The sequence below is a fragment of the Streptomyces aureus genome, from assembly GCF_000725495.1.
In the GTDB taxonomy this organism is placed as follows: Bacteria; Actinomycetota; Actinomycetes; order Streptomycetales; family Streptomycetaceae; genus Streptomyces; species Streptomyces aureus_B.
Map to the genome: position 1 here is coordinate 57,672 of NZ_JNZD01000027.1, position 57,671 is coordinate 115,342.

The 57,671-nt window shown below is 71.4% G+C and carries 41 protein-coding genes (1 of these 41 only partly in view); 20 read left to right on the forward strand and 21 right to left on the reverse strand.

Annotation, left to right across the window (positions count from 1 at the left end; all coding sequences use genetic code 11):
- Positions 1-218: 218 nt before the first annotated feature.
- The gene (locus IO36_RS28375) at positions 219-821 is read right to left on the reverse strand and encodes a hypothetical protein (RefSeq protein WP_037623900.1); all 603 of its coding nucleotides are present in this window, start codon (positions 819-821) and stop codon (positions 219-221) included.
- Between the two features lie 116 nt (positions 822-937).
- Here IO36_RS28375 and IO36_RS28380 point away from each other — a divergent pair, with 116 nt between their 5' ends.
- From IO36_RS28380 to IO36_RS47485, 3 genes are all read left to right on the forward strand, one after another.
- Entirely contained in the window at positions 938-2,101 is a 1,164-nt protein-coding gene (locus IO36_RS28380) for a sialidase family protein (protein WP_078943489.1), read from the forward strand.
- A 68-nt stretch (positions 2,102-2,169) separates the two neighbouring features.
- Positions 2,170-2,874, forward strand: coding sequence for an NADPH-dependent F420 reductase (gene npdG, locus IO36_RS28385; RefSeq protein ID WP_037623901.1), 705 nt, complete (start codon positions 2,170-2,172; stop codon positions 2,872-2,874).
- Between the two features lie 253 nt (positions 2,875-3,127).
- Positions 3,128-3,289 carry a hypothetical protein gene (locus IO36_RS47485; protein ID WP_167347425.1) on the forward strand — a complete coding sequence of 54 codons (162 nt, stop codon included), beginning with the start codon at positions 3,128-3,130 and terminating at the stop codon, positions 3,287-3,289.
- 28 nt (positions 3,290-3,317) lie between these two features.
- On the opposite strand, the gene IO36_RS28390 is transcribed toward IO36_RS47485, so the two are convergent.
- Positions 3,318-4,115 carry a site-2 protease family protein gene (locus IO36_RS28390; RefSeq protein ID WP_037623902.1) on the reverse strand — a complete coding sequence of 266 codons (798 nt, stop codon included), beginning with the start codon at positions 4,113-4,115 and terminating at the stop codon, positions 3,318-3,320.
- Between the two features lie 823 nt (positions 4,116-4,938).
- Here IO36_RS28390 and IO36_RS28395 point away from each other — a divergent pair.
- A complete protein-coding gene (locus IO36_RS28395) occupies positions 4,939-8,424 on the forward strand; it encodes an AfsR/SARP family transcriptional regulator (protein ID WP_037623903.1) in 3,486 nt (1,161 codons plus the stop codon).
- A 63-nt stretch (positions 8,425-8,487) separates the two neighbouring features.
- Here the strand turns inward: IO36_RS28395 and IO36_RS28400 are convergent, their stop codons facing one another.
- From IO36_RS28400 to panB, 3 genes are all read right to left on the reverse strand, one after another.
- Positions 8,488-9,312 carry an ABC transporter permease gene (locus IO36_RS28400; protein ID WP_037623904.1) on the reverse strand — a complete coding sequence of 275 codons (825 nt, stop codon included), beginning with the start codon at positions 9,310-9,312 and terminating at the stop codon, positions 8,488-8,490.
- Positions 9,309-10,343, reverse strand: coding sequence for an ATP-binding cassette domain-containing protein (locus tag IO36_RS28405; protein ID WP_037623905.1), 1,035 nt, complete (start codon positions 10,341-10,343; stop codon positions 9,309-9,311). The genes IO36_RS28400 and IO36_RS28405 overlap by 4 nt, the downstream gene beginning before the upstream one ends.
- 306 nt (positions 10,344-10,649) lie before the next feature.
- Positions 10,650-11,537, reverse strand: coding sequence for a 3-methyl-2-oxobutanoate hydroxymethyltransferase (panB, locus tag IO36_RS28410; RefSeq protein WP_037623906.1), 888 nt, complete (start codon positions 11,535-11,537; stop codon positions 10,650-10,652).
- Between the two features lie 302 nt (positions 11,538-11,839).
- Here panB and IO36_RS28415 point away from each other — a divergent pair, with 302 nt between their 5' ends.
- From IO36_RS28415 to IO36_RS28430, 4 genes are all read left to right on the forward strand, one after another.
- Positions 11,840-13,441: an MFS transporter gene (locus tag IO36_RS28415; RefSeq protein WP_051901018.1), complete on the forward strand. Its 1,602-nt coding sequence runs from the start codon at positions 11,840-11,842 to the stop codon at positions 13,439-13,441.
- A 134-nt stretch (positions 13,442-13,575) separates the two neighbouring features.
- The gene (locus IO36_RS28420) at positions 13,576-14,196 is read left to right on the forward strand and encodes a TetR/AcrR family transcriptional regulator (protein WP_037624033.1); all 621 of its coding nucleotides are present in this window, start codon (positions 13,576-13,578) and stop codon (positions 14,194-14,196) included.
- 200 nt (positions 14,197-14,396) lie between these two features.
- Entirely contained in the window at positions 14,397-15,434 is a 1,038-nt protein-coding gene (locus tag IO36_RS28425) for an endonuclease/exonuclease/phosphatase family protein (protein WP_037623909.1), read from the forward strand.
- A 188-nt stretch (positions 15,435-15,622) separates the two neighbouring features.
- Positions 15,623-16,843, forward strand: coding sequence for an MFS transporter (locus IO36_RS28430; RefSeq protein WP_037623910.1), 1,221 nt, complete (start codon positions 15,623-15,625; stop codon positions 16,841-16,843).
- A 4-nt stretch (positions 16,844-16,847) separates the two neighbouring features.
- Here the strand turns inward: IO36_RS28430 and IO36_RS28435 are convergent, their stop codons facing one another.
- The 4 genes from IO36_RS28435 to IO36_RS28450 form a co-directional block, all read right to left on the reverse strand.
- Complete coding sequence (locus IO36_RS28435; RefSeq protein ID WP_037623911.1) at positions 16,848-18,914, reverse strand: NAD(+) synthase; 2,067 nt, start codon at positions 18,912-18,914, stop codon at positions 16,848-16,850.
- Positions 18,915-19,121: 207 nt separating this feature from the next.
- Positions 19,122-21,065, reverse strand: a complete 1,944-nt coding sequence (locus tag IO36_RS28440; RefSeq protein ID WP_037623912.1) for a S53 family peptidase — start codon at positions 21,063-21,065, stop codon at positions 19,122-19,124.
- A 427-nt stretch (positions 21,066-21,492) separates the two neighbouring features.
- Complete coding sequence (locus IO36_RS28445; protein WP_037623913.1) at positions 21,493-22,128, reverse strand: DUF305 domain-containing protein; 636 nt, start codon at positions 22,126-22,128, stop codon at positions 21,493-21,495.
- Positions 22,125-22,796: a DUF3105 domain-containing protein gene (locus IO36_RS28450; RefSeq protein WP_037623915.1), complete on the reverse strand. Its 672-nt coding sequence runs from the start codon at positions 22,794-22,796 to the stop codon at positions 22,125-22,127. The genes IO36_RS28445 and IO36_RS28450 overlap by 4 nt, the downstream gene beginning before the upstream one ends.
- 200 nt (positions 22,797-22,996) lie before the next feature.
- On the opposite strand from IO36_RS28450, the gene IO36_RS28455 reads away from it, so the two are divergent.
- Positions 22,997-23,431: an RrF2 family transcriptional regulator gene (locus IO36_RS28455; RefSeq protein ID WP_037623916.1), complete on the forward strand. Its 435-nt coding sequence runs from the start codon at positions 22,997-22,999 to the stop codon at positions 23,429-23,431.
- Between the two features lie 22 nt (positions 23,432-23,453).
- Here the strand turns inward: IO36_RS28455 and IO36_RS28460 are convergent, their stop codons facing one another.
- Together IO36_RS28460 and IO36_RS28465 are read right to left on the reverse strand one after the other, a co-directional pair.
- On the reverse strand, positions 23,454-24,233 hold the full coding sequence (locus IO36_RS28460) for a DUF4232 domain-containing protein (protein WP_037623917.1): 780 nt from the start codon (positions 24,231-24,233) through the stop codon (positions 23,454-23,456).
- Between the two features lie 182 nt (positions 24,234-24,415).
- Positions 24,416-25,621 carry a globin domain-containing protein gene (locus tag IO36_RS28465; protein WP_037623918.1) on the reverse strand — a complete coding sequence of 402 codons (1,206 nt, stop codon included), beginning with the start codon at positions 25,619-25,621 and terminating at the stop codon, positions 24,416-24,418.
- 325 nt (positions 25,622-25,946) lie between these two features.
- Between IO36_RS28465 and glnA the strand changes: the two genes are divergently transcribed.
- The 3 genes from glnA to IO36_RS28480 all read left to right on the forward strand — a co-directional run bounded on the left by glnA (position 25,947) and on the right by IO36_RS28480 (position 29,326).
- A complete protein-coding gene (gene glnA, locus IO36_RS28470; RefSeq protein WP_037623919.1) occupies positions 25,947-27,308 on the forward strand; it encodes a type I glutamate--ammonia ligase in 1,362 nt (453 codons plus the stop codon).
- A gap of 198 nt (positions 27,309-27,506) precedes the next feature.
- Positions 27,507-27,893, forward strand: coding sequence for a hypothetical protein (locus IO36_RS28475; protein ID WP_051901020.1), 387 nt, complete (start codon positions 27,507-27,509; stop codon positions 27,891-27,893).
- 200 nt (positions 27,894-28,093) lie between these two features.
- Complete coding sequence (locus IO36_RS28480) at positions 28,094-29,326, forward strand: LPXTG cell wall anchor domain-containing protein (protein WP_037623920.1); 1,233 nt, start codon at positions 28,094-28,096, stop codon at positions 29,324-29,326.
- 25 nt (positions 29,327-29,351) lie between these two features.
- On the opposite strand, the gene IO36_RS28485 is transcribed toward IO36_RS28480, so the two are convergent.
- From IO36_RS28485 to IO36_RS28495, 3 genes are all read right to left on the reverse strand, one after another.
- Positions 29,352-30,371 (reverse strand): TolB family protein, encoded by a 1,020-nt coding sequence (locus tag IO36_RS28485; protein ID WP_037623921.1) that lies wholly within the window; start codon positions 30,369-30,371, stop codon positions 29,352-29,354.
- Positions 30,372-30,539: 168 nt separating this feature from the next.
- Positions 30,540-31,892 (reverse strand): MFS transporter, encoded by a 1,353-nt coding sequence (locus IO36_RS28490; RefSeq protein ID WP_037623922.1) that lies wholly within the window; start codon positions 31,890-31,892, stop codon positions 30,540-30,542.
- 1 nt (position 31,893) lies between these two features.
- Positions 31,894-32,784, reverse strand: a complete 891-nt coding sequence (locus tag IO36_RS28495; protein ID WP_037623923.1) for an alkaline phosphatase family protein — start codon at positions 32,782-32,784, stop codon at positions 31,894-31,896.
- Between the two features lie 281 nt (positions 32,785-33,065).
- On the opposite strand from IO36_RS28495, the gene IO36_RS28500 reads away from it, so the two are divergent.
- On the forward strand, positions 33,066-36,062 hold the full coding sequence (locus IO36_RS28500) for a bifunctional [glutamine synthetase] adenylyltransferase/[glutamine synthetase]-adenylyl-L-tyrosine phosphorylase (RefSeq protein WP_037623924.1): 2,997 nt from the start codon (positions 33,066-33,068) through the stop codon (positions 36,060-36,062).
- Positions 36,063-36,262: 200 nt separating this feature from the next.
- On the opposite strand, the gene IO36_RS28505 is transcribed toward IO36_RS28500, so the two are convergent.
- Both IO36_RS28505 and IO36_RS28510 read right to left on the reverse strand, forming a co-directional pair.
- A complete protein-coding gene (locus IO36_RS28505; protein ID WP_037623925.1) occupies positions 36,263-37,120 on the reverse strand; it encodes a phosphatase PAP2 family protein in 858 nt (285 codons plus the stop codon).
- 108 nt (positions 37,121-37,228) lie between these two features.
- Positions 37,229-38,263, reverse strand: a complete 1,035-nt coding sequence (locus IO36_RS28510) for a LacI family DNA-binding transcriptional regulator (RefSeq protein ID WP_037623926.1) — start codon at positions 38,261-38,263, stop codon at positions 37,229-37,231.
- Positions 38,264-38,733: 470 nt separating this feature from the next.
- On the opposite strand from IO36_RS28510, the gene IO36_RS28515 reads away from it, so the two are divergent.
- The 4 genes from IO36_RS28515 to IO36_RS28530 all read left to right on the forward strand — a co-directional run bounded on the left by IO36_RS28515 (position 38,734) and on the right by IO36_RS28530 (position 43,985).
- Complete coding sequence (locus IO36_RS28515) at positions 38,734-40,011, forward strand: extracellular solute-binding protein (protein ID WP_037623927.1); 1,278 nt, start codon at positions 38,734-38,736, stop codon at positions 40,009-40,011.
- A 132-nt stretch (positions 40,012-40,143) separates the two neighbouring features.
- Positions 40,144-41,148: a carbohydrate ABC transporter permease gene (locus IO36_RS28520; RefSeq protein ID WP_037623928.1), complete on the forward strand. Its 1,005-nt coding sequence runs from the start codon at positions 40,144-40,146 to the stop codon at positions 41,146-41,148.
- Positions 41,149-41,161: 13 nt separating this feature from the next.
- Complete coding sequence (locus IO36_RS28525) at positions 41,162-42,070, forward strand: sugar ABC transporter permease (RefSeq protein WP_037623929.1); 909 nt, start codon at positions 41,162-41,164, stop codon at positions 42,068-42,070.
- Between the two features lie 235 nt (positions 42,071-42,305).
- Positions 42,306-43,985, forward strand: a complete 1,680-nt coding sequence (locus IO36_RS28530; protein ID WP_037623931.1) for a glycoside hydrolase family 13 protein — start codon at positions 42,306-42,308, stop codon at positions 43,983-43,985.
- 113 nt (positions 43,986-44,098) lie between these two features.
- Here IO36_RS28530 and IO36_RS28535 read toward each other — a convergent pair whose 3' ends face one another.
- A complete protein-coding gene (locus tag IO36_RS28535) occupies positions 44,099-46,150 on the reverse strand; it encodes a carbohydrate-binding module family 20 domain-containing protein (RefSeq protein WP_037623933.1) in 2,052 nt (683 codons plus the stop codon).
- 197 nt (positions 46,151-46,347) lie between these two features.
- Between IO36_RS28535 and IO36_RS28540 the strand changes: the two genes are divergently transcribed.
- From IO36_RS28540 to IO36_RS28550, 3 genes are all read left to right on the forward strand, one after another.
- Positions 46,348-47,730 (forward strand): alpha-amylase, encoded by a 1,383-nt coding sequence (locus tag IO36_RS28540; RefSeq protein WP_037623934.1) that lies wholly within the window; start codon positions 46,348-46,350, stop codon positions 47,728-47,730.
- Positions 47,731-47,874: 144 nt separating this feature from the next.
- Positions 47,875-53,274: a pullulanase-type alpha-1,6-glucosidase gene (pulA, locus tag IO36_RS28545; RefSeq protein WP_037624036.1), complete on the forward strand. Its 5,400-nt coding sequence runs from the start codon at positions 47,875-47,877 to the stop codon at positions 53,272-53,274.
- 185 nt (positions 53,275-53,459) lie between these two features.
- Positions 53,460-53,822, forward strand: coding sequence for a 5-carboxymethyl-2-hydroxymuconate Delta-isomerase (locus IO36_RS28550; RefSeq protein ID WP_037623935.1), 363 nt, complete (start codon positions 53,460-53,462; stop codon positions 53,820-53,822).
- Positions 53,823-53,880: 58 nt separating this feature from the next.
- Here the strand turns inward: IO36_RS28550 and IO36_RS28555 are convergent, their stop codons facing one another.
- The 4 genes from IO36_RS28555 to IO36_RS28570 form a co-directional block, all read right to left on the reverse strand.
- Entirely contained in the window at positions 53,881-54,582 is a 702-nt protein-coding gene (locus tag IO36_RS28555) for a TetR/AcrR family transcriptional regulator (protein WP_107065831.1), read from the reverse strand.
- Positions 54,583-54,639: 57 nt separating this feature from the next.
- Entirely contained in the window at positions 54,640-55,692 is a 1,053-nt protein-coding gene (locus IO36_RS28560; RefSeq protein WP_037623937.1) for a PDR/VanB family oxidoreductase, read from the reverse strand.
- Positions 55,689-56,609: a metal-dependent hydrolase gene (locus IO36_RS28565; RefSeq protein WP_037623939.1), complete on the reverse strand. Its 921-nt coding sequence runs from the start codon at positions 56,607-56,609 to the stop codon at positions 55,689-55,691. Before IO36_RS28565 ends, IO36_RS28560 begins: the two co-directional genes overlap by 4 nt.
- A 103-nt stretch (positions 56,610-56,712) precedes the next feature.
- Positions 56,713-57,671, reverse strand: the 3' portion of a protein-coding gene (locus IO36_RS28570; RefSeq protein WP_037623940.1) for a hypothetical protein. 970 nt of this gene lie beyond the right edge of the window; the window shows 959 of its 1,929 coding nt (coding positions 971-1,929); its start codon lies off the right edge, out of view; the stop codon is at positions 56,713-56,715.

The following is a 57,671-nucleotide window of genomic DNA, read 5'->3' on the forward strand; positions in this document are numbered from 1 at the left end:
GCCGCCGACGTGTCCACCGGCCCGCGCGTCCCAACCACCGGTGCGTGCACCGGCCGCGTGTCCTGCCGCCGACGTGTCCACCGGCCGCGCGTCACGCCGCCGGTGCGTTCAGCCCGCCGCAGGTCCCGGGCGTCGGCGCGTCCACCCGCCGCGTGCCGTACCCCCGGGTGCCTTCGCCGCCGCGTGCCGTACCCCCGGTGCCTTCGCCGCCGCGCGACCTACCACCGGTGCGACGGTGGCGCCGTCAGCTGGTCGGCCAGGCGGGAGAGCCGGTCGCGGAAGCGGTGGCGGCCCCGCGGCGAGGGCAGCAGGTTCTCCCCGGCCGCCGCGCCGACCAGATGCTGCACGGTGTCGAGGTCGAGCTCGGGGTCCGGGGGCACCGCCAGCGACTCGTGCGCCAGCGCCGACAGCTCGCCCTCCCCTTCGGACAGGGCCAGCACCGTCGCGCCGGCCCGCCGGGCGTCGTGCACCCGCTCCAGCAGTGCGGCCCCGGGCTCGTCCGGCGCCACCACGAGCAGGGTCTCCCCGCGCCGGGCCGCCTCGATCCGTCCCAGCCCCACCGCCAGATGAGCCGGATCCGACTCCCGCGCCCCGTGCCGCACCAGCGTCGGCGACAGCTCCGGCGTCCCCGACCACGCGGCCTCGTCCACCAGATGCGCCGCGAGGTGCCAGGGTTCGTACGACTCCGATCCCACCAGCAGCAACCCGCCGCCGTGCGACACCACGGACGCCCGCAGGGTCCCCCCGAACCGCCGTGTCGCACCCAGCCATTCGGTCCCGGCAAGCACCTCGCGCAGCAACGCGACCCGTACGGCATCCATGGCCGCATCCTGCCGCAACGGTCCACTCGTGACCCGGAGTTCACCGCGAATTCGCCCGAGCCGGGCACAAGTCCGCACCACCGACCCCACCAGCGAGCGCGGCAGGGAGCCCGGCCATGACACAGTCGAGCGCGGAACCCGGCACCGGCACCGACGGGACGACGGGCACCGGGACGAGTACGGGAACGGACACCCCCGCGGGCGCCGACACCGCGGTGAGCGTCCCGTTCCGGGCCGGACGCGAGGGCTACGCCAGCTTCCGGATCCCGGCGGTCGTCGCCACCCGCACCGGCACCCTGCTGGCCTTCTGCGAGGGCCGGGTCGGCTCCGCGCAGGACCACGGGCACATCGACATCGTGCTCAAGCGCTCCCTCGACGGCGGCCGGACCTGGGGCCCGCTCCAGATCGCCGCGAACAACGGGACCAACCTCGCCGGCAACCCCGCGCCCGTCGCCCTCGACACCGGCCGCGTCCTGCTCGTCCACGTCCGCAGCGCCGCGAGCGCCTCCGAGGACGCGCTGCTGCGGGGCCGGGTGAAGGCGGCCGACGGGCGGCGCGTCTGGGTGCAGCACAGCGACGACGACGGGCTCACCTGGTCGTCCCCCAGGGAGATCACCGCGCAGGTGAAGAAGGCGGGCTGGCGCTGGTACGCCACCACGCCCGGGCACGCCCTCCAGCTCGGCACCGGCCGGGTCGTGGTCCCCGGCAACCACACGCTGCCGCCCGCCGGCTCCGACAACGGCACCGAGGCGAAGTACAACAGCGGCCACTGCCTGCTCAGCGACGACCGGGGCGCGAACTGGTACCTCGGCTACATCGACGAGAACACCAACGGCTACGTCAACGTCAACGAGACCACCGCCGCCGAACTCCCCGACGGCCGCGTCTACTTCAACACCCGCAACGACTCGCCCTCACCCGGTAACCGCGCCGACGCCCACTCCCGCGACGGCGGCCGGACCCTGGTCAGGCCGTTCCGTCCACAGGCCGGCCTGGTCACCCCGGTCGTCCAGGGCAGCCTGCTCCAGCTCCGCGACCCCGACCTGCTGCTGTTCTCCGGGCCCGCCGACCCGGAGTTCCGCGCGCTGATGACGGTCCGCGCCTCGGCCGACGGCGGCACCACCTGGCGGTCCGCGCACACCGTGGACGGCCTGCCCGCCGCGTACTCCGACCTCGTCCGCGTCGACACCACGACCCTCGGACTCCTCTACGAGACGGGCGACTTCGGCGCGTACGAGACGATCACCTTCCGGCGCATCCCGGTGGCCGCGCTCGGGTGACCGTCCTCACCCCGGGCGCCCGGCCGCCCCGGGCGCCCCGGCCCGGTCCGCGCACGTACAGTCGGCCCATGACCTCTACTGACAGTGCACAGAAGGCCCCCGCCAAGGACCCCTGGGACCTGCCCGACGTGTCCGGACTCGTCGTCGGCGTGCTCGGCGGCACCGGCCCGCAGGGCAAGGGCCTCGCCTACCGCCTGGCCAGGGCGGGACAGAAGGTGATCATCGGCTCGCGCGCCGCCGACCGCGCGCACGCCGCCGCCGAGGAACTCGGCAACGGCGTCGAGGGCGCCGACAACGCCGAGACCGCGCGGCGCAGCGACATCGTGATCGTCGCCGTGCCCTGGGAGGGCCACGGCAAGACCCTGGAATCGCTGCGCGGGGAACTGGCCGGGAAGCTGGTCGTCGACTGCGTCAACCCGCTCGGCTTCGACAAGCAGGGCGCCTACGCGCTGAAGCCGGAGGAGGGCAGCGCCGCGCAGCAGGCCGCCGCCCTGCTGCCGGACTCCCGGGTCACCGCCGCCTTCCACCACCTCTCCGCCGTGCTGCTCGCCGACCCGGAGATCGAGGAGATCGACACCGATGTGATGGTCCTGGGCGAGGAGCGGGCCGACGTCGAGATCGTCCAGGCCCTCGCGGGCCGCATCCCCGGCATGCGGGGCGTCTTCTCCGGCCGGCTGCGCAACGCCCACCAGGTCGAGGCGCTGGTCGCCAACCTGATCTCGGTGAACCGCCGCTACAAGGCCCACGCGGGCCTGCGGGTGACCGACGTCTAGAGCGGTCCGTTCGGATCGACGAGCGGTCCGCCCGGATCGATGAGCGCGGACGCCCGGATCGATGGGCGGGGCCCGTCCGGATCGATGGGAGCGGCCCGTCCGGGTCGGCGAGCGGCCGGGCGGTTCGGGGAGCGGCCGTCCCGTTCCACGAGCGGCCCCCGGGTCGGCGACAGGTCCCGGGGGGTGCGCGGGCCTCCCGCTCCGGTGGGGGACACTGGTGCCAAGCAGTGTCCCCCCGACAGGAGCCGACCCCATGCCCCGCCTCGCCCTCTACGCCCTCGCCGTCTGTGTCCTGTCCGTGGCCGCGGCCGTCGTCTCGTTCGTCCAGGGCAGCTGGCTGGGTGTCGTGTGGGTGCTGCTGGCGGGCCTGTCGTCCAACATGACCTGGTACTACGCGCGCCGCGGCAGGGCGTAGCGCCGGGCCGGGAGCCCGCCGGCGCGGGTCAGGACCGGACGCAGATGTCGCTGTTCGGCTCCCAGAAGCGGTACAGCCACTGTCCGCAGTCGGAGTCGCGGACGTCGATGCCCAGGCCGCCCAGGATCGTGTCGATCAGGTGGAAGAACTCGCGGTTCACCGACGGGATCCACAGCAGGCCGAACACCGCGAGCAGCCCGAACGGCGCGAAGGGCTCGACCTGGCGCCGGACGCCGTACGACAGCCAGGGCTCGATCACGCCGTAGCCGTCCAGGCCCGGGACCGGCAGGAAGTTCAGGATCGCGGCCGTGACCTGGAGCAGCGCGAGGAACGCCAGCGCGTAGCGGAAGGCGGCCGGGACACCGTCCAGGGCGTGCAGCCAGAACGGCGCCGTGCACACGACGGCGAACAGCACGTTCGTCAGCGGACCCGCCGCAGAGATCAGACTGTGCTTCCAGCGCCCCTTGATGCGGCTGCGCTCGATGAACACCGCACCGCCGGGCAGTCCGATCCCACCCATGATCACGAAGAGCACCGGCAGGACGATGCTCAGCAGGGCGTGCGTATATTTCAGAGGATTCAGCGTCAGGTAACCCTTGGCGCCGATCGAGATGTCGCCGCTGTGCAGGGCGGTCCGGGCGTGCGCGTACTCGTGCAGGCACAGGGAGACGACCCAGGCGGCCGTGACGAAGAGGAACACGGCCACGCCGGGCTGCTCGGCGAAGCCGGTCCAGGTGGCCCAGCCGGCCACCCCCATGACGGCGGCGATGCCGAGGAAGACGGGACTGATCCTCCGGTCGCTGCGGCGGGTCGCTGCGGTGGTCATGACGCTCCCTGGACTGGCTGGGCCGACGGCGGTGTGCTCGAGGCCTGCCCGACCGTACCGGGCTCATGCCGACAACGTCTCGCGATCCCGCGCGGGTTCCGGGCAGGCCGGGGGCAACGGGAACGCGGCGGATGTCCCACCGGGGACCGCCGGGCGTGCCTGGGGGACCGGCGGGCGTTCTCCGCAGGGGCCGGTGGGTGTTCTCAGCGGAGGCTGGTGGGTGTTCTCGGTGGTCCGGAGGTGTCCTGTCCCGTCGGGACGGGGTGGCCGTACGTCCTGGGGTCAGGCATCCTGCCCCGCGGACCGGCGGCCGTTCTCCGTGGTCCGGAGGTGTCCCATCCCGCGGGGACGAGCTGGCCGAACTTCTCGGGGCAGGTGTCCTGACCTCCCGGGTCTGGTGTCCTGCCCCGCGGACCGGCGGGCGTTCTCCGCGGCTCGGCGCGTGTCCTGGCCCGCGGGTGCGGGTGGCCGTACTCCCCGGGCCACGTGTCCTGCCCCCGCGGGCCGGCGCGTGTCCCGCGCGGACCAGCGGGCCTTCCCGTGAAGCGGTGGGCGTGGATCGGTGGACGGGGTCGCCGCCCGGAACATCGACGGCCCCCGGCCGGGGGCGGTCGCCCGGGACGGGCGGCTCGGTCCGTACGATCCACCTGGTGCACCGGGACTCCGCGCGGACGGCGCCCGGCGCGCGCACCCGGGAACCGGTGCCCGGGCCGGGCTCGTCGCAGCCCGTGGACCGCATCCCCGGACGGTCCGGGGAGGGCGGGGCCGCGGTCCCCGCCGAACTCCCCGTACCCGGCCCCCGCACCTGACCTCAGCGGAGACAATGGACCCCGTGCGCTATCGCATCCTCGGCACCACGCAGGCACTCCGCCCCGACGGCACGCCCGTCCCGGTCGGCGGGGCGCGTCTGCGTGCCCTGCTGACCGTCCTCGCGCTGCGGCCCGGCCGGACCGTTCCCGCGAGCGTCCTGGTCGACGAGGTCTGGGGCGGCGACCTGCCCGCGGACGCGCCCGGCGCGCTGCAGGCGCTGGTCGGGCGGCTGCGCCGGGCGCTCGGCGCGGACGCGGTCGAGTCCGTCGAGGGCGGCTACCGGCTGGCGGCGGCGGCCGACGACATCGACCTGCACCGTTTCGCACGGCTCGCGGGCGAGGGCACCCGGGCCCTCGCCGACGGCGACCCCGCCAAGGCCGCCGCCGCCCTGGACGACGCCCTCGCCCTGTGGCACGGCCCGGCGCTCGCCGACCTCCCGGACCGCGCCGCCGAGGCGGCACGCTGGGAGACCCGCCGGCTCGACGTCCGGCGCGCCCGGCTCGCGGCGGCCCTCGCCCTCGGCCGTGCCGAGGAGGCCCTGCCCGAGCTCACCGCCCTGTGCGACCTGCACCCGCTGGACGAGCCGCTGCACGTCCTGCGGCTGCGGGCGCTGCGCGACGCGGGCCGGCCGGCCGAGGCGCTCGCCGCCTACGAGTCCGTCCGCGCGCTCCTCGCCGACCGCCTGGGCTCGGACCCGGGCCCGGAACTGCGCGCCCTGCACACGGAACTGCTCACCGGCCCCGTCGGCGGAGCCGGTTCCGGGGTCTCCGCGCACGCCTCCGCCGGGGGCGCCCCCGCCCCGGGTGCCGGTCCCTCGGTCGCCTCCGCGGACAGGACCGGAGTCCCGGGCCCGGGTGCCGGCCGTTTCGTCCAGGGCGCCGGGCACCCGCCGCCGTACGGGGTCACCCGCGACGACCCGGCGGCCCGCACCGCCGGCCGGGCCGCCCGAGTCCCTGCGGAGCCGTCACCCTTCCGTACCCGCCCCGCCGCACCGCCGCCCGGCAACCTCCGGGCCCGGCTCACCTCCTTCGTGGGGCGCGAGAAAGACATCGATGCCATTCGGGGCGACCTCGGTTCGGCCCGGCTCGTGACCCTGCTCGGGCCCGGTGGCGCGGGCAAGACCCGGCTGTCGCAGGAGGCGGCCGAGGCCCTGGCCCCGACCCTGCGCGACGGAGTGTGGCTGGCCGAGCTGGCCCCGGTCGACGACCCGAAGGCCGTGCCCGAGGCCGTGCTGACCGCCGTCGGCGCCCGCGAGACCGTGCTGCGCGGAGCCGGTGCCGAGGAGATGCGCGCGGTGTCCGACCGGCACGACGACCCGCTCACCCGGCTCGCCGAACACTGCGCCAAACGCCGGATGCTGATCGTCCTCGACAACTGCGAGCACGTCGTCGACGCTGCCGCGCATCTCGCCGAGGCGCTGCTGGAGCGCTGTCCCGGTGTGACCGTGCTCGCCACCAGCCGTGAACCCCTCGGCGTGCCGGGGGAGTTGCTGCGGCCGGTGGACCCGCTGCCGGAACCCTCCGCGCTGCGGCTGCTCGCCGACCGGGGAGCCGCCGCCCGGCCCGGCTTCCGTGTCGAGGACGACCCCGGGGCGGCGGCCGAGATCTGCCGGCGTCTCGACGGTCTTCCGCTCGCCATCGAACTCGCCGCCGCCCGGCTGCGGATGCTCACCCCGCGCCAGATCGCCGACCGGCTCGACGACCGGTTCCGGCTGCTGACCTCGGGCAGCCGTACGGTGCTGCCCCGCCAGCAGACGTTGCGCGCCGTCGTCGACTGGTCCTGGGACCTGCTCGACGAGGCCGAACGGGACACCCTGGGACGGCTTTCCGTGTTCGCGGGCGGCTGTGATCTCGCCGCCGCCGAGGCGGTGTGCGGCCCGGCGGCGCTGGACGTCCTCGGCTCGCTCGTCGACAAGTCCCTGGTCGTGGCGGCCCCTTCGGGCGAGGGGGACACCGAGATGCGCTACCGGCTGCTGGAGACCGTCGCCGAGTACGCGCGCGAACGCCTCGACGAGTCCGGCGCCCGCGCGGCCACCGAGCGCGCCCACCTCACGTACTACCGCGAACTCGCCCGCACCACGGACCCGTTGCTGCGCGGGCCCGGACAGCGTTCCGCGATCGACCGCATCGAGCGCGAGTACGAGAACCTGCGCAGCGCCCTGCGGCACGCCGTCGCCGAACGCGACGAGCAGGAGGCGCTGTGCATGGCCCACTCGCTGGCCTGGTACTGGCAGATCCGTGACCAGCGCATCGACGCCCGTGCCTGGTCCCTGGAGGTGATGGGCCTCGGCCCGGACCCCTTCGCCCCGCCCGTGCGTCCGGCCGTCCCCCTGTACGAGCGCTGCACGGACTTCCCGCCGCCGATGCGTGAGGAGGTCCTCGAAGAGGCCCGGCGCGGCGTGCACCTCGTCCATCTCGCCTACATGGACATGGACATGGGTGCCTGGCAGACCCCGGAGGCCCAGGAGAAGCTCCGTACCATCAGCGCGACCTACGAGCCCGGCATGCCGCAGACCTGCCGCACCCCCGGCTACCTCTGGTTCTACGCCGTGCTGCTCACCGGCACGATGGAGCGGCTCACCGAGGTGATCAACAAGACGGTCGGCACCTGCCGGGAACTCGGCTACGACTGGGAGTTGGCCAGCGCCCTGCAGATGCGCGCCAACATCCTCGCCAACCGCACGGACATGGCGGGCGACGCCACCGTGGACGCCGACGAGGCACTGGAGCTCTTCGGACGCATCGGGGACGCCTGGGGTGCCGCCGAATCACTCTCCGCGCGCGGGGAGGCCCATGAGCGCAAGGGCGACTTCCGGGCCGCCGCCGCGGACTACGCGAAAGCGGCCAAGTACGCCGAGCGCTTGGGAGCGCGCGCCCAAGCGGCGGTGCTCGACGTCCGGCTCGGCAGCATGTACATGGAGCTGGGGGAGACCGAGCGGGGCGAGCGGATGATCCGCGACGTCCTGGCGAACGGGCACGGCGCCCACAACGAGGCCCTGCCGGCGGCTCACCTCTTCCTCGCGACCTGGCTCGGCCGCACCGGCCGGACGGACGAGGCGCGCGAGCAGATACGGCTGCTCCGTCAGGACTTCGGAGCTGGTTCCTTCGTCCTGTTCGACGGATTCATGCTGGGTGTCGAGGCCTGGCTGGACGCGATCGACGGGCAGTGCGAGAGCGCTCTGGAGAAGGTGCGCCGGGCGCTGGGGTCGGCCGACCGGCTGTCGCGGATGATCGCGCCGCACATGCCCTCCGCCCATCTGATGACTGCGGCCATCGCCCTGAACGGTCTGGACGGCGGCGGTCGCGCGACGGACGCGGCCCGGGTGCTGGGCGCCGCGGACGCGCTGCTGCCGCCGGGCCATTTCGCCGCTCCCATGGAGGTCGAGGTCCGCGACCGGGCCGAGAAGGGCGCGCGGGCTCGGCTGGGTGACGCGGCGTACGAGACGGCATACGCGGAGGGCGGCGGCCTCTCCCTGGAGGAGGCCACCGCCCTCATCTGAGGCGCGGACGCGAACCGGCCCGTCCCGGCCCCGCCGACGGGGGCCGGGTCCGTGCGCCGGACGTCAGCTCTTGGTGCGGAACTTGTGGATGGCGATGGGCGCCATCACCACGGTCAGACCCAGCGACCAGGCGAGCGTCACCCACAGGCCGTGCTCGACCGGGCCGCCCACCATCAGCCCGCGGGCCGCGTCGGCGAGGGAGGACAGCGGGTTGTACTCGGTGAAGTTCTGCAGCCAGCCCGGCATCGACCTGGTCGGCGCGAAGATCGACGAGCCGAACTGGAGCGGCATCAGCACCAGGAAGCCCATCGCCTGCACGGACTGCGCGCTCTTCATGATCACGCCGAGAGTGAGGAACACCCACATCAGGGCCGAGCCGAAGACCGCGGACAGTCCCACGGAGGCGAACAGACCGGGCCAGTTGGTGATGTGGAAGCCGACCAGGACACCGACGACCATGAGGACCGCGGTCGCGATCAGCATGCGCATCAGCTCGACCGCGATCTTGGCGAACAGCACCGAGCCGCGCCCGATCGGCAGGGACCGGAACCGGTCCATGACACCGGAGTTGAAGTCGGTGTTGAAGCCGGTGCCCACTCCCTGGGCCATGTTCATGCCCATCATGGCCATCAGGCCGGGCACGACGTACTGCACGTACCGCTCCTGGCCGCCGCCGAGCGACTGCCCGATGGAGCCGCCGAAGACGTAGACGAACAGCAGCGTGAAGATGACCGGGAACAGGATCGCGTCGAACATCGACTCGGGGTCCTGGCGGATCCACAGCAGATTGCGGCGGATCAGCGCGCCGGTGTGCCGCAGGTGAGCGCGCGGCGAGATGCGGGGGTCGCCCTTGACGGCGAGGGGGGCTTCGACGGTGGTGGCGCTCATGCGGAGACCTCCTCGTAGGCGCGGGCGGGGTTCTCGTCCTGCGGGGTACTGGCCTTGTGGCCGGTCAGGGAGAGGAACACCTCGTCCAGACTGGGCAGTTCGGTGGAGATGGAGGCGATCGTGATGCCGCGTGCGGTGACCGCGCCGACGACGGCGGTCAGCTGCTCGTCGCTGAGGACCGGGACCAGCACGCTGTCGGTCTCGGCGTCCACGATCGTGGTGGCGAGGCCGGTGAGCCCCAGCTCGTCGAACATGGCGGCCAGCGGGCGCAGTTGCAGCGGGTCCGCCGGGCGGATCCGCAGCGTCCGGCCGCCGACCCGCGCCTTCAGCTCGTCGATCCGGCCGCCGGCGATGACCTTGCCGCGGTCGATGACGGTCAGCTCGGAGGCCAGTTGCTCGGCCTCCTCCATGTACTGGGTGGTGAGCAGCACGGTGACGCCGTCGGCGACCATGCGCTTGACCTCCTGCCACACCTCGTTGCGGGTGCGCGGGTCGAGGCCGGTCGTCGGCTCGTCCAGGTACAGCACGGCCGGGCTGCCGATCATCGAGGCGGCGAGGTCGAGCCGGCGGCGCATACCGCCGGAGTACGTGGACGCCGGGCGCTTGGCCGCCTCGGTGAGGGAGAAGCGCTCCAGGAGCTCGTCGGCGCGCCGGCGGGCCTCCTTGCGGGGCAGGTCGAGCAGCCGTCCGATCAGATAGAGGTTCTCCCAGCCGGGGAGCTTCTCGTCGACCGAGGCGTACTGGCCGGTGAGGCCTATCACCCGGCGCAGCTGCCGGGGCTGGCGCAGCACGTCGAAGCCGGCGACCGTGGCCGTTCCGGCGTCGGGGGTGATCAGGGTGGACAGGCAGCGCACGAGGGTGGTCTTGCCGGCGCCGTTGGGACCCAGTACGCCGAGAACGGTGCCCTCGCGTACGTCCAGGTCGACCCCGTCCAGGGCCTTGGTCTCGCCGTAGTGCTTGACCAGCCCCCGTACGGTGACGGCGCTGCGGCCGGTCGCAGCTTGCCGGGGCGTGTTGTCGATTCGCGTCATGTCCGTCAAGGTGCCAGCCGCCACCGACAAACGACCGACAGGCCGCCTACAGGCTCCGACTGTCACCGATAGGTCGCCGACAGTCGACCGATGGGGTGCCCGGAAGGCGCCGGAAACGGCGACAACCCGCCGACGGGGGAAGATCGGCGGGTTGTCCCTGGTGCCGCGATGGCTCTGATGCCTCGGGAGTCCCGAGTGCCTCGGTGGTGCCGCGGTGGATCAGGTACCTCGGGTGATCCGAGTGCCTCGGTGCCTCGGGTGTCCCGAGTGCCTCGGTGCCTCAGCGCCTCGGGCGTCCCGAGTGCCTCAGTGGACGGAGTGCTCCTCCAGCGGGAACGTCCCGCCCACCACGTCCTCGGCGAACGCCTTGGCCGCGTCGCCCATCACCCGGCGCAGGTCGGCGTACTGCTTGACGAACTTCGGCACCCGGCCGCCGGTCAGTCCGAGCATGTCGGTCCACACCAGGACCTGGGCGTCCGTCCCGGCGCCCGCGCCGATGCCCACGGTCGGGATGTGCAGGGTGCGCGTGACCTCGGCCGCGAGCTCCGCCGGGACCAGTTCGAGGACGACGGCGAAGGCGCCCGCGTCCTGGACCGCCTTGGCGTCCCGCAGCAGCTGGTGCGCGGCCTCCTCGCCGCGGCCCTGGACGCGGTAGCCCATGGCGTTCACGGACTGCGGGGTCAGGCCGATGTGCGCCATCACCGGGATGCCGGACTCCACCAGCAGCTCGATCTGGCGGTGCGAGCGCTCGCCGCCCTCCAGCTTCACCGCGCCGACCCCGGCCTCCTTGACCAGCCGGGTCGCCGAGCGCAGCGCCTGCACCGGGCCCTCCTGGTAGGAGCCGAAGGGCAGGTCGCCGACGATCAGGGCCCGGCTGGTGCCGCGCACGACCGCGGCGGACAGCATGGTCATCTCGTCCATGGTCACCGGGACGGTCGTCTCGTAGCCCAGGTGGCAGTTGCCCGCCGAGTCGCCGACGAGCATGACCGGGATGCCGGCCTCGTCGAACACGGACGCGGTCATCGCGTCGTAGGCGGTCAGCATGGGCCACTTCTCGCCGCGCTCCTTGGCGGCGGTGATGTCGCGCACCGTGATACGGCGGGTGCTCTTGCCCCCGTACAGCGCCTTGTCGGCGGTGGCCTTGAGGGCACCCTCCGCAGGCTGCTGCTTCCGGGCAGCCGAAAGCTGCGTCATCGCAACGGCTCCTTATGTCATCTCGAGGCACCCTGACGGCGTCCCCGGATCCCCTCCATGGTGGCACCTCGGCACACGCGCGGCTAGACCGGCCCCGCCGGTCCCGGTGTCGTTCCCGCCACGTTCCCGCCAGGTTTCCGGCCGACCTGTGCCCACCCCTCACGGCGGCCGACCTGTGCCCACCCCTCACGGGCCTGGACCGTGCCCGTTCCGTACCGGGGCCCCGGCTTCTTCGTAAGTTCTCCGTAAAGGCTTTCCGATACGAGACGGTTCCGTTTCGAATTGACCTTAGGCTGGTCGTCATGACAACTTCCGCTCCCTCGCTCGACCGACGGGTGCCCGAGGCGGTGCACCGGCGCCGCTGGGCGATCCTCGGAGCGCTCATGCTCAGCCTGCTGATCGTGGTGCTCGACAACTCCATCCTGAACGTCGCGATCAAGACGATCTCGACCCCCGCCCCCACCGGGCTCGGGGCCACCCAGGGTGAGCTGGAGTGGGCGATCAACGCCTACACCCTCGTCTTCGCCGGTCTCCTGTTCACGGCGGGCCTCCTCGGCGACCGGCTCGGCCGCAAGAAGGTGCTGCTCGGCGGTCTCGCCGTCTTCGGCATCGGTTCCGCGCTGGCCGCCGAGTCCGGCTCCCCGACCCAGCTGATCGTGTTCCGCGCCGTGATGGGCCTCGGCGCCGCGTTCGTGATGCCCGCCACCCTCGCCGTCCTGATGAACGTCTTCGAACGCGACGAGCAGCCCAAGGCCATCGGCATCTGGGCCGGCGGCGTCGGCCTCGCCATCGCGATCGGCCCCATCACCGGCGGTGTGCTCCTCGACCACTTCTGGTGGGGTTCGGTCTTCCTGATCAACGTGCCGATCGTGGTCCTCGCGATCGGTCTGATGATCTGGCTGGTCCCCGACTCCCGTGACCCGAACCCGGGCCGGCTGGACCCGGTCGGCGTGGTCCTGTCGATCATCGGCCTCGTCCTGCTGGTCTACGGCATCATCAAGGGCGGCCAGCTCGCCGACTTCACGGACCCGCAGGTCCTCGCGACGATCGGCGCCGGAGTCGCGGTCCTCGTCGGCTTCGTGCTGTTCGAGAAGCGCAGCGACCACCCGTCGATCGACGTCACGTACTTCAACAACAAGGTCTTCTCGGCGGCCATCTCGGCCATCGCGCTCGTGTTCTTCGCGCTCATGGGCGTGACCTTCTTCTCCGTCTTCTACACCCAGAGCGTGCGGGGCTACTCGCCGCTGCAGACCGGTCTGCTGATGCTCCCGCTGGCCGTGGCCCAGCTGATCTTCGCGCCGCGCGCCCGGCTGGTCGTCGACCGCTTCGGCAACCGCGCCACCTGCACGGCCGGCCTGATCATCATCGCCGCGATGCTGGCCGCGTTCGCCACCCTGGAGGCGGACACCCCGATCTGGATCCTCGAGGTCGTCTTCTTCCTGATGGGCACCGGCATGGCGCACATCATGACCCCGACCAGCGTCGTCATCATGCAGGCGCTGCCGCGCGAGAAGGCCGGCTCCGCGTCCGCGCTGAGCAACACCTTCCGCCAGGTCGGCGGCGCCCTCGGCATCGCGGTCCTCGGCTCCGTGCTGTCCACCGCCTACCGCAACGGCATCGACGACAAGCTCGCGCTCGTCCCGGCCCCGCTGCGCCACACCGCGGGCGAGTCCATCGAGGCCACCCTCGGCGTCGCCGCCAAGCTCGGCCCGCAGGGCAAGGCCCTGATCACCCCGGCCAACGACGCGTTCCTGCACGCGATGCACGTCACCGCCCTGTGCGGCGCCGGTGTCGCGGTCGTCGGCGCGGTGATCGTCGCCCTGTTCCTGCCCGGCCGTCCCGCGGCCCGGCCGGAGGGCAAGGACGAGGCCGAGCTGGTCACGGCCGACCTCGGACAGGACTGACGTACCTGGCCCGCGCGGCCGTGGGCGCTCCCGGGGACCGGGGGTGCCCACGCCGGGCGGGCCGCGCCGCGTGCCCGCGGCCGCCGTGAACGGGGGAGAATGACACCTGGTCGACGATGGGAACGGAGTTCGACGTGAGCCTCGCGGACAGCCGAGACAGGCAGGTGTGCCCCGGCCGGGGACGGCCCCGCAGCGAGGCGGTGGAACGCGCCATCATCGAGGGCGTGATGAAGCTCCTGGAGGACGGCGTCCCGCTCGCGGACATCTCCATCGAGCGGCTGGCGCGCACCGCCGGAGTGGGCAAGGCGACGATCTACCGCCGCTGGAGCGGCAAGGAGGAACTCTTCGTCGACGTCCTGCGCGGCGCCGAACCCGCCGACCCCGAACTCCCCGGCGTCTCCATGCGCGACGACCTCGTCGTCCTGCTGGAGTCGCTGCGCCGCCGCGGTCTGGTCAGCCGCTCGTCGGCGATCCTGCACAACGTCTACGCGCAGATGAAGTCCAGCCCCAAGCTGTGGGCCGCGTACGACGCCACGGTCATAGCGCCCCGGCGCCAGCTCGGCTACGAGGTGCTCCGCCGCGGCCAGCGGAACGGCGAACTCCGTGACGACGTCGACATCGAACTCCTCAACGACATCTTCGTCGGCCCCATGCTCGTCCGCTCCGTCATGCGCCCCGACACCGACCTGCCCGAGGGCCTCGCCGAGCGGATCGTGGATACCCTCCTGGAGGGCCTGCGTCCCGTCCGTCCGTGACACGAACCGTTTTTGACGGCATGAATGTGCGCGTTTCGTCACAGAGGCCGCACCTCGTGCCAGGATGCGGAACTCCCGGCGTCACGTTCTACGTCCCCTTGCCTGTACGGCCGTCCCGGACGGCGAGAACGACACCGGACATCCCCTAGGGTCGTAGCCGAGGGACAGACGGTGCGCACGGCATTTTGTGAGGCGACGGTATGGCGCAGGCGTATATGACGGAGACGGGCAGCGACGGCCGGGGGCCGGAGCGCAGAGAGTCCCGGCTCCGGCGCCTGTTCGACGGCTGGCGCGGGGACCGCGGCATCTGGCGGCGCGGGCTGGTCCTCGCCGCGCTCGCGCTGCTGCTCGCCCTGGTGATGCTCACCCATGCCCGGATCCCGAACCGGATCGGCAACCTCGGCTCGCTCACCGAGACGTTCCTGCCGTGGCTCGGGGTGTTCATCCCGGTCCTGCTGGTCCTGGCGTTCGTGCGCAGGTCCGCCACCGCGCTGATCGCCGTGGTGCTGACCGGCGCGGTCTGGCTGAACCTCTTCGGCGGACTGCTCACCGACAAGGCCGGTACGGGCGGCGATCTGACCGTAGCGACCCACAACGTCAACGCCGACAACCCGGACCCGTCCGGCACCGCCCGCGACGTCGCGGCCTCCGGCGCCGACGTGCTCGCCCTGGAGGAGCTGACGGCCTCGGCGGTGCCGGTGTACGAGAAGGCGCTCGCGTCGACGTACAAGTACCACTCGGTCCAGGGCACGGTCGGGCTGTGGAGCAAGTACCCGATCGGCGACGTCCGGCCGGTGGACATCAAGCTGGGCTGGACGCGGGCCATGCGGGCGACCGTGACGGCTCCGGCGGGCCCGGTCGCGGTGTACGTGGCCCATCTGCCCTCGGTGCGGGTGAAGATGAAGGCCGGCTTCACCGCCCGGCAGCGCGACAAGAGTGCGAACGCGCTGGGCGAGGCGATCGCCGACGAGCCGCTGAAGCGGGTCGTCCTGCTGGGCGACCTCAACGGCACGATGAACGACCGGGCGCTCAACGCGGTCACCGCGCAGATGCGTTCCACGCAGGGCGCGGCGGGCGACGGCTTCGGGTTCAGCTGGCCGGCCTCGTTCCCGATGGCCCGCATCGACCAGATCATGGTCAAGGGCGTCGAGCCGGTCACCTCCTGGACCCTGCCGGCGACCGGCAGCGACCACCTTCCGATCGCGGCCCGCGTCACGATGGACGCCACCGCCTCGTAATCCGCCCGGAACCGCCTTTCAACCTCCAGGAATACTGGATCGAGCAGACTTTGTTCACCGGCTAAACTTAATAGGTCGGTGTCCGACCGACCGCGTCCCGCGCACCCCTCGCGCGCGGGCGCGCCGGTACCCGGACGGCCGCACCGGTACGCCGCCCCGCTCGCCCCAGCTCCTTCGAAAGGCCTCTCATGCCTCTGGCCCTGCTCGCCCTTGCCGTCGGCGCTTTCGGCATCGGAACCACCGAGTTCGCCATGATGGGCCTGCTGCCCGACGTCGCCGGCGACCTCGGCGTGTCGATACCGTCCGCCGGACACCTGGTCTCCGCCTACGCGCTCGGTGTCGTCATCGGCGCCCCGCTGCTCGCCGCGGCCACCGCCCGGATGCCCCGGCGCACGGTCCTCATCGCCCTGATGGGCCTGTTCGTCGCGGGCAACGCGCTCTCCGCGCTCGCCCCCGACGAGAACTGGCTGCTCGCCGCCCGCTTCCTGAGCGGACTTCCGCACGGAGCGTTCTTCGGCGTCGGCGCCGTCGTGGCCACCGGCCTCGTCGCCCCCGAACGCAAGGCCCGCTCCGTGTCGCTGATGTTCCTCGGCCTGACCGTCGCGAACATCGCCGGAGTCCCCGCCGCCACCCTCGTGGGACAACACCTCGGCTGGCGGGCCACCTTCCTCGGGGTCTCCGCGATCGGTGTCGCCGCCGTCGTCGCGCTGTTCCTGCTGATCCCGGCGGTCCCCGGACCCGTCTCCGGCGGCGGTCTGCGCGGCGAACTCGCCGCCCTGCGCCCGCTGCCCGTGTGGCTCGCCCTCGGCACGACCGTCGCCGGCTTCGCGGCCCTCTTCTCCGCCTACAGCTACATCGCGCCGATGCTGACCGAGGCCGCCGGCTACACCGAGGGCAGCGTCACGCCGCTGCTCGCGCTGTTCGGTGTCGGGGCCACGGCGGGCAACCTGCTCGGCGGCCGGCTCGCGGACCAGGCGATGCGCGCCACCCTGTTCGGCGGCCTGGCCTCGCTGGTGGTCGTGCTCGCCGCCTTCCCCCTGCTGATGCGCACGCAGTGGAGCGCGGCGGCCGCGGTGCTGCTGCTCGGCACGGCCGCCTTCGTCACCGGCTCGCCGCTCCAGCTCATGGTCATGGAGAAGGCCGCCGCCGCGCCCTCCCTCGCCTCCTCCGCCAACCAGGCCGCGTTCAACCTGGCCAACGCGGGCGGCGCCTGGGTCGGCGGTCTGACCCTGGCGGCCGGCCTCGGGGCGAGCGCCCCGGCGCTCGCCGGTGCCGCACTCGCGGTCCTCGGGACCGCGGTGGCGGGCACGGCGTACGCGGTGGACCTGCGCCGCGCCAAGCGGCCGGCCGAGCGTGCACGGGTCGTCGCCACGCACGTGCCCGGCCGGCCGGAGGCGCTGCGCCGCTGAACCGTCAGTCCGCGGACGCGGCCTCGTCCTCCGGGGCGTCGAAGCGGGCCAGGTCGCGCAGCCAGGCGCGGGCCGAACCGTCGGACGGGGCGCGCCAGTCGCCGCGCGGCGAGAGCGAACCGCCGGCCGAGACCTTCGGCCCGTTGGGCATGGCCGAACGCTTGAACTGCGCGAACCCGAAGAAGCGGCGGCAGAACACCTCGAGCCAGCGCCGGATCTCCGGCAGGTCGTACGCGACCCGCTCGGCCTCGGGGAAGCCGGGCGGCCAGGCACCCGCGTCCGGGTCCTGCCAGGCGTGCCAGGCCAGGAAGGCGATCTTCGAGGGCCGGAAGCCGAAGCGGAGCACGTGGAAGAGCGTGAAGTCGTGCAGCGCGTACGGGCCGATCTTCGACTCGGTGGACTGCATCTCCTCACCCGGGACGAGCTCCGGGCTGATCTCCGTGTCGAGGATCGCCGCGAGGGTGCGGTCGGTGTCCTCGTCGAACTGGTGGCTGCCGATGACCCAGCGGATCAGATGCTGGATCAGCGTCTTCGGCACACCCGAGTTGACGTTGTAGTGGCTCATCTGGTCGCCCACGCCGTACGTGGACCAGCCGAGCGCCAGCTCCGAGAGGTCACCGGTGCCGAGCACGATGCCGCCGCGCTGGTTGGCGAGCCGGAACAGGTAGTCGGTGCGCAGCCCGGCCTGGACGTTCTCGAAGGTGACGTCGTAGACCGGCTCGCCGGAGGCGAACGGGTGGCCCATCTCCTCCAGCATCAGCCGGGCGGTGGGCGTGATGTCGAGCTCGGCCGCGGTGACGCCGAGGGAGCGCATCAGCTCGTGCGCGTTGCCCTTGGTGTGGTCGCTGGTGGCGAAGCCGGGCAGGGTCCAGGCCAGGATGTCGCTGCGCGGCCGGCCCGCCCGGTCCATCGCGCGGGCGGCGACGATCAGCGCGTGCGTGGAGTCGAGACCGCCGGACACCCCGATGACCACCTTCGGGCCACCGATCGCCTGGAGCCGCTGCTGGAGTCCGGCGACCTGGATGTTGTAGGCCTCGTAGCAGTCCTGGGCCAGCCGGTCGGGGTCCGCGGGCACGAACGGGAAGCGCTCGATGCGGCGCCGCAGACCCAGGTCGCCGCTCGGCGGGTCGAGCCGGAAGGGCAGGGTCCGGAAGTCGGCGGTGCGGGTGGTGTGGGTGCGCCGGTTGTCGTCGAAGCTGCCGGTGCGCAGCCGCTCCTGGCGCAGCAGGTCGAGGTCGACGTCCGCCACGGAGTACCGGTCGTCGAGCGGGAAGCGGTCGGACTCCGCCAGCAGCGTCCCGTTCTCGTAGATCATGGTCTGGCCGTCCCAGGACAGGTCCGTGGTCGACTCGCCCAGTCCGGCGGCCGCGTAGACGTACGCGGCGATGCAGCGCGAGGACGCCGAGCGGCACATCAGCTTGCGGTCCTCGGCCCGGCCGACGGTGATCGGGCTGCCGGAGAGGTTGGCGAGGACGGTGGCGCCCGCGAGGGCCGCCTCGGCGCTCGGCGGCACCGGCACCCACATGTCCTCGCAGATCTCCGCGTGCAGCACCAGCCCCGGTACGTCCTCGGCGGCGAACAGCAGGTCCACCCCGAACGGCACGGACGCGCCGCCGACCCGGATCGTGCCGCCGCGCTCGTCGTCGCCCGCGGCGATCTGCCGGCGTTCGTAGAACTCCCGGTAGTTCGGCGGGTACGACTTGGGCACGACACCGAGGACCCGGCCGCGGTGCACGACCACCGCGCAGTTGTAGACCCGGTTGCGGTGGCGCAGCGGGGCGCCCACCACCAGGACCGGCAGGAGGTCGGCCGACCCCGCGACCACCCTCGCGAGCGCCTCCTCGACCTGGTCGAGCAGCACGTCCTGGAGCAGCAGGTCCTCGATGGAGTAGCCGCACAGGCCCATCTCGGGGAACACGGCGACGGCGACGCCCTCCCCGGCGCAGCTGCGCGCCTGGCGCAGGACGGCCTCGGCGTTGGCGAGCGGTTCCGCGATGACGGTGTGGCCCGTGCAGGCGGCTACGCGTGCGAAGCCGTGCTGGTAGAGCGACCGGAAGTTCGAAGGAGGCACCCGGCCAGTGTAATCGTCAGAGCGACGCGATGGGGTGGCCGGGGGTATGGCGGGCCGCTTTTCGCGGGGCGGCGGAGGCTGTGCGCGCGGCCCTCGGGACAGCCGGTTCCGCGTGCGGTCCCCAGGACGCACGACGCGCCCGTCTCCACGGGGGAGACGGGCGCGCCGTTCATGACGTGCCGTTCAGCGACGGCTCATGAGTGCCGGTCAGCGACGGCTGAACGAGTCGACGTAGCCCGGGGCGGGCGAGCCCACACCGGTGACGTCGTCGTAGCCCTTCACGGCCTTCAGCGAGCTGTCCTGGCCGAGGCTGCGGACGGAGACGACCTGGCCGTCGGCCGCGTCGAAACCGTTCGCGAAGTCGACACGCGCCACGGCGAGTCCGGAGGCGCCCGTGGGCTTGTCCGTCACGTCGTGGTACGCCTTCGACCCGGCCTTGGCGTAGATCGACGGGTTGGCGAAACCGATCGCCTTGCCGCCGCGCGCCTCCTGGGCGAGGGCCTGGACGGCCGCGATCACCGGAGCGGCGAGCGAGGTGCCGCCGATGCGGTACTCGCTGTACTGCTCGGTCCCGTCCGGGAAGGTCTGCGTCTGGCCGACGCGGAATCCGGTGTTGGGGTCGGCGATCGCCGCGATGTCCGGGACGACCCGGTTGCCCGCCGCGTTGTTGGCCTTGGCCAGCGCGTTCGGGACGATGCCCTTCTGGTAGTACGGCTGCGCCACGGTCTTGCTCGTGCCGCCGCCCGCACCCGAGGTGAACGCGCCCGGGAACCCGGTCCAGCTCTTGCCGTCCGTGGACAGCGTGGCCTTCTCGGTGCCCCAGCCGGTCTCCCACAGGTACTTGTCGCCCTTGCCGACCGCCAGCGAGGTACCGCCGACCGCCGTCACCCACGCCGAGTTGGCCGGGGTGTCGACCTGCTTCGTGCCGGTGTTGGCGACCTCGTCGCCGTTGTCACCGGAGGAGAAGTAGAAGCCGATGCCCTCGACCGCTCCGAACTGGAACGTCTGGTCGTAGGCCGCGGCCAGGTCCGGGGTCTGGTTGGCCTCGATGTCGCCCCAGGAGTTGGAGACGATGTCGGCCAGGTGCCCGTCGACGATCTTGTTGAGCGAGGCGAGCAGATCGTCGTCGTAGCAGGAGGCGGCACCCACGTACGTGATGTCCGCGCCCGGCGCGACGGCGTGCACGGCCTCGACGTCGAGGGTCTCCTCGCCGTACCAGCCGGCCGCTCCGCACTCCTCGGTCTTCGTGTACTTCTTCGGCAGCACCTGACGGAGCTGACCGCTGGAGTACGCCGCGTCACCGTGCTTGGAGGCGTAGGTGGCCGCGTCGAAGGCGATGGTCGGCGAGGCGTACGCGTCCGTGATGGCGACGCGCACGTGCTTGCCGGTGCGCTTGCCCGCTCCGTAGGCCGCGCGCAGCTGCTTGCCCGTGTAGCCCTGGACCGCGTACGGGATCTTCGTCCCGTAGGCGTCCGGCAGGGTGCTCGCGATGTTCGAGCCGTAGTACGAGGAGAACGGCCCGGAGTTCTTGAACACCGCGTCCGGAGGAGGCAGTTGGTCGGCGTGCCGCGCCTTGTGCGGGGCGTTGTCCAGGCCGGTGACGGTCAGGACGGCGCCGTTCAGGGCGGCGGGCGCGGAAGCCGTCTTCGACGGCGCCCGGTAGACCTTGCCACCCTTGGTGTAGTTGTGCAGCTGGGTGCCGAACGCCTTCTCGGCGGCGGCCACGTCACCGGTGACGGAGACGTAGTGCTGCGTCGTTCCGGTGACCTTCAGGCCCGCCGACTTCAGCCAGGTGGTCACCGCGGTGACCTGGGCCTTGGTGGCACCGTAACGCGACTGCGCCTTCTTGGCGCTGAGGTACTTGCCGTACGAAGCCGAGTGCGGGTCGGACACCGACCTGGCGTACGCCGCCAGGCCCTTGGCGTCCCGCCCGGCGAGGTACACCCGGGCGGCGACCTGGGAGCTGTCGGACGCCGCTCCCTTGTCCGCGTGAGCGGTCGCCCACGCGGGCTTGGTGCCCGCGAGGCTTACCCGGCCCGGGCCGTCCGCGGCGTGGGCCGCGGGTATGCCGAGCGCCAGCGCGCCGGCGAGCAGGGGCAGGGTCGCCGCCATGCTCACTCCGGCACGCGCGGTGGCGCGCTTGGATCTCATAGAACCCCCTGCGATGCGATTCGTCGCATGTAGTGGTTGCGGTGATCCACGCGAAACCCCCACCTCCTTCCGGAGTGTGAGGAATGGATCACAGATGGGGCCACTCTTACGGTGAACCGTTCATGCCAGGGGAATGAAAACCCCAAGGAAAGACCAAGTGGCGGCAATTGGCGATCATTTGGGGCGGTTTGACGTGCACCCTCACACAGAATCGAGGGTTTTCCCTCGATCCCGATCAGAGCCCTGTAAAGGGGCGGCCGACTTCCGTGAGCGGATCGAGTCCTTGCGGCGCGCTTCCGGCCGGAACCTGCCGAAATGCGGTGCCCGCCGGCGCGGTTGACCGCCGCCACGCGAAAGCCGAAGGGGTCCGGGGTGCGCAAGCCGAAGGGGTCCGGGGCGGCGCCCCGGACCCCTTCTTGAACACTTCTCAGTCGCGCGGCTTCGCGCCCCGCGCCTTCAGCATGTCGGCCATCATCGTGATCTCCGACTGCTGGGCGTCGACCATGCCCTGCGCGAGCCGCTTCTCCACGCCCACCGTGCACTTGGCGACACAGCCCTCGGCCATGTGGATGCCGCCCTTGTGGTGGTCGGTCATCAACTGCAGGTAGAAGACCTCGGCCTGCTTCCCGTTCAGCGCCCCGAGCCGCTTCATCTCCGCGTTGGTGGCCATGCCCGGCATCAGCGCGCCGTCCTTGCCCGACGCCATGTCACCCATGCCCATCCAGGTCATCGGCGCGTCCGCGGACACCTTCGGCAGCTCCCACAGGTCGAGCCAGCCGAGCAGCATGCCGCGCTGGTTGGCCTGCGTCTGCGCGATGTCGTACGCGAGACGCCGCACCTCCGTGTCCTTCGTGCGGTCCCGCACGATGTACGACATCTCGACGGCCTGCTGGTGGTGGACCGCCATGTCCCGGGCGAAGCCCGCGTCCGCGGAGTCGGCGGCGGGCGTCCTCGTCCCGGAACCGGAACCGGAACCGTCGCCGTCCGCGACCGCGTACGTGATCGCCCCGGCCGCGACGAGCGCGGCCGCCGCGGCCCCGGCGGCCCACCCGACGTGCCTCACTGCGACAGGCCGTTGGTGCAGGCCGCGCCCGGCTCGGGGGTCTGCTTGCCCTGGACGAACTCGGCCAGGAACGCGTCGACGTTCTTGTCGTTCGCGCCGGTCACCGTGCGCTGCTTGCCCCAGGCGCTCATCATGATCGGGTCCTTCTGGTCCTCGACCGGGCTCATGAACGTGTACGGGGTCTTCCTGACCTTGGCCGCGAGCGCCTTCACGTCGGCCTCGGGCGCCTTGCCGTTGTACGTCACCCAGACCGCACCGTGCTCCAGGGAGTGCACGGCGTTCATGTTGTTCACGGCCTTCGGGTAGACGTCGCCGTTGCAGTTCATCCAGACCTGCAGGTGGTCACCGCCGACCGGCGGCTCCATCGCGTAGGACACCGTCTTCGTGACGTGGTTGCGGGTCAGCGTGCCCTTCCAGGTCTTCACCCCGTCCGTGCCCGTGACGAAGTGCCCCGACGCCTGCTTCGCGTCGCCCGCCGTGTCCTTCCTGGCGTCGTCCGACTGTGACCGGACGAGCACGACACCACCGGCGACGAGGCCGGCGACCACGACCGTGCTGGCCGCGATCACGAGGAACCGGTTGCGCCGCTCGCGGGCACGCTCGGCACGGCGCAGCTCCTCGATGCGCTCCTTGCGCGATCCGGTGCTGGTGTTCTGGGCGGAACCCATGGTGAGTCCTTATGGGGATGGGACGGACGGGTCCGCCGATCGTAGACGGGGCGGCGGGGGCACCGGCAGGGAGGGCGCGGGAATGGCCCGGGGAGCGCGCCGGATTGGCCGAAGAGGGGGTGGACACGTCCGGCCGTACAGGGGTGCCGTACCCGAACGGATATTTGAACCTGAGATGCGCATTATCTAACCTGGCGGGTATGCGGTTGCTGCGCTCCACCGATCTGGCCCTTCGCGTCCTGATGCGACTGGCCGTCGCCGGCGATTCGACGCCCACCACGCGCGAGGTCGCGGCCGACATGCGCGTCCCCTACACGCACGCCGCCAAGGTCGTCGCCGAGCTCCAGCACCTCGGACTGCTCGACGCCCGGCGCGGCAGGGGAGGCGGACTCACGCTCACCGAGAAGGGGCGCGGGGAGTCGGTCGGCGCGATCGTGCGCTCCTTCGAGGGGGAGGGCGACGTCGTCGAGTGCGAGGGCGAGACGCCCTGCCCGCTCGTCTCGGCGTGCCGGCTGCGGGGCGCGCTGCGGCGGGCCCAGGAGGCCTTCTACGCCTCACTGGACCCGCTGACCATCGCCGACGTGGTCGCCGAACCGACCGGGCCCGTCCTGCTGGGCATCACCCGGAGGCCCTAGCGGGCCCGGCCGGTGTCCCGGATCAGGCCGGGGTGTCCGCGGTCTTCATGGAGGCGACGGCGTCCGCGACCGTCGAGCGGTACAGGCCGAGCTTCGGCTTCAGCACGAGGGCGCCGGAACCGAGCGGGAAGTTGCGGGTGTCGGCGTCGGGCATGTGGTCGCCGTCGGCCAGGACGTTCAGCTCGTCGATGCCGGTGACCGTGCCGGAGGTCGCCCCGCTCGGGTCGAGGTCGATGACCGCGTAGGCGGTGCGCCCGGCGTACACCGGGTAGGCGGGGGCTCCGCCGAGCCCGCCCGGGATCAGCGGCTTGACGGTCCTGCCGCCCGAGCCGTCCAGGTGGACCTGGGGGTAGTAGCTGAGCCCGCAGGCGTTCGCGCCGTTGTTGCGCACGGCGATCACGCGCCGGCCGGACGCGTCGGCCGGGGTGGTCACGCCCACCGAGAGCTGCCCGGCCGCGCAGGGGTGCTTGTAGGCGTAGCCGTCGCTGGTCGCGTTGCCGCCGCCGGCGGCGGACCCCGACCCGGCCTTCGAGCCCGAGCCCGAATCCGTCTTCGTGCCCGAGCCGGACGACGACTTCCGGGCCGAGGAGCCGCCGGCCGTACCGGTCGGGTCCGTCGTGCCGGCGTCGCCGGCCGTGCCCGCCGCGGAGGCCGACGGAGAGGTGCTCCGCGCGGCGCCGTCCGTGCCGGAGCCCGCGGACCTCGTCCCGGATCCGTCGGACCCGCAGGCGCCGAGGGCCACGACGAGCCCGGCCGTGACGGTGACGGCGACGAAGATGGTGCGGTTACGGATGGTGTTCACGTCTGGTCCCCCGAAGGTGCGTGCGGCGAGCGCCGGACCCGCCGGCGTGCCGTCCCTGAACTGCTGACACGCCTCAGTCTTGGGTCCGCCGCTCACGTCGCGCTGACGTCGCGCTGCCGTTCCGCTGACGTCCGTTCCGTGACCGTGCGCACACGGTCCCCGGTCCCCGCGGGGGTGGACTCCTAGCCCTGGGCCAGCCAGAGGTCGGGGCCGAACACCTCGTAGTGGATGTCGGAGGCGGGCACGCCCTTCTCCAGGAGCTGGGTCCGCACCGCGCGCATGAAGGGCAGCGGACCGCACAGGTAGGCGTGCGTGCCCGGCCGCACGGTCACCCCGGTGAGGTCGACGAGGCCGGTCCGCTCCGCGGGGTGGCCCGGCTCGGGGTACTCGTACCAGAAGTGCGTGGCGGCGTCGGGGAGCTTGCCCGCGAACGCCTCGTGATCGGCGCGCAGCGCGTGCTCGGCGGGGGAGCGGTCGGCGTGCACCACGGTGACGGGGGCCTTGTGGCCGGAGATCGCCAGCTGCTCCAGCATGGCGATCATCGGGGTGACGCCGATGCCCGCCGAGGCGAGGAGCAGGGGGGCGTCCGTGTCGTCGAGGACCAGGTCGCCGTACGGCGCCGAGACCTGGAGGACGCTTCCCTCGCGGACGTGGGTGTGCAGATGCGTGGAGACCTCGCCCTCCGGGGCCGGCATCCCGCCGTTCTCGTCCGCGCGCACCCGCTTGACGCTGATCCGCCGGACCGGGGAGCCGGGCGCGCTGGAGAGGCTGTACTGACGGATCTGGCGGGCGCCGTCCGGGAGTTCGACGCCCACGGACACGTACTGGCCGGCGCGGAAGTCCGGCAGCGGCGCGCCGTCGGCCGGGCGGATCGTGAAGGTGGCGACGTCGGCGGTCTCCTCGACGCGCTCGGTGACCACCCAGGGGTGGAGCGCGCCGTCGTCCGCGTTCTCGTCGTACAGGCGTCGCTCGATGGCGATGAGGGCGTTCGCCATGAGCCAGTACACCTCGTCCCAGGCGGCGGCGACCTCCGCGGTGACCGCGTCGCCGAGCACCGCGACGATGGCGGCGAAGAGGTGCTCGTGCACCACCTCGTACTGCTCGGGCGCGACCCCCAGGGAGGCGTGCTTGTGGGCGATGCGGCTCAGCATCGCGTCGGGCCGCTCGTCGGGGTGCTCGACCAGATGGGTGGCGAAGGCGGCTATGGACCCCGCCAGGGCCTGGCGCTGGGTGCCCGCGGCCTGGTTGCCGCGGTTGAACAGGTCGCGGAGCAGCTCGGGGTGGGCGGCGAACAGCCCGGCGTAGAAGCGCTCGGTGATCTCACCGATGGCCGCGCCGACGACGGGGAGCGTCGCGCGGACGGTGACGGCGGATTCTTCGGACAGCATCGGGACTCCTCAAAGCCGGGGCCGGAGCGGTGGGTTGCACCCCTCCGCATGCCCCGCACACTAATAAAACTTGCATCTGAGATGCAAATTAAAACCCGGGCGGCCGGCGAGTACCGGCCGGCCCTTACGGGTGCGCGGGTGAGCAGGCAAGATGTGCGACAGAGCAGGACACCTGCCGTACGCGAGGCGTTCAGGCCGAGGTCGCCCGGTCGATCATGGTCCGCAACGCGCATGAAATGGTGTTGTGGTGGGATGCTCAGGTGCGCCGATCGTCTTCGAGGCGTGGGAGCAGGCGGCCTGACCAGCAAGGATGGGGAAGCGGAAGATGGACAAGCAGCAGGAGTTCGTGCTCCGGACGCTGGAGGAGCGTGACATCCGGTTCGTACGTCTGTGGTTCACGGACGTGCTCGGCTTCCTGAAGTCGGTGGCCGTGGCCCCGGCCGAGCTGGAACAGGCCTTCGACGAGGGCATCGGCTTCGACGGCTCCGCCATCGAGGGCTTCGCCCGCGTGTACGAGTCCGACATGATCGCCAAGCCGGACCCGGGCACCTTCCAGGTGCTGCCCTGGCGGGCCGAGGCTCCCGGCACCGCCCGCATGTTCTGCGACATCCTCATGCCGGACGGCTCCCCGTCCTTCGCGGACCCGCGCTACGTCCTCAAGCGCGCCCTCGCCAAGACCTCGGACCTGGGCTTCACCTTCTACACCCACCCCGAGATCGAGTTCTTCCTGCTGAAGGACCGCCCGCTGGACGGCTCCCGGCCCACCCCGGCCGACAACTCCGGCTACTTCGACCACACCCCGCAGAACGTCGGCCAGGACTTCAGGCGCCAGGCCATCACGATGCTGGAGTCGATGGGCATCTCGGTCGAGTTCAGCCACCACGAGGGCGCCCCCGGCCAGCAGGAGATCGACCTGCGCTACGCCGACGCGCTCTCCACGGCCGACAACATCATGACCTTCCGGCTGATCATGAAGCAGGTCGCGCTGGAGCAGGGGGTGCAGGCCACCTTCATGCCCAAGCCGTTCTCGGAGTACCCGGGCAGCGGCATGCACACCCACCTCTCCCTCTTCGAGGGCGACCGCAACGCGTTCTACGAGTCCGGCTCCGAGTACCAGCTCTCCAAGGTCGGCCGTTCCTTCATCGCGGGCCTGCTGCGGCACGCGGCTGAGATCTCCGCGGTCACCAACCAGTGGGTCAACTCCTACAAGCGCATCTGGGGCGGCTCCGAGCGCACCGCCGGCGCCGGCGGCGAGGCCCCCTCGTACATCTGCTGGGGCCACAACAACCGCAGCGCCCTGGTCCGCGTGCCGATGTACAAGCCCGGCAAGACCGGCTCCGCGCGGGTCGAGGTCCGCTCGATCGACTCGGGCGCGAACCCGTACCTCGCCTACGCCCTGCTGCTGGCCGCCGGCCTCAAGGGCATCGAGGAGGGCTACGAACTCCCGCCGGGCGCCGACGACGACGTCTGGGCCCTCTCCGACGGAGAGCGCCGGGCGATGGGCATCGAGCCCCTCCCGCAGAACCTCGGCGAGGCCCTCTCTCTGATGCAGCGCAGCGAACTGGTCGCCGAGACCCTCGGCGAGCACGTCTTCGACTTCTTCCTCCGCAACAAGAAGGCGGAGTGGGAGGAGTACCGCAGCGAGGTCACCGCCTTCGAGCTGCGGAAGAACCTGCCGGTGCTGTAAGGCGAGGCCGGGGGCGGGTGCTCCGGGTGATTCGGCGCGAGGGGCCGACGGTCGTGGACCGTCGGCCCCTCGCCGTTCTGCAGCCTCCCGGGCCGTCTTCGGGCCGTGCTCCGCCCGCGGCCTGAGCGACGGGCCCCGCCGCCGGGCCGGGGGTAATCGCTTGTTGGCCCCGTGCGCGAGTGGGCATACTTGCCGCCCATGATCACAAAGAAGCTGAGGCGGACTCTGGTCGGCGCGGTTGCGGCAGGTGCGGTGGTGCTGTGCGGTTCGCCGTCCGCCCACGCCAACACCGGCAATGAGAGGCTGACCCTCTCGAGCGGGCGTGGGTCCGTCACCCACATCGACGACGGTGACCACTTCATGGTCTGCGACCTCAAGGCCGACGGGGCCGGTGTCTCCGGTGCTCTCTGGGAGCAGTTCTCCGACGGTTCCGCCACGATCGTCGCCCGCTACGACGATGGCGGTGACGCGGGATGCGACCAAATAACGTATGACATCAAAACCGGACACACCTACTTCATGACCCTGAGGTGGAACGGCTCCCCTTCCTCGACCGTTTCGGAGAGCATGTACATCTGGGAGTAGGCGGCTCCGTGGGGCCCGCGGTCGGTGACCGCGGGCCCCACGGCTGTTCGCCCGTGCCGGCGGATTCCGCGGCGTCGGGCCGTTCTTCCCGCTCTTCTCGAACCGGCGTACAACCCTCGGCGGTCTCCGGGTGTCCAGGACGTGGCCGGACGGCGAAGCTCCGGTCGGCGTCCCGCATGCTTCGACGAGGAGACCCCACCGTGCGCCAGTCCACCCGCCCCTCGCACCTTCGCAAGTCGGCGGCCCTGGTGGCCGCCGCCGCGGCCGCCGTGGCCGTTCCCGCCTTCGCGGGTTCCCCGGCGTACGCGGATCCGGGCGAACCCTCCCTGGCGATATCGAGCCTGCCGGGCGCGTCCCCCAAGCCCGGTGAGGTGTACGACAAGAACGTCGTCGTCACCAACAACGGCACCGCGGCGGCGGACGGCTTCACCTTCCTGGTCCGGCTGACCCGCGGGCTCGACTTCCCCGAGGAGGTCAAGGGCTGCACGTACTCGACCATCGCCGACCAGGTCAGGCAGGCCGTCTGCGAGCTCGACACGGTCGTCGAGCCCGGCGCCTCGGTCCGGACGCCCGTACGGTTCAAGGCGCTGCCCAAGGCGCTGATGGAACAGGTCGAGTACGGCACCTCGGCCACGGGCGCGCTTCCGGGCGAGGGATTCTCCGACAGCTACCGGCGCCTCGACCTGACCGCGGACAGCTCGGCCGACCTCGTCGCGGTCGGCGAGGACACCGAGGCCCTCGCGGGCGGGCAGCAGTCCATCAACGTGGGACTCCGCAACGACGGCCCCGGCTGGATCAAGGTCCAGACGAGCGACGACCAGCCGGCGCTCATGGTGCGGATACCGAAGGGCACCACCGCCAGTAAGGTCCCCGACGACTGCTCGCCGTTCGGGATCGACGGCCCCGACGCGCCCGGGGGGACGCCGGGCAGGGCCGTCTACGTCTGCACGCCCGACGACCACGTCATCGAGGTCGGCCAGACCCTCACGTACACCTTCATGCTGGACATCGCGAAGGGGACGAAGACCACCGACGGCTCGGTCAAGGCGACCTCGGTCTACGACATCCACCCGGACTTCGACAAGAACCCCGCCAACGACACGGCCAAGATCCACGTCGCCATCCCCACCGACAACGAGGAGGACCCCTCGCCGTCGCCCTCCGCGACCACCCCGGGAACCTCCACCGGCGGCAACGACCCCTCGGGCCAGTCCACCGGCGGTTCCGGCAGCACGGGCGGTGCGGGCGGCACGGGTTCCGCGTCGGGCGGCTCCACCACCGGCGGCTCCACCGGCGGTGACGTCGACGGCAGCCTCGCCAGCACCGGTTCCGACGGCACCCCGGTCCTCGCCGCCACCGCGGCCGCGACGGCCGCCCTCGGCGCCGGCCTGGTCGTGGTCGTCCGCCGTCGCCGCGCGAGCGCCGGTTCCTGACCCGCCCCTCGTCCCAGGGACGGTCCTAACCCACGTACGCGGGGGACACGGCCGCGGTGCTGATGCGCCGCGGCCTTCCCGTGCCGTCGGACGGGAGCGTCCACAGGTCGGCCCCGTAGTCGCCGGGGAGGGCGTAGACGAGGGTGCGGTCGTCGCGCCAGACCACCTGGTCGTCGACGCTGCGCGGTTCGGCGAGTGCCGTCTCGTGTCCGGTACGCAGGTCGAGGACGTACAGATGCCAGGGCGCGTCCTTGGGAAGTCCCTCGACGCGCTTCTTGTAGGCGACGCGGGTGCCGTCGGGGGAGAGGGACGGGCATTCCACGTCGGTGTGCACGGTGGTGACGGTGCGGGCGGCCAGGTCGCCGCGGACCAGGTAGGTCGTGCCGTGCGTGGCCATCGTGGCGTAGAACCCGCGGTCGTCGGCCGTGAAGGTGACGCCCCAGAAGTTGACGTCGGCCGACCGGTACGTGCGGCCGTCCTTCACGATCCGGTACGCCTCCAGGGACGAGGTCAGCTTCCCCGTGCGGGTGTCGACGATCGCCGCCCGGGTGGAGAAGTTCGTGCCCGCGTACGAGTCGCCGCCCACGAACGCCGTCCAGGCCGCGTACCGGCCGCTGGGCGAGACCCGGGCGCGGGACGGGATCCCGGGAACGTCGTAGTGGTCCCTGACGTGCAGAGAGGCGTCGAGGATCACCGCCCGGTAGGTGTCCTGGACCGGGCCGTGCACCGCCTGAAGGCACACCCCGGTGCCCGAGGCCGCGTAGAAGCGCAGGCACTTGACCCCGGACGCGGTGCGCGGGCCCGCCGGGTCGGAGGCCGGGACGGACGTCAGCTCGTCGCGGTGCGGGCCCCACGCCATGTTGCGGAAGACCAGCCGCCGGGTGGCGGTCAGCGAGACCGGACCCGCGGCGATCCGCGGACCGCCCCGCTGTGCCTGGTCGCGGCGTTCAGCGCGGGCCGAGGCGTGCAGTACGGAGGCCGTGGCGACGCCCGCGAGGACGGCCAGGGCCGAGAGCAGGACCAGGATGCGGGTGCGCAGGGTCATACGAGGCCTTCCGTGGGGGGACCGGACGGGGCGCCGGGTCATGCGAGGTCTTCCGTGGGGGGGCCGGACGGGGCGCCGGGTCACGCGAGGTCTTCGGCGGGGACGGGGCGGACGAGGTTCCGGGTCACGCGAGGCCCCTGGCAGAGGCGGGGCGGACGGGGCTCCGCGTCATGCGAGGCCGTCTTTCGCGAGGGCGGGCCGGACAGGGCTCCGGATCATGAAGAACAGCGCGCACAGGGCCAGCGCCACGGTCGCCGCCATGAGCGCTGTACGGTCGCCCCACGCCGTCCAGGCCGCGCCGAAGGCCAGCGAGCAGACGAAACGGGCCAGTGCCTGTCCCGTCTGGACGAGCGCCAGTCCCGAGGAGCGCAGTTCCTCGGGCACGCCGTCCGAGGCCGCGGCCATCAGCACGCCGTCCGTGGCCGCGTAGAAGCCGCCGTGCAGGAACAGGACGGCGAACGGCAGCGCCGAGCCGTGCCAGGACGTCAGCAGCAGGGCGTACGCCAGGAGCAGGGCGCCGTGACCGGCCAGGAACACCCGCCGGCGGCCCCACCGGTCCGCGAGCCGGCCGAGTGGGACGGCCAGCAGCAGGAAGGAGGCGGCGGTGCCGACGGGGAGCAGCGCGAACCAGCGGTCCGGCACTCCGAGCCGGTGCTGGAGCAGCAGGAACACGAACGAGTCGCTGACCGTGGCGAGTCCGAGCAGGAGCGCGCAGAGCGTGATGCCACGCAGCTCCGGGCGGCGCAGCAGCGCGAGGGCCGCGCGCAGGGTGGGGCGGGGCGCGGTGCCGGCGGCGGACCCCGCCTCGGGCGCGGGCCGTGCGGCGACGGCGGCGGATCCCGCCTCGGGCGCCGGCCGTGCGGCCGTGCCGCCGGGGACGAACAGCACCAGGACCAGGACGCCCAGCACGGCCACGCAGAAACTGACCATGAACACCGCGTCGTAGCCGTCGACGGTCGCCCGCAGGATCAGGAACGCGACGAACGGACCCAGCAGGGCGCCCGCCGTGTCCATCGCACGATGGACGCCGAAGGCCCGGCCCCGGGTCTCGGGGCTGCTCGACAGGGAGATCAGGGCGTCGCGCGGGGCCGTGCGCAGCCCCTTGCCGGTGCGGTCGGCAGCGAGGACCAGACCGATGGGGGTCAGGGTCCTGGCCATCAGGAGCAGCGGTTTGCACAGGGCCGAGAGGGCGTAGCCGGCGCCGGCCACCCACTTGTGGCGGCCGCCGCCCCGGTCGGCGAGATGTCCCCCGGCCAGCCGGACGAGGGCCGAGAAGCCGTTGTAGATGCCGTCGAGGAGCCCGAAGCCGAGCGGGGAGAGGCCGAGGCCCGCCACCACGTACAGGGGCAGGACCGCCGTCACCATCTCCGAGGAGACGTCGGTGATCAGACTGACGGTGCCGAGGGCCAGCACCGTGGGTCCGACCGCGGCGAGGCGCCGCCCGGCGCGGGGCCGGGCGGCGCTCTCCGCGGACGGCGCCGCGCTCTCCGGTGTCCCGGCGCGGCTGTCCGCTAGGTACATGTCAGGACGTCCAGATGCCGGTGATGTCCTTGGCGGAGGCCGCGTTGCCGGCGTGCGACGTGAGGCCGTGCATGTCCTCCAGCGTTCGCAGCAGGTCGTAGTGGTTGTAGGTGGTGGAGGAGGTGGACCCCGCCGTCACCTGCTGGCCGTAGAGCACGGTCGGGATCTTGTTGCCGCTGAGCCGGTTGTCCTCGTCGAAGGTGACGACGAGCAGGCTGTTGTGGGTCTTGGCCCAGGTGGCGTACGCGCCCAGGTTGTTCTTCAGCCAGGTGTCACCGGTGGACACCGAGCAGTCGTGCATGTCGCTGCACAGGTTCGGGACGACGAAGGAGACCTGCGGCAGCGTCGAGTAGTCCGTCGGGAACTGGGCGAACGTCTTCGCGCTGGACGTCGGCACGTTGCTGAAGCCGAACCAGGGGTTGTGCTTGCGCGCGTAGTTCCCGCTGCTGCACGTGGTCGAACCCTGGCTGGGCAGCGTCTCGTTGTAACTGCCCCAGGTCTTGCCCGCGGCGATCAGTTCGGAGGCGAGGTTCGCGGCGGAGGAGAAGCCGGGGGTATAGCAGCTGTCGTCCGTGATGCCCTGGGTGGAGCCGGAGAACAGGGCGAAGTAGTTGGGCTGGCTCGGGTGGGTCTCGGCGTAGGACTGGGTGAGGTTGGCCCCGCCGGTCTTGAGCGAGTTGATGTACGGGGCGCTGGAGGAGCCGATCACCTGGCTGTAGGCGTGGTTCTCGAAGACCACGACGACGACGTGGTCCGGGGTCGGGACCGTGGCCGCGGCGTGCGCGGGGGCCGAGCCGGCGAGTCCGCTCCACAGCCCCACCGCGGCGGCGGTGAAGGCGAGGGCGGATGCCACGACGGCACGGCTGCGGGTGTACACGTTTCTGCCGGACACTTCAGACCTCCGGTGGGGGGAGAGGCGACGGTGGCGGTGCGGACAGAGCATGCGCACGCCAACATTCCCCGGGTTCACATCCCTCAACCCGAGGGATGAAGATCGGATGAACTGCTGCCTCCCCTCCCTTTCTACCGCCTGCCCGCCGCCTCGCACGGACGTCGGCACGGGGCGCGACCGTGCGAACCGGGGATAGGCTCGGGCGCGTACGGCCTTGATCGGACCGGTGTGCGGGACAGGGCGTACACATCGCATCGGGTCCGGGACGACGGGAGGCCGGGATGACGGCGCCGGGGCGCAGGAGCAGTACCTTCACGCGGCTGCTGCGGCACGGTTTCACCGATCCGTCGGCGGCCGAGCGGCTCCTGGAGGGGCCCGAACTGGCCCCCGTACGGTCCGATCCGGTCCTCCTGGACGCGCTGGGCGCCACCGCCGACCCCGACCTCGCGCTGCTCGGACTCGTCCGGCTCGTCGAGGCGCAGGACGGCCCGCAGGCCCAGCGGGAACTCCTCGACACCCTGATCGCGGCCAAACCGCTGCGCGACCGGCTGCTCGGGGTGCTCGGCGCCTCCGCCGCGCTCGGCGACCACCTCGCCCGCCACCCGCACGACTGGCAGGCCCTCGTCACCTACGAGGCAAGGGACCTGCATCCCGGCGTCGAGGAGTTCGAACGCGGTCTGGCGGACGCGACCGACCCCGTCTCGCTGCGCGTCGCCTACCGCCGCTGTCTGCTCTCCATCGCCGCCCGGGACGTCTGCGGCACCACCGACCTCGCCCAGACCGCCGCCGAACTCGCCGACCTCGCCACCGCCACCCTGCGCGCCGCGCTCGGCATCGCCCGCCGCGCCGCCCCCGACGACGCCGCCCTGTGCCGGCTCGCGGTCGTCGCGATGGGCAAGTGCGGGGGCCACGAGCTGAACTACGTGTCCGACGTCGACGTGATCTTCGTCGGCGAGGGCACCGAGGGGGCCGACGAGGGCAAGGCCCTGCAGGCGGCCACCCGTCTCGCCTCGCACATGATGCGGATCTGCTCCGAGACGACCGTCGAGGGCAGCATCTGGCCCGTCGACGCCAATCTGCGCCCCGAGGGACGCAACGGCCCCCTGGTGCGCACCCTCAGCAGCCACCTCGCCTACTACCAGCGCTGGGCCAAGACCTGGGAGTTCCAGGCGCTGCTCAAGGCCCGCCCGGTGGCCGGGGACCTGGAACTGGGCGAGGAGTACGTGGCCACCCTCGCCCCGCTCGTGTGGCAGGCCGCCGAGCGGGAGAACTTCGTCGCCGACGTGCAGAAGATGCGGCGCCGCGTCGTGGAGAACATCCCGGCCGCCGAGATCGAGCGGGAGCTGAAGCTCGGCCCCGGGGGACTGCGGGACGTCGAGTTCGCCGTCCAGCTGCTGCAGCTGGTGCACGGCCGGGGCGACACCACCCTGCGCAGCGGTACCACCCTGGACGCCCTCAAGGCGCTCGCCGCCGGCGGGTACGTGGGGCGCGCCGACGCCGTGCAGCTCGACGACGCCTACCGCTTCCTGCGCTCGATGGAACACCGCATCCAGCTGTTCCGGCTCCGGCGCACCCATCTGGTGCCGCAGGACGAGGCCGAACTGCGCCGGATCGGACGCTCGCTCGGGCTGCGCGCCGACCCGGCCGCCGAACTGAACCGGGAGTGGAAGCGGCACACCGCCATGGTGCGGCGGCTGCACGAGAAGCTGTTCTACCGGCCGCTGCTCGACGCCGTCGCCCAGCTCGCCCCGGGCGAGAGCAGGCTGAGCCCCGACGCGGCCAGGGAACGCCTCGTCGCCCTCGGATACGCCGATCCGGCGGCCGCCATGCGCCACCTGGAGGCGCTGGCCTCCGGGGTCAGCCGCAAGGCCGCCATCCAGCGGACCCTGCTGCCCGTGCTGCTCGGCTGGTTCGCGGACTCCGCGGACCCCGACGCCGGACTGCTCAACTTCCGCAAGGTCTCGGACGCCCTGGGCAAGACCCCGTGGTACCTGCGGCTGCTCCGGGACGAGGGCGCCGCCGCCGAGAACCTCGCCCGGGTGCTCTCCGCGGGCCGGCTCGCCCCCGACCTGCTGATGCGCGCCCCGGAGGCGGTGGCCCTGCTCGGCGACGGGGAGAGCGGCGGCCTCGAACCGCGCGGCCGCGCCCATCTGGAGCAGGAGATCCTCGCCGCGGTGCGCCGGGCCGACGGCGGCGAGCCGGCCGTGACCGTGGCCCGCGGTGTCCGGCGCCGGGAGCTGTTCCGGATCGCGGCGACCGACATCGTCGCCAGCTACGGCACCGAGGAGACGCCGGCCGTCGCCGACCAGGGGGCGCTCGTCGACCTCGTCGGCGGGGCGGTCTCGGACCTGACGGCGGCCACGCTCGCGGGCACCCTGCGGGCCGTGGTGCGCGACGGCTGGGGCGACACCCTGCCCACCCGCTTCGCGGTGATCGGGATGGGCCGCTTCGGGGGCCACGAGCTCGGCTACGGCTCCGACGCGGACGTGCTCTTCGTGCACGAGCCCCGCGAGGGAGAGGACGAGCAGGAGGCGGCGCGGGCCGCGAACGCCGTGGTGTCCGAGATGCGGCGGCTGCTGCAGATCCCGAGCGCGGATCCGCCGCTGCTGATCGACGCGGACCTGCGCCCCGAGGGGAAGTCCGGGCCGCTCGTGCGGACCCTGAAGTCGTACGAGGCCTACTACCGGCGCTGGTCGCTGGTGTGGGAGTCGCAGGCGCTGCTGCGGGCGGAGGTCGTGGCCGGGGACGCCGACCTCGGGAGCCGGTTCATCGAGCTGGTCGATCCGCTCCGGTACCCCGCGGAGGGGCTCGGCGAGGAGGCCGTACGGGAGATCCGGCGGCTGAAGGCCCGGATGGAGTCGGAGCGGATGCCGCGCGGCGCCGACCCGACCCTGCACGCCAAGCTGGGGCGCGGGGGCCTGTCCGACGTGGAGTGGACGGTCCAGCTGATGCAGCTGCGGCACGGCTGGGCCGAGCCCGGTCTCAGGACGACCCGGACCCGCGAGGCGCTGGCGGCGGCGTGCGCCGCCGAGCTGCTGTCCGCGGAGGACGCGGCGACGCTGGACGAGGCCTGGGTGCTGGCCACCCGGGTGCGCAACGCGGTGATGCTCGTCCGGGGCCGGGCCGGCGACACCTTCCCCTCGGACGGGCGCGAGCTGGCCGCCGTGGGCCGCTATCTGGGGTACGACCCGGGGCACGTCGGGGACATGCTCGACGACTACCGGCGGACCACCCGGCGGGCCCGGGCCGTGGTGGACGAGCTGTTCTACGGGGCCTGAGCGAAACGGGACCTGAGCGAACGGGGCCTGACCGAAACGAGGCCTGACCGAAACGAGGCCCGAACGAAACGGGGCCCGAGCGAAACGGGGCCTGGACGCAACGCCCGGCGGTCACCGAGCGTGACGCCGGGCGGGGCCGGGCGCCGGACCGCGCGGGTTCTCACCGGCCCGGTTCCGTGCCCGGCCGGGCAGGGCTCCGCTCAGGGTTTCACCGGCAGGACCGGTGTCCCGCGCGTCCCCGGCGCCCACTGCGGCAGCGCGTACGGCAGCGCTCCGTACCAGAGGCGCGCCACCAGGAAGCCGAAGGCGAGGCAGAGCACGCCGCCCACCGCGTCCAGCCAGAAGTGGTTGGCGGTGGCGACGATGACCACGAGGGTGGCCACCGGGTACAGCACGCCGAGGATCCGCGCCCAGGGCGCCTTGGCCAGCGCGAACAGGCTCAGCCCGCACCACAGGGACCAGCCGATGTGCATGGACGGCATCGCGGCGTACTGGTTGGACATGTGTTTGAGGTCGCCGGAGGCCATCGAGCCCCAGGTCTCGTGGATCGCGACCGTGTCCACGAAGGTGCTGCCGGTCATCAGCCGGGGTGGCGCGAGCGGGAAGAAGTAGTACCCGACGAGGGCCACCACCGTGGTGGCGAAGAGGACGAGACGGGCCGCCGCGTAGCGGCCGGGATGACAGCGGTACAGCCAGACCAGGACACTCAGCGTCACCACGAAGTGCAAGGTCGCGTAGTAGTAGTTCATCCCGATGATCAGCCATCCGACCGAGTTCACCGCGTGGTTGACCGACTCCTCGAAGGCGGCGCCGAGATGGTGCTCGAGCGACCAGATCCAGTCCGCGTTGCGGAGCGCCTCGTGCCGCTGCTCGGGCACGGCGTTGCGGATCAGGGAGTAGGTCCAGTAACTCACCGCGATGAGCAGGACCTCGAACCAGAGGCGGGGGCGACGCGGGGTCCGCATACGGCGCAGGAGCGCGTTCCCCGCCTTCTCCTCCGCGACGGGTTGTGGAGTGGCCTGACGGCCTTCCAGTGACGACACGGTCGTATCACCCATAGGCACAGAGTCTGCCAGAAAAGGCTTCCCCCACCGATGATCCCTGGGTCGGGTCCCGGCCGCACTTTCTACGCCTGTGGGTGTGGATGGTCCGCTTTGTCGTCCTGCTCAGGGACGATTCCGGTCCCCCGGGGCGGAAGCGGTCGAACCGCGCACCACGAGTTCGGGCATGAAGACGAACTCGCTGTGCGGCGCCGGCGTGCCGCCGATCTCCTCCAGCAGCGTGCGCACCGCGGCCTGGCCCATCGCCGGCACCGGCTTGCGGACCGTCGTGAGCGGCGGGTCGGTGAAGGCGATCAGCGGGGAGTCGTCGAAGCCCACGACCGAGATGTCCGTGGGAACCTCCAGACCCCGCTGCCGCGCCGCGCGTATCGCGCCGAGCGCCATCATGTCGCTGGCGCAGACGATCGCCGTGCAGTCGCGGTCCATGAGCGCGCTCGCGGCGGCCTGGCCGCCCTCCAGCGTGTACAGCGAGTGCTGGACCAGTCGCTGCTCGATGTCGGCGGGGGCCAGCGCGAACTGCTCCTGCATCGAGCGCACGAAGCCCTCGATCTTGCGCTGCACCGGCACGAACCGCTTGGGACCGAGGGCGAGCCCGATGTTGGTGTGCCCGAGGGACGCGAGGTGGGTGACGGCCAGCGCCATCGCCGCCCGGTCGTCCGGGGAGATGAAGGGCGCCTGCACCTTGGGAGAGAAGCCGTCGACCAGGACGAACGGGACACCGCGGCCCCGCAGTTGCTCGTAGCGCTGCATGTCGGCCGAGGTGTCGGCGTGCAGCCCGGAGACGAAGATGATGCCGGCGACCCCGCGGTCGACCAGCATCTCGGTCAGCTCGTCCTCGGTGGAGCCGCCCGGGGTCTGGGTCGCGAGGACGGGCGTGTAGCCCTGGCGCGTCAGAGCCTGCCCGATCACCTGCGCGAGGGCAGGGAATATCGGGTTCTCCAGCTCGGGGGTTATCAGGCCGACGAGGCCCTCGCTGCGCTGCCGCAGCCGCACCGGACGCTCGTACCCGAGGACGTCGAGTGCGGCCAGGACGGACTGGCGCGTGGTCGCGGCGACGCCCGGCTTCCCGTTCAGGACGCGACTGACCGTCGCCTCACTGACCCCCGCCTGGGCTGCGATGTCGGCAAGCCGTGTGGTCACAGGATTGGACTGTACCGGTCGCATCTCACCCTGCCCACCAACCAGACGCCGTGTGCGGGCGGTTGCTCGGCCCGCTCCGGGCTGCTGAGTCATCGCGCTCCCTCGTGTTCTGGTCGGCTCGGTCGTCCCGTGCGTGCGCCGCGCGGGAAGGGGTGGCTCCTGCAAGACGCTGACGGGCCGATGATCCCTGTATGCGACATGCGTGGCAAGAGCTTGCAGAGTCTTGCACAGACGTCCGGATGTGCGCTGATCGGCCTGGCGGCGGGGTTTCGGGACGGCTGCCGCGAGGTCACGGGCGCATAACTGATGTCAGCTCTTTCACTTTTTTTCTGCAAGGTCTTTCGCGCCGCTTACATGGCTGTTACGTTCCAGTCGCCCGGCGGACGCAACGGCGCAGTCGGCAAGTCGGCAAGGGGACCGGGCGGGACCGGTTCCCCACCCACTCGGGCTTTCACCCTCAAGGAGAACTCATGCGGCGTGGCATAGCGGCCAGTGCGCTGGTGGCGTCTTTCGCCCTCGCGGCGACGGCCTGCGGCGGCAGCGGCAGTGACAGCAGCGACAAGGCCAGCGGGCCGGTCACCATCACGTGGTGGGACACGTCCAACGCCACCAATGAGGCGCCGACGTACAAGGCCTTGGTCAAGGAGTTCGAGGCCGCCAACAAGAACATCAAGGTCAAGTACGTCAACGTGCCGTTCGACCAGGCGCAGAACAAGTTCGACACGGCCGCCGGCTCCAAGGGTGCCCCGGACGTCCTGCGCTCCGAGGTCGGCTGGACCCCGGCCTTCGCGAAGAAGAGCTACCTCCTGCCGCTCGACGGCACGGCGGCCCTCACGGACCAGGCGAAGTTCCAGCCCAGCCTGATCGAGCAGGCGAAGTACGAGGGCAAGACGTACGGTGTGCCGTTCGTCACGGACACCCTCGCGCTCGTCTACAACAAGGCGCTGTACAAGAAGGCCGGCATCACCGACGCCCCCAAGACGTGGGCCGACCTCAAGAAGGACGCGGCCACCATCAAGGCCAAGACCGGCGTCGACGGCTACTGGGGCTCGACCCAGGCCTACTACGCCCAGTCCTTCCTGTACGGCGAGGGCACCAACACGGTCGACGCCGCCGGCAAGAAGATCACGGTGAACTCGCCCGAGGCCAAGAAGGCCTACGGCACCTGGCTGGGCCTGTTCTCCGGCAAGGGCCTGCACAAGGCGGACACCACCGCCGACGCGTACGCCCACATCCAGGACGCCTTCGTCAACGGCAAGGTCGCCTCGATCGTCCAGGGCCCGTGGGAGATCACCAACTTCTACAAGGGCTCGGCGTTCTCGGACAAGGCGAACCTCGGTATCGCCACCGTCCCGGCCGGCTCCACCGGCAAGGCGGGCGCCCCGACCGGCGGTCACAACCTCTCCGTCTACGCCGGCTCGGACAAGGCCCACCAGGACGCCTCGCTGAAGTTCGTGAACTTCATGACCTCCGCGAAGTCCCAGGCCACCATCGCGCTGAAGAACTCCACGCTGCCGACGCGCGGTGACGCCTACACCGACGAGGTCAAGGCCAACCCCGGCATCGCCGGCTACCAGGGCGTCCTCCCGGCCGCCCAGCCGCGCCCGGCGCTGCCCGAGTACGGCTCCCTCTGGGGCCCGCTCGACACCGAGCTGCCCAAGATCGCGGGTGGCAAGGAGTCCCTGGACAAGGGTCTGAGCAACGCCGAGCTGGCGATCTCGAAGCTGGTCCCGGACTTCAGCAAGTGAGCCCGTGTGGCCGCCGGTTCCTTCCCCGGCCCGACTTCCGTCGGGCCGGGGGGACCCCTACAAAGGGGTGAGGGACCCGGCGGCCACCGGCTGTGTGAGCCCTAATCCTGATCTTGCAGAAGGTGTCCAACCATGACAGTCGCCATCGACCGTGCGACCGGCAGGCGCAGCGGTGACCGAGCACCGCGCCCCGGCCGGATGCAGCGTCTCAAGCACTCGTACCAGAAGTACTGGTACGCGTACGCGATGATCGCCCCGGTCGTCGTCGTACTCGGCGGATTGGTTCTCTATCCCCTGGTACGGGGCTTCTATCTGACGTTCACGGACGCCAACAGCCTCAACTCGGCCCGCACGATCGGCGTCAACCACATCGACGCCACCTACAAGTTCATCGGCCTGGACAACTACAAGGACATCCTGTGGGGTCCGACGTCGTACGACCGCTTCTGGTCGCACTTCATCTGGACCATCGCCTGGACCGTCATCTGTGTCGCCCTGCACTACTGCGTCGGCCTGGGCCTCGCCCTGCTGCTCAACCAGAAGCTGCGCGGCCGCACGTTCTACCGGCTGATCCTGGTGCTGCCCTGGGCCGTGCCCACCTTCGTCACCGTCTTCGGCTGGCGTTTCATGCTCGCCGACGGCGGGATCATCGACTCCATGCTCCACGCGGTGCACCTGCCGTCTCCGGCCTGGCTGGAGGACACCTTCTGGCAGCGCTTCGCCGCCATCATGGTCAACACCTGGTGCGGTGTGCCGTTCATGATGGTCTCGCTCCTCGGCGGACTGCAGTCCATCGACGCCACGCTGTACGAGGCCGCAGAGATGGACGGCGCGAACAAGTGGCAGCAGTTCCGCTTCGTGACCCTGCCGGGTCTCAGGTCGGTCAGCTCCACCGTCGTGCTCCTCGGCATCATCTGGACCTTCAACCAGTTCGCCGTGATCTTCCTGCTCTTCGGCAGCACCGCCCCCGACGCGCAGATCCTCGTCACCTGGGCCTACTACCTCGGCTTCGGACAGCAGCCGCGTGACTTCGCCCAGTCGGCGGCCTACGGCATGCTGCTGCTGGCCATCCTGATCGTGTTCACCTCCTTCTACCGCCGCTGGCTGAACCGCAACGACCAGCAGCTCGCGATCTGAGGCAGGAGTCTCCATGAGTACCACCACACTTCAGACGCCTCCGGCCGACCAGGCCACCAGGACCGACGCGTCGCCCCGTCCGGCCCGCGGGCGCGGCCGGCGCAGCCTCGCCGGCTCGCTCGCCTCCCACGGCATCCTGATCGTGGCCAGCCTGGTCGCGCTGTTCCCGATCGCGTGGCTCGTCTTCCTCTCGCTCGGACCGGGCGAGGACGACTATCTGCACCCCGGACGCATCTGGCACACGATGACGTTCGGCAACTACTCCTTCGTGCTCCAGCACACGAACTTCTTCGAGTGGATGAAGAGTTCGCTGATCGTGTCGCTCGGCACCACGGTCATCGGAGTGATGGTCGCGGCCACCACCGGCTACGCGGTCTCGCGCATGCGCTTCCCCGGCTACAAGAAGTTCATGTGGGTCCTGCTGGTCACCCAGATGTTCCCGATCGCCGTGCTGATCGTGCCGATGTACCAGATCCTCTCGGACCTGCAGCTCATCGACTCCTACTTCGGCCTGATCCTCGTCTACTGCTCGACGGCGGTGCCCTACAGCGCGTGGCTGCTCAAGGGCTACTTCGACACCATCCCGTTCGAGATCGACGAGGCCGGCCGGGTGGACGGACTGAGCCCCTTCGGCACCTTCTTCCGGCTGATCCTTCCGCTGGCCAAGCCCGGCCTCGCGGTCGCCGCCTTCTACAACTTCATCACCGCGTTCGGTGAGGTCGCCTTCGCCTCGACGTTCATGCTGGACGACTCGAAGTACACCTTCGCCGTCGGACTCCAGAGCTTCGTCAGCGAGCACGACGCGCAGCGCAATCTCATGGCGGCCACCGCCGTGCTGGTCGCGATACCCGTCTCCGCGTTCTTCTACCTCGTGCAGAAGAACCTGGTGACCGGACTCACCGCGGGCGGCACGAAGGGCTGATCCGCGAGGACGCCCCCGAACGCCCCAAGCTCCCGTGCGCTCGTCGCGCGGGTGGCGGCCGCGGTGCCCATCCGACCCCGCCAGTACCGCGGCCGCCTCATCTCTCTCCCCCCGCCCCGACGCCTCGTGCCCCGTGCCCCGGCCTCGCGCGAGCAGGGGACTGCCCCCACAGCCGATTTCCTCCCCACGTCCGGCCGCACCCGGACGAGGGGACCCTCATCGCATCAAGGACGCCATGAGCCAGCACTCCGCCGACCAGGCCCCGAACTCCGTTCTCGCCACAGTCGCCGCGCATCGCGACTGGTGGCGCGACGCGGTGATCTACCAGGTCTATCCGCGCAGCTTCGCCGACAGCAACGGCGACGGCATGGGCGACCTGGAGGGCGTACGCTCCCGACTCCCGTACCTGCGCGACCTCGGCGTGGACGCCGTGTGGCTCAGCCCCTTCTACGCCTCGCCGCAGGCCGACGCCGGCTACGACGTGGCGGACTACCGGGCCGTCGACCCGATGTTCGGCAACCTGCTGGACGCCGACGCGCTGATCCGCGACGCCCACGGTCTCGGGCTGCGCGTCATCGTCGACCTCGTGCCCAACCACTCCTCCGACCAGCACGAGTGGTTCAAGCGCGCGCTGCGCGAGGGCCCCGGCTCCTCGCTGCGCGACCGCTACCACTTCCGTCCCGGCAAGGGCGAGAACGGCGAACTGCCCCCCAACGACTGGGAGTCCATCTTCGGCGGCCCGGCCTGGACCCGGGTCACCGAGCCCGACGGCACCGCCGGCGAGTGGTACCTGCACCTGTTCGCGCCCGAGCAGCCCGACTTCAACTGGGAGCACCCGGCCGTCGGCGACGAGTTCCGCTCGATCCTGCGGTTCTGGCTGGACATGGGCGTCGACGGGTTCCGCATCGACGTGGCGCACGGCATGGTCAAGGCGGAGGGCCTGCCGGACCTCGGCGACCGCGACCAGCTGAAACTGCTGGGCAACGATGTCATGCCGTTCTTCGACCAGGACGGTGTGCACGAGATCTACCGGCAGTGGCGCACGATCCTCGACGAGTACTCCGGCGAGCGCATCTTCGTCGCCGAGGCGTGGACGCCCACCGTCGAGCGCACCGCCAACTACGTGCGCCCCGACGAGCTGCACCAGGCCTTCAACTTCCAGTACCTGGGCTCCCACTGGGACGCCGAGGAGCTGCGCGCGGTGGTCGACCGCACGCTCGACGCGATGCGCCCGGTCGGCGCCCCCTCCACCTGGGTGCTGTCCAACCACGACGTGACCCGGCACGCCACCCGCTTCGCCAACGAGGCCGGCCTCGGCACCCAGATCCGCACCGCGGGCGACCGTGAGCTCGGACTGCGCCGGGCCCGCGCGGCCAGCCTGCTGATGCTGGCGCTGCCCGGCTCCGCCTACGTCTACCAGGGCGAGGAGCTCGGCCTGCCCGACGTCGTCGACCTGCCGGACGAGGTGCGCCAGGACCCGGCCTACTTCCGCGGTGCCGGACAGGACGGCTTCCGCGACGGCTGCCGGGTGCCGATCCCGTGGACCCGTACCGGCTCGTCGTACGGCTTCGGCGACGGGGGCAGCTGGCTCCCGCAGCCCGCCGAGTGGGCCGAGCTGAGCGTCGAGGCGCAGACCGGGGTGGCGGGTTCCACCCTGGAGCTGTACCGCGAGGCGCTCGCGGTCCGGCGGGAGCGCGCCGACCTCGGCGCGGGCGACGCCGTCACCTGGCTGCCCGCCCCCGAGGGTGTCCTCGCCTTCCGCCGCGGCGACTTCGTGTGCACCGCGAACACCGGCTCGAAGGCCGTGACCGTCCCGGCGTACGGGCGGGTGCTCGTCGCCAGCGGCGAGGTGACCCCGGCGCAGGACGGCAAGGCCCAGCTGCCCGCCGACACCACGGTGTGGTGGGCCGTCTGACCCACGCGTGACCTGACCCGCGCGTGAGACGACCCGCGCGGAAGCGGTGTTCCGGTCCTGACCACCGGAGCGCCGCTTCCGCGCGGGCCTTTTTCGTTTCCCGGGCCCCTACCTCACTTCCAGGTGTCGCTCACGGAGTACCCCGCGCCCGAGCCCGTCGAGTAGGAGCGGTTGTCGCCGGACTCCCAGGTCACCGCGCCCGAGGCGTCCTTCTTGATGTACTTGTACGTGAAGGACGTGGACTTGGGCACGATCGCCGGCCGGCCCCAGTACGGGTACGAGGCCGCGGACAGCGGGATCGCGTCGGCGGTGTTCCAGGAGCCGAGCGCGGGGATCGAACCGACCACGTACACGTTGGTGCCGTAGACGGTGGTCGCGGTCACCCCGAAGGTCAGGTCCGTGGCGTCGGCGTCGGCCACGTTCCAGGAGTTCTGCAGGGTCACCGCCGCCGTGCCGGTGGTCAGTGTCCGGTTGGCGTTGGACTCCCAGGTGACGTTCCCCGAGGAGTCCTTCTTGATGTACTTGTACGTGATCGTGCTGTTCGCCGGGACCGACACGTCGGTCTTCCAGACCGGGTAGCCGGACGAGGACAGCTTCACCGCGCTCGCCGTGTTCCAGCCGCCCAGCGCGGCGGCGGAGCCGACCACGTAGACGTCCGTGCCGGAGGTGGTCGACGCGTACTCGCCGAAGGTCGCCGTGACCGTGCCGGTGCCAGGTTCGGTGCCGCCCCCACCGCAGTCGACGGTGCAGACGTAGTCCGGGTCGTAGAACGCGATCGCGCTCTTGGCGGGCACGGTCAGGGAGGCCCGGCCGCCGGAGACGGTGACCGAGGTGGCGCCGCCGTCGATGACGTTCGGGTAGGTGCCGTCCGCGAGACCGGTCGTGTAGGTGGAGGTGTTCGCGGCCGAGCTGTTGTTGATGGCCACGAAGCCGGCACCGCCCCGGCCGAAGCCGATCACGTTGGACGCGGGGGACTGCCAGTTGGCGACGGAGTACCCGGCGGCCGCGTTGTGCCAGCCGATCATGCCGGAGACCGCGGTGTCGCGGTCCAGGCAGTACCAGCCCGAGGAGCAGTTCGTGTCGGTGACGAAACCGCTTCCCGAGTTCGGCGGGGCCTGGTCGCTCTGGCTGAAGGTCCATCCGGCGTACACCGACGGCCGGCCGTAGCCGCGCGCCAGCTGGTACACGTTGGCGAGCACGGCGGTGGCGCCGTCCTTGTAGCTGAGCGAGTAGCCGTTGCGCTCGGTGTCGTGGTTGGTGACCATGGTGGTGGAGTGCGCCTCGGAGACCAGTCCCCAACTGCTGCCGAAGCTCGACAGGTTGGCGATGTCGCCCTGGAACTGCGACTTGATCTGGGAGGCGAAGGCGAAGTCGAGGACGTCACCGCTGCCGTAGTACTCGTCGACCGAGGGCGGGGTGCCGGGGTACACCTCCTGGGTGATGTAGGGCGCCGAGCCCGAGGTCGTGGTGTGCAGTCCGGCGACGATGGCGTTCATGTCGGCGGCCTCGATGTGCTTGGCCGCGTCGACCCGGAAGCCGTCGACGCCCAGGTCGATCTGGGCGTTCAGGAATCCGGTGATCCTCGAGCGGACGTTGCTCTCGGCGGTGTCCAGGTCGGGCATGCCGAGCAGTTCGCAGTGCTGGACCTGGTAGCGGTTGGTCCAGTCGGTGATGGTCGTCGTGCAGTCGTCGCTGTCGGCCGGGTCGTAGTCCGGGGTGTCGTACTTGTTCGTGACGACCGTGCCGTTGTAGCCCGTGCCGGTCTGCCCGGCGGTGTGGTTGATCACCGCGTCGGTGTAGACCTTGATCCCGGCCGCGTGACACGTGTCGACCATGGCCTTGAAGCCGGCCGCCGTGCCGAAACGGCTGTTCAGGTTGTACGAGTACGGCTGGTAGACGTCCCACCAGTAGTAGTTCGCCTGCTTCAACGACTCGGCGGGCGGGGCCACTTGGACGGCCCCGTAGCCGGCCGGGTCGAGCACGTTCGTACACTCTGACGCGACCGACTTCCAGTTCCACTCCCACAGGTTGGCGATCACATCACCGTTGGGGACGCCGGTGTCCGTGACCGCCGCCGCCTGCTGGGCGGGCAGCGCGGCGAGCCCGCCCAGCGTCAGCAGGGCGGTCGCCAGCAGCCGGGGAACGCTTCTTCGTCCTAATGCCATCGGGGGTGCGGCTCCTCTCCGGATCGGGTCGGCGCGGCCGCGGGGGTGCGGAGCCGACCCGTGTGGAGCGTGGGGCTCCCCAAGAGGGCGCGTCAATAAGGAAGTTGAAAGTTCTTTCGACATCTTGCTGAAACATGATTGCAAGCGGTACGTTCCGATCCCCCCACCCGCACGACGTAGTGCAGGAGTACACACACATGGCTAGGAAGACGCTTGCCGCCTCGTTCGCCCTCGTGGCGGGCCTGGCGGTCTCGGTGACCGTTCCCCCTGGTACGGCGGCGGCCTCGCCGCCCGGCACCAAGGACGTCACCGCCGTCCTGTTCGAGTGGAAGTTCGACTCGGTCGCCAAGGAATGCACCAACACGCTGGGCCCCGCCGGGTACGGCTACGTCCAGGTCTCCCCGCCCGCCGAGCACATACAGGGCTCGCAGTGGTGGACCTCGTACCAGCCCGTGAGCTACAAGATCGCCGGTCGGCTCGGTGACGCCACCGCCTTCAAGAACATGGTCAGCACCTGCCACGCGGCCGGTGTGAAGGTTGTGGCGGACACGGTCATCAACCACATGGCCGCCGGTTCCGGCACCGGAACGGGCGGATCGTCGTACACGAAGTACAACTACCCGGGCCTCTACTCGTCCGCCGACATGGACGACTGCACCTCCACCATCAGCGACTACACCAACCGCGCCAACGTCCAGAACTGCGAACTCGTCGGGCTCGCCGACCTGGACACCGGCGAGGAGTACGTCCGCAAGACGATCGCCGGCTACATGAACACCCTGCTCGGCTACGGCGTCGACGGCTTCCGCATCGACGCGGCCAAGCACATGCCGGCCGCCGACCTCGCCAACATCAAGTCCCGGCTGAGCAACCCGTCCGTCTACTGGAAGCAGGAGGCCATCTACGGCGCCGGCGAGGCCGTCCAGCCCACCGAGTACACCGGCAACGGCGACGTCCAGGAGTTCCGCTACGCCTACGACCTCAAGCGGGTCTTCAACAACGAGAACCTCGCCTACCTGAAGAACTACGGCGAGGGCTGGGGCTACATGAGCAGCTCGGTCGCGGCGGTCTTCGTCGACAACCACGACACCGAGCGCAACGGCTCGACGCTCAACTACAAGGACGGGGCGAACTACACCCTCGCCAACGTCTTCATGCTGGCGTACCCCTACGGCGCCCCCGACATCAACTCCGGCTACGAATGGTCGGACGCGGACGCCGGACCGCCCAACGGCGGTACCGTCAACGCCTGTTGGCAGGACGGCTGGAAGTGTCAGCACGCCTGGCCGGAGATCAAGTCGATGGTCGCCTTCCGTAACGCCACCCGAGGACAAGCGCTTTCCAACTGGTGGGACGACGGAAACGACGCCATCGCGTTCGGGCGGGGCAGCAAGGGCTTCGTGGCCATCAACCACGAGACCTCGTCGCTGACGCGGACGTACAGCACCTCCCTCGCCGCGGGGACGTACTGCAACGTCCAGAACAACACGAGCATCACCGTGAACGGTTCGGGCCAGTTCACGGCGACGCTGGGCGCCAACACGGCCCTCGCGATCTATGCGGGCAAGTCCAGCTGCTGAAAACCCTTTCCGCACGTTGCAAGACTCTTGCTGTAAACCTTGCGTGAGCGATACGGTCACGCGGGCGTTCGGCATCGTGGCCGAAACGCTGCGCGGGGTCGGACCCGAGTACGCCGTAATCGCTAGGAGTTCACGACTGTGGACCTGATACCGAGAGGGCCGGCGAGCCGCTCCAGCCGCTCCAGGCTGCGCGCAGCCGTCCTCGCCGCCGCACTGGCCGTATCGCTTGCGCAACCCCTTGTGGCGCGGGCCCAGACCCCGCCCGCACCGCCGTCGGACGCGGCACTCGCCGCCCAGTCGTCCCGGCACGACTCCACCCGTGACCAGTTCTACTTCGTGATGCCGGATCGTTTCGCCAATGGCGACACGTCCAACGACAAGGGCGGTCTGACCGGCTCCCGGCTGTCGACGGGCTACGACCCCACCGACAAGGGCTTCTACCAGGGCGGCGACCTCAAGGGCCTGACGAAGCGGCTCGACTACATCAAGGGCCTCGGCACCACCGCCATCTGGATGGCGCCGATCTTCAAGAACCAGCCCGTCCAGGGCACCGGCAAGGACGCCTCCGCCGCCTACCACGGCTACTGGATCACCGACTTCACCAAGGTCGACCCGCACTTCGGCACCAACAAGGACCTGGAGACCCTGATCTCCAAGGCCCACGCCAAGGGCATGAAGGTCTTCTTCGACGTCATCACCAACCACACGGCCGACGTCGTCGACTACAAGGAGAAGTCCTACTCCTACCTCTCCAAGGGCGCCTTCCCGTACCTGACCAAGGACGGCAGGCCGTTCGACGACGCGGACTACGCGGACGGCACCAAGGGCTTCCCCTCGGTGGGCACCGGCTCCTTCCCCCGCACGCCGGTCGTCCCGGCCGCGAAGAAGGACGTCAAGGTCCCCGCGTGGCTCAACGACACGACGATGTACTCCAACCGCGGTGACTCCACCTACGCCGGCGAGTCCACCACCTACGGCGACTTCTCCGGCCTCGACGACCTGTGGACCGAGCGTCCCGAGGTCGTCAGCGGCATGGAGAAGATCTACGAGCGCTGGGTCCGCGACTTCGGCATCGACGGCTTCCGCATCGACACCGTCAAGCACGTGAACATGGAGTTCTGGACGCAGTGGGCGACCGCCCTCGACGCGTACGCCGCGAAGCAAGGGCGCAAGAACTTCTTCATGTTCGGCGAGGTCTACTCCGCCGACACCTCGATCACCTCGCCGTACGTCACCCAGGGCCGGCTCGACGCCACGCTCGACTTCCCGTTCCAGGACGCGGCCCGCTCGTACGCCTCCCAGGGCGGCAGCGCGCAGAAGCTCTCCGCCCTGTACGCGGACGACTACAAGTACACGACCGACAAGGCCAACGCCTACGAGCAGGTCACCTTCCTCGGCAACCACGACATGGGCCGCATCGGGTACTTCCTGAACCAGGACAACCCCAAGGCGAGCGACGCCGAGCTGCTGAAGAAGGACAGGCTCGCCAACGAGCTGATGTTCCTCGGCCGCGGCAACCCCGTCGTCTACTACGGCGACGAGCAGGGCTTCACCGGCTCCGGCGGCGACAAGGACGCCCGCCAGCCGATGTTCGCCTCCAAGATCACGGACTACCTCGACGACGACGAGATCGGCACCGACCGCACGGCCGCCAGTGACGCCTACGACTCGAACGCGCCGCTGTACAGGACCATCAGCACCCTGTCCAAGCTCCGCAAGGACAACCCGGCCCTCGCCGACGGCGTCCAGACCGAGCGCTACGCCGCCGACGGCGCGGGCGTGTACGCCTTCTCCCGCACGGACGCCAAGACCGGCACCGAGTACGTCGTCGCCGTGAACAACGCCGACGAGGCGAAGTCGGCCACGTTCGCGACCGGTTCGGCCGGCATGGACTTCCGGGCCGTATACGGAACGTCGGACTCGGTGAAGAGCGACGCGGACAAGAAGGTCACCGTCACGGTCCCGGCCGGTTCGGCGATCGTCCTCAAGGCCGCGGGCCGGCTCGCCGCCCCCGCGACCAGGCCCACGCTGACGCTGAAGGCCCCCGCCGCGGGCGCCACCGGCACCGTCGAACTGTCGGCGGACGTCACCGGCGGACAGCTCGACCGGGTCGTCTTCGCCGCCCAGACGGGCAACGGCAAGTGGCGCACCCTCGGCACCGCCGACCACGCGCCGTACAAGGTCACGCAGGCCATCGGCAAGGACGTCCCCGCCGGAACCGCCCTGCGCTACAAGGCCGTCGTCGTCGACTCGGCCGGACGCACCGCGAGCGCGACGGCCGAGTCCACCACCGGCAGCGCGCCCGCCGCCGAGGTCCCCACCGCCTCCTCGCGCGACTACGCGATCGTCCACTACAAGCGCACCGACGGCGACTACACCGACTGGCGCCTGTACGCCTGGGGCGACATCGCCGACGGCGAGGCCACCACCTGGCCGGCCGGCCACGACTTCGTCGGCCGCGACGCCTACGGCGCCTTCGCCTACGTGAAGCTGAAGCCCGGAGCCTCCAGCGTCGGCTTCCTCGTCATCGACAAGGACGGCAACAAGGACGTCGCGAGCGACCGCACGATCGACGTCACCAAGACCGGCGAGGTCTGGGTCGAGCAGGGCAAGGACACCGTCCTCACCGAGCAGCCCGACCTGCCCGCCCAGGACAAGACCAAGGCGGTCATCCACTACCACCGCGCCGACGGCGACTACACCGGCTGGGGCCTGCACGTGTGGACCGGGGCCGCGACGCCCACGGACTGGACGAAGCCCCTGGAGCCGGTGCGCACCGACGCCTACGGAGCCGTCTACGAGGTGCCGCTCGCCGAGGGCGCCGGCAGCCTCAGCTACATCATCCACAAGGGCGACGACAAGGACCTGCCCACCGACCAGTCGCTGGACCTGACGGCCAACGGCCACGAGGTGTGGCTGCTGAACGGCCAGGAGAAGTACCTGCTGCCGCAGCCCAAGGGCAGCGCCGCCGCGCTCGACCTGACCACCTCCAAGGCGATCTGGATCGACCGCTACACCGTCGCCTGGAACGGCTCCGACGCCGCCGTCTCCACCCAGCTCCTCTCGTCCCACGACGGCTCGATCGCCGTCAAGGACGGCGGGCTGACCAGCGACGACGAGCGCTGGCTGCGGCTGGAGAAGACCACCCTCACCGACGCCCAGAAGGCGAAGTACCCCCACCTGAAGGCGTACACCGCCTGGACCGTCGACCCGCGCGACCGCGACCGGGTGCGCTCCGCGCTCGGCGGCCAGCTCGTCGCCTCGCAGCGGGCCGCGAACGGCGCCGTGCTCGCGGCGACCGGCGTGCAGATCGCCGGAGCCCTCGACGACCTGTACGACGCGACCAGGGCGCACCTCGGTCCCGTCTTCCACGACGGAGTCCCCACCCTCTCGGTGTGGGCCCCCACCGCCCAGTCGGTCGCCCTCGACCTCGACGGCTCCACCGTCGCCATGAAGCGCGACTCCGCCACCGGCGTCTGGTCCGTCACCGGCAAGCGCTCCTGGACGGGCAAGCCCTACCGCTACGTCGTGAAGGTGTGGGCGCCCACCGTCCGCAAGATCGTCACCAACAAGGTCACCGACCCCTACTCACTCGCCCTGACCACCGACTCCAAGCGCAGCCTGGTCGTCGACCTCGGCGCCAAGTCGCTCGCCCCCTCCGGCTGGTCGGCGCTCAAGAAGCCCAAGGCCGTGCCGCTGCGGGACGCGCAGATCCAGGAACTGCACATCCGTGACTTCTCGGTCGCGGACGGCACCGTCCCGGCGAAGGACCGGGGCACCTACCTGGCCTTCACCGACAAGAACAGCGACGGCTCGAAGCACCTGAGGAAGCTGGCCGCGTCCGGCACCTCCTACGTGCACCTGCTGCCCGCCTTCGACATCGCCACCATCCCCGAGAGGAAGGCGGACCAGCAGAGCACCGACTGCGACCTGCCCTCCTACGCCGCCGACTCCGAGAAGCAGCAGGACTGCGTGGCGAAGATCGCCGCCAAGGACGCCTACAACTGGGGCTACGACCCGTACCACTACACGGTCCCCGAGGGCTCCTACGCCACCGACCCCGACGGCACCGGGCGCACGGTCGAGTTCCGCAAGATGGTCAAGTCGCTGAACGAGGACGGCCTGCGGGTCGTCATGGACGTGGTCTACAACCACACCGCCGCCAGCGGCCAGGCCGACACCAGCGTCCTCGACAAGGTCGTCCCCGGCTACTACCAGCGGCTCCTCGCCGACGGCAGTGTCGCCAACTCCACCTGCTGCTCCAACACGGCGACCGAGAACGCCATGATGGGCAAGCTGGTCGTCGACTCGATCGTCACCTGGGCCAAGGAGTACAAGGTCGACGGCTTCCGCTTCGACCTCATGGGACACCAGCCCAAGGCCAACATCCTCGCGGTCAGGAAGGCCCTCGACGGCCTCACCGTCGCCAAGGACGGCGTCGACGGCAAGAAGATCATCCTGTACGGCGAGGGCTGGAACTTCGGCGAGGTCGCCGACGACGCCCGCTTCGTCCAGGCCACCCAGAAGAACATGGCCGGGACGGGCATCGCGACCTTCTCCGACCGTGCCCGTGACGCCGTCCGCGGCGGGAGCCCCTTCGACTCCGACCCCGGGGTCCAGGGCTTCGCCTCGGGCCTGTACACCGACCCCAACTCCTCCACCGCCAACGGCACCCCGGCCGAGCAGAAGGCCCGCCTGCTGCACTACCAGGACCTGATCAAGATCGGTCTGACCGGCAACCTGGCGGCGTACCGCTTCACCGACAGCGACGGCAAGGAGGTCAAGGGCTCCGAGGTCGACTACAACGGCCAGCCCGCGGGCTACGCGGCCGCGCCCGGCGACGCGCTCGCCTACGCCGACGCGCACGACAACGAGTCGCTGTACGACGCGCTGACGTACAAGCTGCCCGCGTCGACGAGCGCCGCCGACCGGGCCCGGATGCAGGTCCTCGCGATGGCGACGGCCACGCTCTCGCAGGGCCCGTCCCTCTCCCAGGCCGGCTCCGACCTGCTGCGCTCCAAGTCCCTGGACCGCAACTCCTTCGACAGCGGCGACTGGTTCAACGCGATCCACTGGAACTGCCAGGCCGGCAACGGCTTCGGGCGCGGACTGCCGATGTCCGCGGACAACTCCTCGAAGTGGCCGTACGCCAAGCCGCTGCTGACCTCCGTGAAGGTGGGCTGCGGCCAGATCGACGGCACCTCGGCGGCCTTCCAGGACCTGCAGCGGATCCGTACGGGCGAGAAGGTCTTCTCGCTCGCCACGGCCGCCCAGGTGCAGTCGCAGCTCTCCTTCCCGCTGTCGGGCAAGGACGAGACCCCCGGAGTGATCACCGCCCGCCTCGGCGACCTGGTGATCGTCTTCAACGCGACCCCGGAGAAGCAGAAGCAGACCGTCGGCTCCCTCGCCGGTACCGGGTACGAGCTGCACCCGGTGCAGGCGTCGGGCGCGGACGCGGTCGTCAAGTCCTCGTCCTACGCGAAGGACACGGGCGCGTTCACCGTGCCGGCCCGGACGGTGGCGGTGTTCACCAGGACCCCGTGACCACGGCCTGAACCCGTGACGGAGTCCTGACCCGGCGGGGGCGGCTCCGGAACACCCGAGCACGAGGGGTGTCCGGAGCCGCCCCCGCCTTCCGTTCCCGAGGGGTGGGACGTCCGCCCGCACACACCCGCCGCCCCGCCGGGCGGCGGTTAGGGTGACCGGAGACCCCCGGAACAGGAGCACCCATGCCGCAGATCACCGTCGAGTACTCCCCGGCGCTCGACCACGTCGACTGGCGGGCGTTCGCGCTCGCGCTGCACCCCGTGGTCGTCGAGACGGCCGCCGCCCGGCTGGAGGCGTGCAAGACGCGCACCCTGCGGACCACGGACGAGGTCGTGGGCGACGTGGTGGGAGGCGACAGGGGCCCGGCCGTCGTGAACGTCACGCTCGCGCTGCTCGCGGGCCGCAGCGAGGAGACCAGGGCGAAGCTGTCCGAGGCCACGCTGGAACTGCTGCGCAAGCACATCGAACCCGTCGACGGCGTCACGCTGCACGTCTCGGCCGAGGTGCGCGACCTCGACCCGTCCTACCGGAAGTTCGAGGAGTAGCGGGCGCGGTCCACGGCCCGGCCGGCGGAGCGGTCCACGCCCCCGGCGGCGAAGCGGTCTACGCCGTCGGCGGCTCGGCGAGGGCGAGCAGCCGGACGACGAGGTCGGTGAACGGCCCGTCGCCCGGTTCGCCCCGAAGTCCCTTGCGCAGCAGGTCGGCGACCTCCGGGTCGTAGGCGGCGGCCACGGCCGACAGGGCCGCGAAGTCGTGCACGAGCTGCACCTCGAGCTCGGCGCGCGGGATGCGTCGTCCGTCCAGCCAGATCAGCGCGGTCGACTCGACGAGCGAGATCCAGGACCGGATCACCAGCTCGAGCCGGGCGGGCGGCTCCTCGACGTCGAGATGCGACAGTATCCGGAGGTAGGCCGCCTGCCGCACGCCGTCCACGAGCGCGTTGGTGGTGGACGAGCCGACGGCCGGGCCGCCCCGCATCAACGCGGCGAAGCCGGGCCCGTGGTCGTCCACGAAGTCGAAGAACCGGCGCATCACACGCAGCAGCCGGGCGCCCAGGGGCCCCTCCCGGGGCTCCACGAACCGTCCGGCGAGGTCGTCGGAGGCGCGCTGCAACGCGGCTTCGTACAGGCTGAGTTTGCCCGGGAAGTAGTGGTACACCAACGGGCGCGAGATGCCCGCGGCCGAGGCTATCTCGTCGATGGAGACCTCGTCGGGCGAGCGTCGGCTGAACAGTTCCAGGGCGACGCCGATGAGCTGCTGCCGTCGCTCCTCGACACCCATCCTGCGGCGTACCCCGGTTGTCATGCGGACACCTTACCGATCGGATCCGGCCCGGAACGGGCCGGTCCGATCGGCGGATGTTCACATGTCCAGCACGATGGGGCCACCTCGTGTCCGCGAGACGCAGATGAGCATGGAGTCGTCACGCTCCGCGTCCGTCAGCAGGTCGTCCCGGTGCTCGACCTCCCCTTCCAGGACCCGTTGCCGGCAGGTTCCGCAGAATCCCTGCTCGCAGGAGTACATCATGTCCGGCAGTTCCGCGCGGACGGCCGCGAGGACCGTCGAGCCGGCGGGCACGGTCACCGTGCGTCCGCTGCGCCGCAGTTCGACCTCGAAGGCGGTGTCGCCCGCGGCGGGCGCGCCGGCGGTGAACCGCTCCAGGTGCAGCGCCGAACCGGCCGGGATCCGTGCCTCGACCGCGGCCATGAGCCCGTCGGGACCGCAGCAGTAGACCGCCGTGCCCTCGGCGAGGTCCGCGAACAGCGCGTCCAGGTCCGGCAGTCCGTCCTCGTCCTGGGCGACGACGGTGACCCGGGTGCGGTCCAGCTTCCCGGTCTCCTCCAGGAACGGCATCGAGGCGCGGGTCCGGCCGCCGTACAGCAGCCGCCAGTCGGTGCCCTCCGGCAGGGACCGCAGCATGGGCAGGACGGGGGTGATGCCGATGCCGCCCACGACGAAGACGTACGCCGGCGCCTCCACGAGCGGGAAGCGGTTGCGCGGTCCGCGGACCTCGACCCGGCTGCCCACCCGCAACCGTTCGTGCACCTCCCGCGATCCGCCCCGCCCGTCCTCGACGAGCCGGGTCGCGACCGTGTACGAGGAGCGGTCCTCCGGGTCCCCGCACAGCGAGTACTGCCGGACGAGCCCCGAGGGCAGCACCAGGTCGAGATGGGCTCCCGGCTCCCACGGCGGCAGGTCCGTCCCCTCCAGACGCAGCAGCACGACCCCGTCGGCGACGCGCTCGTGCCGGGCGACCCGCAGCGCGAGGGTCCGGGAGCGGGGCCGGCCCGAGACGGGGTCCTCCAGCGCGGGCAGGGGCCACAGCGGTGACGTCCCGATCCGGCGGCGCAGCGCACGCCGTACGAGCACGGCGGCGCCGGCGACCGCGACGACGGTCCGCAGCCTGGGCGTCACGCGGCACCCGCCTCCCGCTCGGCGGCCGCGGCGGCCGTCGCGGCGGGGGAGGAGGCCAGATACGCGGCCGCCTGCTCGGTGGAACCCTCCTGCGAGGGGTGGTAGGAGCGGCTGAGATAGCGGGGGACCGACTTCAACAGGTCCCCGGTCGGCGGCAGCACACCCCGCTTCCCACCGGTGTAGAAGTCCTTGAGGCTCGCCCTGCCGTCCAGGAGCGTCGGGTCGTTCTCCATGAAGAACCGGGCCCCGCGCTGCCACAGGAAGACGAGCGCGGTGAACGCGGTCGCCCAGGTCCGGGCGCGGCGGCGGTAGCTGCCGTCGACGTGCTGGAACAGGTCGAAGGCCACCGAGCGGTGCTCGACCTCCTCAGCGCCGTGCCAGCGCAGCAGATCCAGCATGACCGGATCGGCGCCCCGCCGGTCCAGCTCGTCCGCGTTCAGGATCCAGTCGCCGAGGAAGGCCGTGTAGTGCTCGATCGCGGCGATCAGGGCGACGCGCTCCAGCAGCCACCAGCGGCGCGCCCGTCCCGGGGGCAGGGTCCGGTCGCCGAGCAGCTTCTCGAAGAGCCAGTCGACCTGCGCGGTGTACGGCGTCGGGTCGAGTCCGAGCTCCGCCAGGTGGGGCAGCACCTCGTCGTGGGCCTGCGAGTGCGTCGCCTCCTGCCCGATGAACCCGATGACGTCCTCGCGCAGCCGCTCGTCGCGGATGAGGGGCAGGGCCTGCCGGTACACGTGCACGAACCACCGCTCGCCGGCCGGCAGCAGCAGGTGCAGCACGTTGATGGTGTGCGTGGCGAACGGGTCGTCCGGCACCCAGTGCAGCGGTGTGTCCTGCCACGAGAACGACACCTTCCGCGCCTTGAGAGCCGTCCGCTCGGACTCGACCGGCCGGGGCGGCCGGGCCTGGGTGTTAGACATGGCGTCAATGTACTGATGGGTAGGCGCTCGGAGAAGACCTCTGCGCCCACTTGTTTACATCAGTGTCAGCAACTCCGCCGGCGGGGCCGTGGGGCCCCGGAACTCAGCGCAGCCCGCTGATGTCCCGGCCGTCCGCCAGGGTCCCCTTCAGCTCGGCCCGCGCTCCCTGCTCCGCCCGCACGGTGAGCAGCGGGCCCGCCGCGGAACCGCTCACCCCGCCGGTCGCGGTGATCGACGCCGTGTCCTTGCCGCCGGCCGCGAGGAGGTACCAGTTGCCCCCGGCCGACTTCCACAGCACACCGGCCAGCACGTGCGGATCGCGGGAACCGCACGCGGGGGAGTTCTCGGCCTTCGCGGTGACCGCCCCGTACGTCCCGCCGGGGGTGCGGAACTGGGCCAGCACCCGGGTACCGCCGCCCCGCCAGGTGTCGGCCCGGGTGCACACCCAGGACGCCGGTCCGCTCCCGTCGGGCAGCGGCTGGCGCGCGTACTCCCAGGCGTTCACGGTTCGCACGCCCCCCGAGCGCAGCGTGGCCAGCGAGCACGAGAAGGGCGCCCACTCCCGCAGGTCCTGCGCCCCCGCCGTGTCCCGGGGCGCGGCCGGCCGGCCCGCGGTGAGACGGGCCGGGACCAGTTCCCCGAGGTCGGTCAGCAGTCGGGTGCCCGTGGCGTCCTTGACCTGGAGCACGTTCCACGACGTGCACGCGCCCGTCGCCGGCGGCCCGGCCAGCGGGGAGGTGGAGCCGTCCGCGGACAGCGTGAGGTCCATCGCCCCGGCCGAGGGCTTCAGCAGGTCGCGCTCCGCCGCGCCGGTCACCCAGGGCGCGGTCAGATAGCGGACGTTGCCGTCGGCCCGGCCCAGCACCACCGCGCTCGCCTCGGCGCCGCTCGCCCCGTCCACCCGCGCGAAGTCCAGGGCCGCGCCGCCGGTGCCGTCCTTCGGCTCGGCGTAGCGCACGATGCGCAGACCGTCGTAGAGGAGCACCACGCGGGCCTGGTCGACGACGCCCGCGTACAGCAGCTGGGGCGGTCCCGGCGGGGCGCCGGAGGGAGTGCCGGGGG

Coding starts and splice junctions, on each gene's coding strand:
- IO36_RS28375 (WP_037623900.1), bottom strand. CDS start 821: ATGGATGCCGTACGGGTCGCGTTGCTGCGCGAGGTGCTTGCCGGGACC.
- IO36_RS28380 (WP_078943489.1), top strand. CDS start 938: ATGACACAGTCGAGCGCGGAACCCGGCACCGGCACCGACGGGACGACG.
- npdG (WP_037623901.1), top strand. CDS start 2,170: ATGACCTCTACTGACAGTGCACAGAAGGCCCCCGCCAAGGACCCCTGG.
- IO36_RS47485 (WP_167347425.1), top strand. CDS start 3,128: ATGCCCCGCCTCGCCCTCTACGCCCTCGCCGTCTGTGTCCTGTCCGTG.
- IO36_RS28390 (WP_037623902.1), bottom strand. CDS start 4,115: ATGACCACCGCAGCGACCCGCCGCAGCGACCGGAGGATCAGTCCCGTC.
- IO36_RS28395 (WP_037623903.1), top strand. CDS start 4,939: ATGGACCCCGTGCGCTATCGCATCCTCGGCACCACGCAGGCACTCCGC.
- IO36_RS28400 (WP_037623904.1), bottom strand. CDS start 9,312: ATGAGCGCCACCACCGTCGAAGCCCCCCTCGCCGTCAAGGGCGACCCC.
- IO36_RS28405 (WP_037623905.1), bottom strand. CDS start 10,343: ATGACGCGAATCGACAACACGCCCCGGCAAGCTGCGACCGGCCGCAGC.
- panB (WP_037623906.1), bottom strand. CDS start 11,537: ATGACGCAGCTTTCGGCTGCCCGGAAGCAGCAGCCTGCGGAGGGTGCC.
- IO36_RS28415 (WP_051901018.1), top strand. CDS start 11,840: ATGACAACTTCCGCTCCCTCGCTCGACCGACGGGTGCCCGAGGCGGTG.
- IO36_RS28425 (WP_037623909.1), top strand. CDS start 14,397: ATGGCGCAGGCGTATATGACGGAGACGGGCAGCGACGGCCGGGGGCCG.
- IO36_RS28430 (WP_037623910.1), top strand. CDS start 15,623: ATGCCTCTGGCCCTGCTCGCCCTTGCCGTCGGCGCTTTCGGCATCGGA.
- IO36_RS28440 (WP_037623912.1), bottom strand. CDS start 21,065: ATGAGATCCAAGCGCGCCACCGCGCGTGCCGGAGTGAGCATGGCGGCG.
- IO36_RS28450 (WP_037623915.1), bottom strand. CDS start 22,796: ATGGGTTCCGCCCAGAACACCAGCACCGGATCGCGCAAGGAGCGCATC.
- IO36_RS28455 (WP_037623916.1), top strand. CDS start 22,997: ATGCGGTTGCTGCGCTCCACCGATCTGGCCCTTCGCGTCCTGATGCGA.
- IO36_RS28465 (WP_037623918.1), bottom strand. CDS start 25,621: ATGCTGTCCGAAGAATCCGCCGTCACCGTCCGCGCGACGCTCCCCGTC.
- glnA (WP_037623919.1), top strand. CDS start 25,947: ATGGACAAGCAGCAGGAGTTCGTGCTCCGGACGCTGGAGGAGCGTGAC.
- IO36_RS28475 (WP_051901020.1), top strand. CDS start 27,507: ATGATCACAAAGAAGCTGAGGCGGACTCTGGTCGGCGCGGTTGCGGCA.
- IO36_RS28485 (WP_037623921.1), bottom strand. CDS start 30,371: ATGACCCTGCGCACCCGCATCCTGGTCCTGCTCTCGGCCCTGGCCGTC.
- IO36_RS28490 (WP_037623922.1), bottom strand. CDS start 31,892: ATGTACCTAGCGGACAGCCGCGCCGGGACACCGGAGAGCGCGGCGCCG.
- IO36_RS28500 (WP_037623924.1), top strand. CDS start 33,066: ATGACGGCGCCGGGGCGCAGGAGCAGTACCTTCACGCGGCTGCTGCGG.
- IO36_RS28505 (WP_037623925.1), bottom strand. CDS start 37,120: ATGGGTGATACGACCGTGTCGTCACTGGAAGGCCGTCAGGCCACTCCA.
- IO36_RS28515 (WP_037623927.1), top strand. CDS start 38,734: ATGCGGCGTGGCATAGCGGCCAGTGCGCTGGTGGCGTCTTTCGCCCTC.
- IO36_RS28520 (WP_037623928.1), top strand. CDS start 40,144: ATGACAGTCGCCATCGACCGTGCGACCGGCAGGCGCAGCGGTGACCGA.
- IO36_RS28525 (WP_037623929.1), top strand. CDS start 41,162: ATGAGTACCACCACACTTCAGACGCCTCCGGCCGACCAGGCCACCAGG.
- IO36_RS28530 (WP_037623931.1), top strand. CDS start 42,306: ATGAGCCAGCACTCCGCCGACCAGGCCCCGAACTCCGTTCTCGCCACA.
- IO36_RS28535 (WP_037623933.1), bottom strand. CDS start 46,150: ATGGCATTAGGACGAAGAAGCGTTCCCCGGCTGCTGGCGACCGCCCTG.
- IO36_RS28540 (WP_037623934.1), top strand. CDS start 46,348: ATGGCTAGGAAGACGCTTGCCGCCTCGTTCGCCCTCGTGGCGGGCCTG.
- IO36_RS28550 (WP_037623935.1), top strand. CDS start 53,460: ATGCCGCAGATCACCGTCGAGTACTCCCCGGCGCTCGACCACGTCGAC.
- IO36_RS28555 (WP_107065831.1), bottom strand. CDS start 54,582: ATGACAACCGGGGTACGCCGCAGGATGGGTGTCGAGGAGCGACGGCAG.
- IO36_RS28565 (WP_037623939.1), bottom strand. CDS start 56,609: ATGTCTAACACCCAGGCCCGGCCGCCCCGGCCGGTCGAGTCCGAGCGG.